The following is a 57,671-nucleotide window of genomic DNA, read 5'->3' on the forward strand; positions in this document are numbered from 1 at the left end:
CGATCCGCAGGGGCAGGACGGTAACGACGAGGGCGCCTGGGGCAAGGCCCGGGCCCAAACCGCGGGCGCGCTCATGAGCAGCCCCGCCTTCACCGCCCGATCCGACTGGACGATCCCCCAGGCCGCGCGGGAACTCCGCAGGCGCCACGTCAAGCAGCTGCCGGTGGTCGGTGACGACGGGCACCTCACTGGCATCATCAGCCGCAGCGACCTGCTCGACGCCTTCATCCGCTCCGACGTCGAGATCCGCGGCGAGGTGGAGCAGGACGTCCTGGGGGGCATCCTCGGCCTGGACGAGGATGCCGTCGCGGTCGAGGTCCGAGACGGGGTAATCACGCTGCGGGGTCAAGTCCCGGAACCGCGTCTTGTGCCGGTGGTCGTGGGCCTCTGCCAGGGCATCGACGGTGTCATTGCTGTGGAGGCCCATCTTGCCGCCGCCCGGGTGGGCTAGGTCGGGGCTACCCTGCGCGGCAACTGCCACCTAGGACGCTAGTTGGTCAGTTCGATGCTCAGATTCCGGTCGCCCTCACCGCGCTGCGATCTCTCGGGCCCGGGGCAGGGGGCAACTGGTATCCCGCTGCGCGTTCCGCGCGGCACGGACTCACCAGGCGCAAGATGGCCTCAGTCGTCGCTTCTGGCACCGCGATCGGGTGCGCTCATGTCGCCCGTCGCAGGGGTGCCGTCGGCGAGTCCGTAGCGCAGGTAGACGGTGCCCTTGGGGCTGGCTACCGGAGGGGCGAGGAGCGTGATGTTGGTGGGCACCGCGCCGTCGTCGAACACCTTCTTCCCGACGCCGAGCACGATCGGGTGCAGCCAGAGGTCGAGGCGGTCGAAGAGCTTCTCGCGCAGGAGGGTCTGTACGAGGTTCAGGCTCCCGACGACCTTCACGTGCTCGTGCCGGTCACGGATCTCGCGCACCGCGTCGGCGAGTTCCGGGCCGACCTGTGTGGACCCGGCCCACGAGAGGTCGGGCCTGCCGCGGGAGGCCACGTACTTCGGGACGCTGTTGAAGAGTGTGGCGATCTCGTTGTCCTCGCCGCCCTCCTGGTGAGGCCAGTAAGCGGCGAAGATGTCGTACGTCCGCCGGCCTAGCAGGAGGGCGTCCGTGCCTTCGTAAGCGGCACCGACCTGTGCCCCGGCGACTTCGTCCAGTAGGGGCGCCTGCCAGCCGCCGAACGAGAATCCCACCGGATCCTCGTCGGGGCCGCCGGGCGCCTGCCCGACGAGATCGAGGGTCGCAAACAGCTCGATGTGGATGAGGCCCATGGCTTACTCCCGATGAGTCGGTTGTCTCCCTCAAGAGATAGACCTGCGGATGCCCGCGTGCTCATCGCCGCGACGGAACCCGGTTTCACCCCGTCGGGCGCATTCACCGGGCTGGCCGCACCCCTGCGGGCCACCTACAGCGCTCACCCGGGCCAACTAGAACGCTCAGGGGCCATCTACAGCGCTCAATCGCAACAGGACGGCGACACGAGGCACGGGACCGGCAAGAGCTCGCTTGTTCGATTTCTGTTCGAGTAGTGTGGAGATCTAGCCAGGGCGGTTAGAGCGTATTTGGGGGCATATGACCGGAGGTCGTGATGGGCGGTGGTGTGCATCTTCATGTCGCCAGCGGCTACTCCGCCCGCTACGGCGCTTCCCACTCGCACGACCTGGTCGCCCGTGCCGCCGAGCGCGGTATCACCACGCTCGCGCTGACCGATCGCGATACCGTCACCGGCATCGTCCGCTTCGCGAAAGCCGCCACGGCGGCGGGCGTGCGGCCGGTCTTTGGCGTCGACGTCGCGGTCGCCCCGCACACCCCGGGCGACCCCGCCGCCCGGCCGCGGACGCCGGTGCGCGGCGGCGCGCATGTTGCCGAGGCGCCGCTGCGAATCACGCTCCTTGCCCAGGACCTGTCCGGATGGGGGCGGCTGTGCAGGATCGTGTCCGCCGCCCACGCGACCGCTGCTGGCGGCCCGCCGGTCGTTGCCTGGCCAGCACTCCAGCGGTACGCCGACCAGGGCCTGACGGTGCTGCTCGGGCCTGCATCGGAGCCGATCCGGGCCTTGTCGGCCGGGCGGCCGAACATTGCCGAGCAGCTCCTGGCGCCGTGGCGGGAGTTCGCCGGGCCGAACCTGCGCCTGGAGGACTCCACTGGGGGCTGGACGGCCTCGGACCTGGATCGTTGCGGCTTGCCGCCCACACGCTCGGCCTGGCCGACCGGCTCGCCATCCCGACCGTGCTGACGAACGCGGTGCGCTACGCCGACCCCGCCCAGCACCGGGTCGCGGATGTCCTGGACGCGGCCCGGATGCTGCGGCCGATCGACCGGCGGCGCCTGGACTGCGGGGAGCGCTGGCTTCGCGGCCCGGCCGAGATGGCGGCTGCGGCGGAGCGGATCTGTGAGGCGGCCGGTGCAGGCCTGGGCCGGGCGGCGGAGCTGCTGGCCGAAACTGTCCGCACCGCTGAGCAGTGTGTGATCGATCCGGTCGCCGACCTCGGACTGGGTACCCCGCACTTCCCCGAGCCGACCGTGGTCGGCGCTGAGCCCGGCGCGGGTGGGGCGATGCGGCTGCTGAAGCAGCGGTGCGAGGCCGGGATGGTCGCCCGCGGCCTGGACCGTGACCGCCGGGCGGTCGAGCAGCTCGACTACGAGCTCGACATCATCGGCCGGCTCGGTTTCGAGGCGTACTTCCTCGCTGTTGCTCAGGTGGTTGCCGACGTCCGTGACATGGGGATCCGGGTCGCCGCCCGCGGCTCGGGCGCCGGGTCCATGGTCAATCACTCTTTGTTCGTGGCTACAGCGAATCCGTTGGAGCACCGGTTGTTGTTCGAGCGGTTCCTGTCGGAGCGTCGGGTCTCGTTGCCGGACATCGACGTTGATGTGGAGTCCGCGCGTCGCTTGGAGGTGTACGACAGGATCTTCGAGCGGTTCGGCTCGGATCGGGTCGCGGTGACGGGGATGCCGGAGACCTGGCGGGCGCGTCACGCGCTGCGTGATACCGGTCTCGCCCTTGGTCTGCCGCCGCAGACGGTCGACCGGATTGCGAAGTCGTTCCCGCACATCCGGGCCTGTGACATCCGCGGAGCGCTCAGGGAACTGCCCGAGCTGCGGCAGCTCGCCACCGAGGCCGATTCGTACGGTCCGCTGTGGGAGCTCGCCGAGGGCCTCGACGCACTGCCGCGTGGCATCGCGATGCACCCGTGCGGCGTGATCCTGTCGAACGCGGCCTTGCTGGACCGGCTGCCGGTGCAGCCGACGCCGGGCGGGAAGTACCCGATGGTCCAGGCCGACAAGCACGATGTGGAGGACCTCGGCCTGCTCAAGCTCGACGTCCTCGGGGTGCGGATGCAGTCGGCGATGGCACACGCCGTCACCGAGATCCGCCGCACCACCGGCCGGCAGATCGATCTCGACAATCCCGACCAGGTCCCCCTCGACGACCAGTTCGCCTTCGCTCTGATCCAGGACTCCGACACCGTCGGGATGTTCCAGCTCGAATCGCCCGGTCAGCAGGACCTGGTCGGTCGGCTCCAGCCCCGCGACCCGCAGGACGTCATCGCCGACATCAGCCTGTTCCGGCCGGGCCCGGTGCAGGGCGGGATGCCCGCGCTCTACATCGCTGCCCGCCACGGTACCGCCCCCGTCTATCCGCACCCCGACCTCGAACCGGTCCTCCGGGACACGTACGGGGTGACGATCTGGCACGAACAGATCATCGACATCCTGGCCGTGATGACCGGTTGCGATCGCGCCCTGGCGGAGGTCGCCCGCCGCGCCCTCGCCGATGAGCAGCGCCTGCCGAAGCTGGAGACGTGGTTCCGGGAGAAGGCCGGCGCCCGCGGATACACCACCAAGGTCCTGGACGAGGTGTGGGAGATCGTCGCCTCGTTCGGCGCGTACGGGTTCTGCCGTGCGCACGCCGTCGCGTTCGCGGTCCCTGCCCTCCAGTCGGCATGGCTGAAGGCCCACCATCCGGCCGCACTGTATGCGGGGCTGCTGGAGCACGATCCCGGCATGTGGCCGCTGCGTGTGATCGTCGCCGATGCCCGCCGCCACAACGTGCCGGTGCTGCCCGTTGACGTAAACAAATCCGCGCCAGCGCACCAGGTCGAGAAGACCGACGCAGGCTTCGGCGTGCGGCTCTCCCTGCCCTCCGTGAAAGGCATCAGCGAGGACCAGGTCGCCCGGATCGCTGCCGGCCAGCCCTACAACTCCCTGCAGGACTTCTGGCAGCGGGCCCGCCCGGCGCTGCCGATCGCCGAACGTCTGATCGAGGTCGGCGCGCTCGACCAGCTCAAGGGCGCCCAGACGCGGCGCGACCTGCTGCTCCAGGCCACCGAGCTCCACCGCCACACCCGTACCCGGCCCGGCGCCGGACAGCTCCCGATCGACGACACCCTCATCACCGCCAGCCCGTCCGGGCTGAGGGAGATGACCAGCCGCGAGGCCCTCGACGCAGAACTCAGCGTGCTGAAGATCGACGTCTCCCAGCACCTCATGGAGCACCACCACCGACTCCTGCGGGAGATCGGCGCCACCGACGCCAAGCACCTCAAGACGATGCACCCCGGGCAGCAGGTCCTGGTGGCCGGTGTCCGCGCTTCCACCCAGACCCCGCCGATCCCGTCCGGCAAGCGCGTCATCTTCGTCACCCTCGAAGACGGCTTCGGACTGGTCGACATTGCATTCTTCGAGAACTCCCACGAGGCCTGCGCGCACACCATCTTCCACAACGGACTGCTGCTCGTCCGCGGCACCGTGGAGGCCCGGGGCCCTCGCCGGACCGTCGTCGGGCAGATGGTCTGGGACCTCGAAGCACTCGCCGCGGCCCGCCGCGACCACGGACCCCAGGCCGTACTCGACATCCTCGGCCGCCGCGAACCCGCACCCACCCCCGCCCAGCCAGCCAACCCACTGGCCCGGACGCTCACGAACGGGACCGCCGGCGCAAAGCTCCACCCGTACGCCGACCTCCAGCCCGCCGGCACCCGCTCCGCCGACCTCACCAGGCTCGGCCACACCAGCCCCGGTTCTCCAGGCTGAGTTATGTCTCACGAGACACGCCGCCCTGTACGCCCTGCATGAAGGCGGGCGTACGGGGTTCGGTATGCCGAGTGGGTCAGTTCTGGCAGCAGCCTCCGGTCGCGGTGTCCGCCTTGTCGACGGTCACGCTTTTCGGGTCTGGCGCTGATCCTGTGATGGTCCTGGATCCGGCGCGACAGCACCGGTGTACGTTGTCGCCGTGTCCCTTGAACCGCGCAGCCGTGAAGAGCTGGTCACCTTCCTCCGCGACCTGCACAAAGAGTTCCGCGCCCGCGGTCATGAGTGGGAGAACAACACCCTGGACGACTTCATTGAAGCGCTCGCCGCTTGGGTGCACGACTCCCCGGGTGCGTACCGTCACGCGGGAGAGCAGATCCCGCCCGACGGAGACTGGACCTTCATGGCCCGAGCCCTTCACGCAGCCACCATCTACGAGTAGAGCGGCGCGTTACGCTCACCCCAGTGCGTCACAAGATCAGCGACACACCCCGTTTTCCCAGCTTTCGGGGTCTGAGCGCCACGTAATTCCCCACACTGGTGGTAACACGTCCCCAGTCCTGCGGTGACCGTGGGCGGTCCCGCGATGGTCGTGCTCGGCCCCAAGCAAGCCCCAGAGAAACTGGTGGACATTGCCGAGATACTGCCACCATGGCCGTCACCCAGCAGCTCGCCCGCATTCCAGCGGAGTATCTCGCCGCCTGCCGCCAGTCAGCCACCGCGTCACCGGACGGTGATCCTCACTGGGATCCGCCAGCACCGGATGTGCTGGACCTGGACTGGGCGCCGGCCCTACTTGCGCGCCTTGGCGAGGTGACTGGGCTCGACGAGGTTCGCCTTGACGTTCTTCGCCAGGCCACCGACGGCGACACCACTCTCGACCTGCGCTTCCTCAATACGCATCCGCACGCCATCGGCCCCTTCGGGCCTGCCCCCACGGCTCTGTCCAGCACTCAAGTGGCGTGTGTCTCCGAACTGCTCAACCAGATCGACATGCACACCCTCCTGACCGCCCTGCCGACCGACGGCCCCGCAGCTGAATCCCTGATCGGCCACGGGGCCGACCGCATCATCGGCGGCCCGCGAGAGTACTTACTGAAGCACTTCAATGCCCTGCGCGACTTCTACCTCGACGCAGCAAAGCGCCACCTACTCGTCGTGCTCTGGTGGGATTGACCTTGGCCAATCCCAGGCGTCCCCACCACGGGGTGTTCACGAGTGCCTCTGGCCAAGGCATTCCAGAGAGGCGATGGAGATCGCTTCCCGTTTGGATGGAGATCGTTTCCCGGTGCTGTGGCGCTGCCGCTCGATATTGGGTTGGTGTTCGAGCGGCTGCGCACGGCAGAGTGGTGTGGTGACTGAGCTGTGGGCGCACGCCCTGACCTGGGCAGAAGTGGATCCGTTGCGGCATCCGTGCGAGCTGGATGAGGATGCGGCGAAGGAGTTGGCCGGTCTTGTCGCGCCGTTGCTGCCCGACGCCGATGCCGCGGAGGAGAAACGTCGGCGTTCGCTGGATCCCGTCACCGAGCTTCTGGTGGACGGGTACGGCCGGTGGGCCTGCGGGTGGAACTGGTCGGTGGGTGAGGGCGACACCGACGGAGGGGTCGTCGGAGCGTGGTGCTGCGCCGCCCATTCCGTGACGACGGCGGACGCAACCGCCCCGCTGGTCGTCGCGGCCCTGCTTGAATGGCGCGACTGGCTCGAGGATCTGGCGGAGCGCTTCTCCGCCCTGGCACCGCAGTCGAACTCGGCTGCATCCTCGATGGACCCCTGGCACTGGGAGCGGGCGTGCACGCGACTGGTCACTGTGGTGGCCGACCGCACTCAGGCCGAGAGCGGCTGGTACGGGCACTGCATTCAGGTCCTCGAATGGTTCCTCGCCTACAACGGCATTGACGAGGAGCGAGCCCGGGAGATCGTGGAGAGCGCGGTCGGTGGCCGGTTCGGCAGTTGGATCGCACCAGACGTCGCGGTGGTCGAGGCGGTGAGCTCGCGGTTCGCCCGGACCATGGGCGGAAACCGATGAGCTCCGGGCCCGACCACCAGAACGACGCCCTCGCCGACTGGCTGCGCATCCGTACCGAGATCTCCTGGCCGCGCTGGAGCGGCGAGCACCCCGTTGCCGAACCGCCGGCGCTTGACGGCTTCCGGGACTTCTTCACCGCGACACGCGGCGGCCGCGACGTAGAAGGGACCGCGCGGGTTCTGGCCGCCCTCGACCGGGCTCTCGCCGACGCGGAGCAGGGCGCTCAGCTGACGTTCTCCCTCATGGCGAACTGGCAGCGGGCCGTGCTGGGCCGCAGCTCCGTTGACTTCCGCACGATGCCGGCCTTCGCGAAAGGCGGACTCGAGCGCTACGGCCTCGCGCCTGACACACACGCGCTGTTCGAGCACTGCCTCGCCGAGAGCACCCGCCCGGACCTGCCTCTCCCTTCACGCGCCGCCCGGACCTACCTGGATGTCGTCTTCTTCCATCCGTTCGAGGATGGCAACGCCCGCGCAGCCATGCTGGCGCTGGCCTTTGTCTTGGCCCGCGAAGGCGTCTCCCTCGACCAGGTGCACCCGTTGCAGGCCACCCGCTGGGCCGACGACGCCGAAGGCGCGGCCGATCTGGCGGTGCTGCTCGGAATCCTGATCACTGCGGCGGAGCGCCGCTTGTCCAACGGGAGCCAGGCATGACCGGACGCGACGTCATACTCAACGAACTCGCCCAGGGGCTGCGCCCGATGTCACAGGGCATCGAGTGGTTTGACGGTCTCAGCCCGGAGGAGCAGTCCGAGACGCTGCGGTTCCTACGCCATCACTGTGTCCAAGCTCGCGCCGTCACCGAGGACGGACCGGAGAGCATCCGCCGTGCCGGACTGCGCCCGACGCATACGCCGGCGATGCTGATCACACGCGGCAGGATCGACCAGCAACTGGGGAAGATCGCCGGCCTCGCTCCTCTCGACGAACGCCGCAAGGCGTTCCGGTTGCTGATCGCGGTACTCGCGATTGCCGACGAACGGCGCCGCGAGCGCTTCTGCTTCGACGGATGCGGTCACTGGTGGCACAGGCTGTCCGCCGCTGATCCCACCTGATCAATCAGACTGAGACCTGCTCGCCCGGCCGCAGCAGCGGTATGCCGTCGACCAGGAGCAGCCGAGCAGATCCCCGGCGCGAAGCCGTTCCCACCCCATCCACGAGCACTCTCCGTCTTTGGGTTGGGCAGCATGTCGTTGGTGGCTGGTGTGATCTCGGGAGGCGACGCTGGGGCACCCGCCGACCCGCATGCTCTGGGAACTGCTGCGGCCAGTCCGGCTTCTGCGCGAAAGCGTGGAATCAACGGAGTTGGCGTATCCGCCGTCGGCCCACACCAGACTGATCGTGCGGAACCCCTTCGCGAGGCGGGCAAGGACGGTGCGGCCTCCGGCTCCCGGACCTGGCGGCGGAGCTCGTCGTGAATGCGGCGTCGCGTCGGCATCGGCCGACGCGGCGCCAGCGGCCGCCGCCACCGACGGCAACGAGCCCGACGGCCGAGCGACCACCCCGGGCCGTCCCGCCCCGATTGGCGCCCCAGCGCCTCGATGACCGGCCGGGCCGATGCCTGGTCCTGCCCCGGTACAGCAGTGAAGACAGAGGATGCTGATGTCTTGTCATGCGCGCTGCCGGGGATCAGACTGGGCCGACAGACCGTGATCGCTGCAATCGTTCTTGTCGGAGGGGACCGGGGGGGATCCCTCCCATCGACCGGAAAGCGAGAGCACATGCGTCGACGCACGATCCTGGCCGGGATGGCAGGCCTCGGGGTGGGGACGGTTCTCCAGCCGTCGGCCTACGCGGAACCGCAGTCGCGGCCCAACGGGCCGTGGATCCAGCCGGAACAAACAGTCCAGAAGGCCGCGTTGACGGCGAACTCCGAACTCGGCCCCAAACTCCAGAGCATCGCGGCCCGTTCGAAGGGCAGGATGGCCGTGGAGGTGGCCGGTCACTCGGCCGGCGGTTGGCCCATCCATCTCATACGGTTCGGCGAGCCCGCCGCCGGCAAGCTCCCCGTACTGATCCAGACCCAGATCCACGGCGGTGAACCTCTCGGCACCGAGGTCGCGCTGCATCTGATGCAGACGCTCGCCACCAGCTCGCATCCGACCGTCAAGGCGGTCCTCGACCGGCTCGCGGTCTGGTTCATCCCGCGGCTCAACATGGACGGTGCCGACTTCCGGGACGCCGACGGCTTCCTCGTACAGCGGCGGCAGAACACCCAGCGCTGGACACCGCAGGAATGGGGACTCGCGGCGGGCACACCGGCGCCGTGGTATCTGCCGCGTACGCTGCTGGAGCCCGGCCGGGTCTCCGGCTACGACATCAACCGCGACTTCCACCCGGATCTGACGTTCCGGCTGAAGCCTGGCGGCGAAGGCCTGTTGCCCGGACGCTCCGAGCTGCCGGGCTTCTTCGTAACGCCCGAGGCGCGCACCTCCGCAGCGGTCTTCCAGCGGATGCGGCCGAAGGTCTTCATCGACCACCACCACCGCGGCAGCAACACGCAGTCCGACACGGACAACCAGCTCACCACGCTCCAACTGGTCGGCATCGTCACCAAGGGCACTGCCGGATATCCGCTCGACCCGGCCGCCCGCGACCTGGGCTATCGGGTCAATGTGCTCGTCTGGGACACCCTGCGCGCCCTGGGCCAGTCGGGCTTCGGAGGCATCACCCGCTACCCCGACGTCGAACTGCCGGGCACCGCGCTCGGATCCTACGCACTCAACGGCGCCGGAATCATGCTCTACGAGACGCGCTCGGTGGCCCAGAAGTCCATGGGCATGCTGATCCGCCAGTCGCTCATCGGGATGGGCACCACGCTCGAGAGCCTCGCCACCGGTGACATCCAGAACGTCGACCCGGCCCGCTACTACGACATTCCGCCGGCCGGCCCGTCCATCGGCAATCCGCGCGACGACCTGTGAGGGAGGCACCCATGATCGGACGACGCACACTGCTCGGGGCCGCCGGCGCGCTGGCTGCCGGACTGGCCGGCGTCTCGACCGCCTCGGCGGACCCGGCGCATCTGCCGGGCGGGCCCTGCATCCAGCCGGACCAGAACGTCAGCCTGGCCAGCGTCGCGGGATACGACGACGTGGTCCGGCAGCTCGACCGTATCGCCCGGACCTCGCACGGACTCGTCAATGTCGGAACGGCCGGTCTGTCGGGCGAGGGACGCAAGCTGCTGTACGCCACCGTCGGCACTGGGCCGACCGTCTTCTGGCTGCAGGCCCGTATCCACGGCAACGAACTGCACAGCACCGAGGCCGTCCTCCAGATCCTCGGGCACCTGGCGAGCGGCGACCCGGCCGCCCGCCTCATCCGCGAGAAACTCACCGTCGTCGTCCTCCCCATGTACAACCCGGACGGCGCTGAGGCCAACATCCGCCAGAGCACCACCCCGACCCGTACCGACCTCAACCGTGACTGGGAGAACTTCGTCCAGCCGGAGTCGGTCGCCTACTGGAAGCTGTGGCGCCGGACCGCCCCGCAATTGAGCCTCGACCTGCACCACATGGGACAGGCCCCGGTGGTCGCGGGAACGAACGACCTCAACCAGTTCCAGATCGGAGCCCGTTCCATCGCCCCGTCCCGGATGACAGCCGAACAGTGGCTCACCAACCGGCAGATGGCCATGGCCAGCGTCGACGCGCTGGACCACTACGGCCTGGCCAATGTCGCCCACTACCCGCTCATCGACATCACCAACGCCGTCTTCAGCCGCATGCTCATGGGTGGCACGGCCCCCGCCGGCGAACAGCCGGTGCTGCACACGCCGACCAAGGGCGCGATCTTCTACGAGGTCCGCTCGGTCGGCCAGAAGAGCAACGGCCAGCTGGAACGGCTCTTCACCATCCCCACGATGGCGGTTCTCACGGCAGCCGCCGACGGCTCCCTCGGCTCGTACGACGTCTCAGGCTACGGAAGCCTTCCGTTCGCCGTGCAGGAGCAGTGCGGCGGCAGCTGACGACTGCCGGACGCGGGTGGGCCTCGCCCCACGGCGCGGGGCCCACCGCACTAGTGCCGCAGCAGCACGACTACGAGCGCGAACTCGCCCAGCTCGATGAACGCGGTCTCCGGCCGCTGCGAACCGCGACCACCGATGATCCCGTCGCCGGCCTGGGCACCAAGGATTTCCACGCATCACGAGTTGTCCGATCTTGATCCGCAGTGTCCTAAAGCTGAGTCGCTGCCTTGGCGATCTACGCTGTCACTGTTGCCCATTACGTTCAACGGCCCGGCGTCCTGGGGGAAGCCTCGAAGTGTTCCCAGGTCCCCAGATCGCTCCGGCCGCCTGCAGAGGGGACAGTGCGATGGATGCTGACATCCGGACCAGGGCCGCGCTCGAGGAACACTGGCGGGCGTCGGAAGGTGAGGATACCGAAGCCGAGCACGCCATCTACGCCGCGGACGCGATCCTCGACTACCCCCAGTCAGGTGAACGATTCCGGGGCCGCGCGACGATTGCGGCGCAACGTGGCGGACACCCTGCCAGCCGGCACTTCACCCTCCACCGGATCGTTGGCAGCGGGGATCTGTGGGTGAGCGAGTGCGTCATCACGTACGACGGGGTACCCACCCACTCAGTGAGCATCATGGAATTTGCCCACGGGCACGTGGTGCACGAGACGCAGTACTTCGCGGACGCCTTCGGTGCGCCTGAATGGCGGACAGCACTCGCGGAGCCGATGCCGGGCAGGTATATCGCCAAGGCTTGACCCAGGGCTAGCTTCGATCGTTCATGAGGCTGTGACAGCTTGCTGACGAGGGCTCTGGGCTATTGCGGATGGGTGTGTTCTGTCTGCGATCGGAGGGGACGGGTTCTTGGCGGTCGAAGAGCTGGATGACCCGGCCTGCGGCGCGGTTGTCGCCGAGCAGGATGGCGCCTGCCAGCCGATCCTCTGCGTGGGCAATCAGGGGCACGATGGCCGCTGTTGGTGACTCCTACGGCCAAGGTAGGACGGCTGCGTGCGCACCGCGCGGTTACATGAGCTGGGGACGTGGCCCCGTCCGGTCCGACCAGACGCGAGGGAGCAATGAGCGAAGCACACGAGAACCAGGAACGCGGCGCCTACGACGTGGTTGTGCTGGGCGCGGGCCCGGTCGGCACGAACGTCGCCGACCGCGCCCGCGCCGCCGGCCTCACCACGGCCGTCGTGGAACGTGAACTGGTCGGCGGCGAATGCGCCTACTGGGCCTGCGTCCCCAGCAAAGCGCTGCTGCGGCCGGTCATCGCCCTCGCCGATGCACACCGGGTGGACGGCGCTCGGCAGGCCGTCACCGATCGGCCCGACACCGGCCGGGTCTTCGCCCGCCGCAACCACTACGTCAATGACTGGGACGACACCGGGCAGGGCGAGTGGGTGAAGGCCATCGGCGCCGACCTGTACCGCGGCCACGGCCGCATCGACGGCCCCCGCCGGGTCACGAACGGCACAGGATCGCGGCGGCAGGGTGCGGGACCCGTTCGGCAACATTTGGTGGGTGATGAGCCGGGTCGAGCACATCGCACCGGACCTTGCCTGGCAGCGAATGTCCGAGCCGAAGTACGCCGAGGCGATGCGCACGGCCCAGGAGACCCTGGACGCCGCGCTCAGCGGTCGGGAGGCAGGGGTGGCCAGCACCCCGCAGCGCCCAACCCACTGAGATCAACTTCCGACCCTGACTGCAGGCGACGGGAGTTGAGGGCCGGCAGCAAATATTGCAACTACACGGGTAAGTGACACTCCACGGCAACACCGTTGCGTTTGACCTCTGAGCTGTACGTCAAGCCCTGCTGAACAGCGCAACGGGACCACCTGATAGATCAACGATCGGCGAAGAAAGTCGATCAAGGTCAGGGATCCCGTTGCAGGAGAAGTCTGTCATCACGTCCACGATCGAGACAGCCCGGGGTGTGTTCGCGCCGGGTCATCTGGGGGAGTTGACCCAGGTCGTGGACTTTGCGCTGGTGGACGCGGTGCTGGAGGAGACCGGCCGGCGCGAGAAGCGCCTGCGACTGCTGCCTTCGCGGGTGGTGGTGTACTTCGTGCTCGCTCTCGCACTGTTCGAGCACCGCTCGTACCGCACGGTGTGGTCCAAACTGACCGCCGCCCTGACCCCGCTGGCCCTGGTGCGTCCCGCGGTCTCCTCGCTGACGCGGGCCAGGCGCAGGGTGGGGGCCGCACCTCTGCGGCGCCTGTTCGAGACACTGGCCGGGCCCGTCGCCCGCCCCGGTCAGGACGGGTCCTTCTACCGGGGCCTGCGCACGGTGGCCGTCGACGGGACCCTGCTGCACACCCCCGACGACGAGACGCTCACCTGGCGCTACCCCAAACGGGCCGGGGAGGGTCTGGAGTTCGGCTATCCGCTCCTACGGCTGCTGACCCTGGTCGAGTGCGGCACCCGCGCGCTCATAGCCGCCGCCTTCGGACCGGAGTCCGATGGTGAACTCCCCTATGCCAAGCGGCTTCTGGCCGCCCTGGACAAGACGATGCTCCTGCTGGCCGACGCGGCCTTCGACGGCAACGAGTTCCTTGATGCCGTCCATCAGAGCGGGGCGCGGTTCCTGGTGCGCTCCGGGGCCCGCCGTGTCCCCACCCCCGCCGAGCACCTGGGCGACGGCTCCTACATCGCCCGCATCGGCTACGGCGTCCTGCGGGTACTGCTGCCGGTACGCGTGATCGAGGCAACCCTCACCGTCACCTTGACCGATGGCACCGTCCGCACCGAGCAGTGGCGGCTGATCACCAACCTGCTGGACCCCGTCCGCTATCCGGCCGCCGAGCTCGTTGATCTCTATCACCGCAGGTGGCAGGCGGAAACTACGTATTTTTCGATCAAGGCCACGATGCTCGACGGCCGCGTCCTGCGCTCCCGCAGCATCGATGGTCTCGACCAGGAGGTCTACGCCCTGCTCACCGCCTACCAGGCTCTGATCCGCGCCGGCGACGACGCCCTGACCGGTCGGCCGGAAGTACCCATGGAACGGATCAGTTTCACCGTCCTGCTGGCCGCCGCAACCGACACCGTCACCGCCGGCCATGGAATCTTCCCCAACACCCTCGTCGACCTGGTCGGCACGATCGGCCACGCGGCCCTGGACGCCCTCCTGCCCGCCCACCGACGGCAACGAGTGAAGGCCCGCACCCGCAAGAACCCCACCAGCAAGTACGGACCGAACGCCGGACAACACCCCACGACCAGCCAGAACTACACCGTCCGCACCACCGTCGCGTTCTTCGACCACGGCCTCAATAGCCGCTCACGGCGCTAACGCAACGGTGTTGCACTCCACGGCATCCCGTGATCAAAAACGGATGTTCCCGACTCTCTCCGGGGCCCTGCCCAGCCGGTAGCCGTCGTCGGCAGAGAACGCGGCGGCGACGGCGAAGCGATCCGCGCGGACGAGCGTCTGCCGCCACTCGACCGGGCGTCGGCTAGCGTCGTGACCGAGCCGGTCGATCGCGAACAACGCGGTGGACTCGGGGCAGTCGAGCAGGGTGCGCTCTCCGCGGCCAGGTACGACGGCCCGGATACGCTCCCAGCCGCCGCAGATACGGGTGCCGCAGTGGCGTTCGAGCTCGTCGTAGAGCGAGGTGCGGGTGAAGTCGACGTCCAGGAGGGGGCGGGCCACGTCCGCGGGGAGCCAAACACGATCGACGGCGAGCGGTTCCTCGTCGGCTAGACGCAGGCGTTCGAGGTAGACGAGTGGTGTCGATTCCTCAAGTCCCAGACGGGCGGCGATGACGCCGTCGGCGCGCTGGTCGAGCACACGTACGGCGCTGCGCTGGACGGCGCCGACCTCCTCGACAGAGCGGAAGAAGCTGTATGCTTCACCGACCTTCTGTTCCAGCGGGCGGCTGGCGGTGAACCGGGAGACCTTGCCGCGCTGGGCGGTGACGAGGCCCTCCGCACGAAGCTGCCGGAGGGCCTCGCGGACCGTGTGCCGGCTGACCCGGTACTCGGCGACGAGGTCGTGCTCGCCGGGGAAGACGTCGCGGAATTCGCCGTCTTCGAGACGGCGCAGCAGGTCGGCGCGCAGCTGTGCCCATAGCGGCTTGCCCGCGGACCGGGTGAGGGGGCGAGGGCCGGAGCGGGAGATCACCGGTGCCCTCCCGAGGGTCGGGGTCGGACGGATGGTGCTGACACAGGATGAATGTTCGTACATTCGTGGGAACGGTGCAAACCTGGGAGCTCCTGGGTTGAGAGAGCGCTGGCCTGGCCTGGGGGGGCGGCGACCCGACGTGACCGGCGCCCGGTGACCACAGGGCGGGCGCCGGACGCCGGAGGTCCCACGACGGGCTCGGACGTCAGCCGCTCAGGCGGCAGCCGATCCGCAGCGGCCGTCACCCGGGGCGGGGTGCACCGGCCAGCGGTCATGCAGGAACCTTTAGACGAAGACGTCGATGAGCATGAACACGGCCATCGCGAGCAGCAGGGTGGCGAAGGCCCGCTGCAGGGCGGCGCCGGAGAGCTTGGCTGCCAGCCGCTTGCCGTCCCAGGCGCCGAGGATGGCTGCGCCCACGAACGGGCCGAAGACTGCGAGGTCGAGGGACGTGCCTCCGGCCGCCAGGCGGGTGGCGAGGGACGCGACCGAGTTAATGAGGATGACCACGAGGCTGGTGCCGACGGCCCTTCGCATCGGCAGGCGGAGCACGGACATCAGGGCGGGTACGGCAAGGAAACCGCCGCCGACTCCCAGCAGCCCTGTCACCGCGCCGAGGCCGGCCCCGGCCGCGGCGGTGCGCAGGTGCCCGGCCCGGTCGGCGGGCCCTCCGGGGGCGTCGGCGGCGTCGCCACCACCTGCGTCTTCCGGTGCGGGGCCGCCCCCGCCGTTTGCGGCTGCGGTCGTCCCGTCGGCCGTTCGTAGTGCCGCCCGGGCGGCGGTCGCCTCCGCGCACCCGGGCCGTCCGGAGCGGGAAACGACAGCCCCCACGGCCGCCCCCGGTGCGGTGGCTTTCGGGGCAACCGCCGCGGCCGCGGCAACCCGACGGGTGCGGTGCCCCATACGGGTACCGCGCAGCATCGCCGCGGCGGCGAGAGCGGCCAGGGCGGCGAACGCGGCGGTCAGCACGGCCTGCGGAATGCGGTGCGTGAGCACGGACGCTCCGATGGCGGGTGCCACACCGGCCGCGGCGAACAGCGCGCCGGTGCGCCAGCATATGTTGCCGGTGCCGGAGTGGCGGGCAAGAGCGGTGACGGATGTGACGGTGACGACGACCAGACTGGTGGTCCCGGCGTCGGCGGGTGTGACGCCCAGGAGGTACACCAGGGCCGGTACCGCGAGCACCCCACCGCCACCGCCGAGCGCGCCAAGGGCCAGGCCGACCATGGCTCCGCAGAGCAGAGCGAGGATCAGGACACTCACGCCGGGAAGCCACCCGGGGCCGTGTCGGCGGGATGCGCAACCTCGCCGTGCCATGCGGAGAAGCCGCCGCGCAGGTCGGTGGTCTCGAAGCCGCGGGCGCGCAGCACGGACGCGGCCACCGATGAGCGGTTACCGCTCGCGCAGATCACGGTCAGCGGCTGATCCGTCGGCAGTTCGCTCAGGCGGGCGATCAGTTCGGGCAGCGGGATGAGGCGGGCGCCGGGGATGGTGCCGTTATCGCGTACCTCGCCCGGGCCGCGCACGTCCACCAGCTCGAAGCCGCCCGTGCCCTCGGCGAGTCGGCCGGCGAGGACGTCGGCCTCCACGCGCACGACGGCGGTCAGGTACTCAGTACCGACAGTCTCGACCGCGGTGGTCAGGGCGCCGAGGACGCGGTCGAAGCCGATGCGGGCGAGACGGTTGCGGGCCTCACGTGCAGTGGCGGGATCGCCGCACAGAATGATGCGGTCCCGGGCATCGAGCACCTCGCCGACGAGCTCGGCGAACCGACCGCCGATGGGGACGTTGACCGCTCCGGGCACGTGGGCGGAGGCGAACGACTCCGGGTCCCGCGTATCCAGAACTCTGGCACCGCCCGCCCGAGCCTTGATGAAGGCGTCCGGGGTCAGGGAGGGGACGGGGGCATCCTCATCCAGGGCTGGACGGGCTTGGCGGTTGCGCACGGATGTGAAGGCGAAGTAAGCGGGCGCGGTGGGCTGGTCTTGGGTCACGACAGAGACGAATTCGTCCTCGGTCATGTCGGCCAGGGCGTAGTTGCTGCGGCGCTGGTTGCCGATCGTGCAGCTCAGCTCGGTCGAGAGGTTCTTGCCGCAGGCCGAGCCGGATCCGTGCGCCGGGTAGACGCGTGTGTCGTCGGGGAGGGTGAGCAGGCACTCGCGGGTGGAGTGGTACAGGACGCGGGCCATCTCCTCGGCGGACCGGCCGCGGGCGCTGAGCAGGTCGGGACGGCCGACGTCGCCGATGAACAGCGTGTCGCCGGTGAGAACACCGTAGGGGACGGCGTCACCCGCGTGTTCGCGTACGACGACGCAGATCGACTCGAGGGTGTGGCCAGGTGTGTGCAGGATCTCCAGGTCGACGTCGCCGAGGCTGAGGTGCTCGCCGTCGTCCAGGGGGTCCGTGTCGAAGTCGAGCGTACCGGCGGAGCCGTAGGAGATCCGGGCACCGGTGCGCTCGGCCAGCTCCAGGTGACCGGAGAGGAAGTCCGCGTGGATGTGGGTCTCGATGACCCGCTCGATGGTCAGGCCGTGACGCCCGGCGGTGGCGATGTAGTCCTTGACGTCGCGCTGAGGGTCGATCACGACGGCCCGGCCGGTGGTGCGGTCGCCGACGAGGTACGAGGCGTGGGAGAGGCAGTCGAGATAGAACTGCACGAAGACCAGCGGTCCGGTGTGGTTTGTCATAACGGCCTCCTGAAGATGAGTGGTGGTTGCGTGCCGGCGAGTCAGGTCCGGGCGTGGGTGGGTGTCGGTGCGGCCGCGGGTCCAGGGTGCGACAGCAAGGCGGCCGGGCGCCTGATGGCGGCGGTCGCGGGGGGCCGGGCCGTTTACGGCTTTCGGGTGTCGGGTCAGGCGAGCCCGCGAAGCATGAGGTTCCAGTAGAGGAACGGCAGGCCGCGCCGCTTGAGGTACCACATGTCGGTGCGTTCGCGGATGGTGTCGATCACCGGGATCGACGGCGCGGGCTGCCCGCTGTAGTCGAACTCGGCGAGCAGCATCTTGTTGCGGGCCGTGGTCAGCGGGCACGAGGAGTAGCCGTTGTAGGAGGCCCTGGGTTCCCGGCCGTTCATCGTTGCGAGGAGGTTCTCGACGAGCACGGGCGCCTGCTTGCGCACGGCTGCGCCGGTCTTGGAGTTCGGGGACGATCCGGCGTCACCGAGCGCCCAGACATTGGGGTACCTGACGTGCCGCATCGTGTGCTTGTCGATCTCGACGTAGCCGGCCGGGTCGTCAGCGTCGGAGAGTGGGCTGTGCTTGATCCAGTCCGGGGCGCTCTGTGGTGGTACGAGGTGGGCCATGTCGTACGGCAGGGTCGTCCTGCCTCCGGTGCCCAGGTTGGTGACGACCACCTCGCGGGCCTCGGGGCGCACCTCGGTGACCTCGCTGCCGTAGTGGACCTTGATGCCGTACCGGCGGACCACGTCGTCGAGCACGCGCGCGAACTCCGGAACGCCGAAGATGGCGGCGCCAGGGATCACGAGGTGGATGTCGATCCTGCCGAGGACGCCCTGCTTGCGCCAGTAGTCGGCGGCGAGGTAGGCAATCTTCTGTGGGGCGCCGCCGCACTTGATGGCGCCCGTGGGCATGCTGAACACCGCACTGCCCGAGCGGGTCTCGCGGATGAAGCGCCAGGTCGCGGGGGCGGTGTGCGGCAGGTAGTTACTGGACAGGCCGTCCTTGCCAAGCCCGGCCTCCAGGCCCGGCACGCGGTCCCAGTCCAGCTGGATGCCGGGGCAGACCACGAGCTGGTCGTAGGAGACGGTGCTGCCGTCGTCCAGCGTCACCTCCTGGGCTTCGGGGTCGACGGCGACTGCGGCGTGGCGGATCCACCGCACGCCCTTCGGTATGACGGTCTCCTGGGGGCGGACGCTCTCTTTCAGCGGTGCTCGTCCGCCGCCGACCAGCGTCCACAATGGCTGGTAGTAGTGGTCAAGGCTCGGGTCGAGTACTGCGACGTCCTTTTCACTGGCACGGCAGAGCCGCGCCGCGACCGAAGTACCCGCGGTCCCGCCGCCGATGATCACGGTCCGGTGGTGCTGCTTGGTCACCAAGAGAACCCTCCCGTAGCCTAATGTACGTACATTCACGCTAGGTTGTACGGCTCCGACATGCAAGCCACCTGCGAAGACCCCATCGTGATTGTGCGTACATTTTGTTCCGTGTGCTGCGGCGAGCACCCGCCCCGTCTCTGGCCGCCCGCACCGCCGAGTGGGCCGCCGCAGGGCGGCGCCCCACGGAACCGTCGGCCGGTGCACAGCTGCCGCAAGGAGGGCGGCCTCGATCCGCTGCGGTCACACGCAGGGCGGCCGCGGCGCCCACGACGCCGCGCACCCGTTGGGAAGCTCGCTCACACAACCGAAAGCTCGGAGTACAGACCCCGCCCCTGGGCAGCCAGGGGCGGGGTTCACGGGTCGGAACGCTACGAGCTGCTGAGGGCGGCGAGGTGGCGCTCGGCGTCCAGGGCGGCGGAGCAGCCGGTGCCGGCGGCGGTGATGGCCTGGCGGTAGGTGTGGTCGACGACGTCGCCTGCGGCGAAGACGCCGGGGAGGTTGGTGCGGGTGGTGGGGGCGTCGACGGTGAGGTAGCCGTTGTCGTCGAGGTCGAGCTGGCCCTTGAAGAGTTCGGTGCGCGGGTCGTGGCCGATGGCGATGAACAGGCCGGTGACCGGGAGCTCGCGGGTGGCGCCGGTGATGGTGTCGCGCAGGATAAGGCCGGAGAGCTTGGGGTCGCCGTGGATGGCCTCGACGGTGCTGTTCCAGGCGAAGCTGATCTTCTCGTCGGCGAAGGCGCGCTGCTGCATGGCCTTGGAGGCGCGCAGGGCGTCGCGGCGGTGGACCAGGGTGACCGAGCGGGCGAACCGGGAGAGGAAGGTGGCCTCCTCCAGGGCAGTGTCGCCGCCGCCGACGACCGCGATGTCCTGCTCGCGGAAGAAGAAGCCGTCGCAGGTGGCGCACCAGGAGACGCCGCGGCCAGAGAGTTCGTCCTCGCGGGGCAGGCCGAGCTTGCGGTGCTGGGAGCCGGTGGCGACGATCACGGTGTGGGCGCGGTGCACGGTGCCGGCGGAGTCGGTGACGGTCTTGATGTCGCCGGTGAGGTCGACCGAGACGGTGTCGTCGGGGACGAACTCGGCGCCGAACCGCGCGGCCTGGGCGCGCATGTTGCCCATGAGGTCCGGACCCATGATGCCGTCGCGGAAACCGGGGAAGTTCTCGACCTCGGTGGTGTTCATCAGCGCGCCGCCGGCGGAGACCGCGCCCTCGAAGATCAGGGGTTTCAGAGAGGCACGGGCGCTGTAGAGAGCGGCCGTGCAGCCGGCTGGGCCGGAGCCGATGATGATCACATTGCGGACGTCGGTGTTACTCGGCGGAGTGGGCATCGGGGGTGGTTCCTTCTGTTGCTGTGGGCTCGGCTTCGGCTGTTGTCGAGGATCCGGAAGGTTCCGGATCGGAAGTTGGGCTGGTCGTCTCGCCCGGGACCGGGACCGGGACCGGGGTAGGGGTAGGGGTTGGGGTGGGAGTCGGAGTCGGAATCGGAGTCGGGATGCGGACGGGGGACGGAGTGGGAGTGGGAGTCGGGTTCGGCATCGGGGTCGAGGTTGGAGTGGGAGTCGGGTAGGGGAAATGGGCCGGAAGGAGGGCTGGTCGGGGGCGCGGCGGGCGCGCGAGCGGGGTGATGGCCGGGGTCGGACGGGGATGGAGCGGCGGGTCGGTGACGATGGGACCGGGGCCCGGGTGCGGCGTGGAGATGCGCGCCTGGTCTTCGACCACGCCCTGGTGGCGATAGGGCGTGAAGCCCGCTGCGGCGTAGGCGTCGTAGGAGCCGACTGCGAGGCGCGCGGTGGTGCCGGGACGGGCCTCTTCGAAGAGGTAGAAGCGGTCGTGCGTGCTGTCCGTCCAGCCGGCGAAGAGCACGACGTGCTGGTCCACGTCGTCGAGGATGTCGCCGGGCAGCAGTTCGTCGTGGGTGACGGGATACCCGTAGCCGGGCAGCGTCCAGGTGGTGGCGCCGTAGTTGTCGGCCGGGCCGGTGGGCAGGTGCCAGGCCAGGGAGACGAAGCCGGAGCAGTCCTGCCGGTAGGTTCCGGTGCTGTCGGTCCAGTAGTCGGTCTGGCTGTAGGGGACGCCCGCGTCCACCCTGTGGGGCTCGAAAAGTCATCGGCGCAGGTCAAGCGGCGTACCGGTACTCGTTGATGGCGCCGCCGAGGATGCGGGTGCGCAGGAGTCTGCGGCCGTCGAGGCCGTGGACGGTGGCTGGCTGCCCGGAGGCGTGAGGGGGCCGTTGATCTCGGGCCCGGTGAGGTCGATGCGTGTTGTAGTGCCGTTCGAAGTCGGCAAGGACTTGCCGGGCGTGGGCCTCATTCATGAGCAAGAGGTGGTCGAGCGCCTCGCGGCGGACGGTGCCGATCACCCGCTCGCAGTGCGCGTTCATCCGAGGCGCCCGTGGCGAGCTGAGCAGCACCTCCATGTCCTCGGCTTCGAAGACGGCGTCGAAGGACTGGTCGTACTTGGCGTCGCGGTCGCGCAGCACGAAGCGCAGGGACTCCATGCGCGTGTCGAGTTGGTCGGCGAGATTGCGGGCCTGCTGCGTCGCCCAGGCCCGCGTGGGGCGGGCGGTGACGCCGGTGATGTGCAGTTGGCGGGTGCCGTGTTCCAGGAACGCCATAGCGTACAGGCGCTTTCCGAGCATGGTGTCCATGTGGAAGAAGTCGGCCGCGATGATCCCTTGGGCTTGGGTGGTCAGGAACTCGCGCCAGCCGGGGCCGGACCGGCGTGGAGCCGGGTCGATGCCCGCGGCGTTCAGGATCCCCCAGACCGTGGACGATGCGATCGGATGGCCCAGCCGGGCCAGTTCGCCCTGGATCCTTCGGTGCCCCCACCGGGGATTCTCGCCGGCCAGGCGCAGCACCAGCTTCCTGAGCGCGGCCACAGTCGGGGGCCGGCCCTTGCGGCTGCGGCGGGCGGAGTAGTCCCACTTCTTGGCGATCAGCTTGCGGTGCCAGGCCAGCACGGTGCCGGGGGTGACGGGGAAGACGCCGGCCCAGCGGCGCCGCGGTATCAGCGAGGACAGCGCGGAGAACCAGAACCGGTCGGCCGACTCGTAGCGGACCGGGCCCTTGAGCTGACGGCGCAGGACAGTGTTCTCATGCCTCAGCACCAACAACTCGGCGTCCTTGGCGGTGTCCCGGCGCAGCAGGACAGCCGGTATGGACAGCATCGTGCGAGCAGCACGGTACAACAGCGACACGATCATCCGGACAGCGTCCCAGCCACCACCGACAACCATGGACACCGCTGCTCACCTGCAGCGATGACTTTACGAGCCCCACAGGGTGGGGTGGTGATCGACCTGCCGTGTTACCGGCCCCTCCGTTGCAGTCTCCACCAAACCGACATGACACTCCGTCAAAAACAAGAGTCCGGAATCGTCAACATATGAGAGTCCCATCTACGGAAGACCCACAGCTCAAACCCCCGACATTCCACTCCCAACACGATGACGATCCACCACTCCCAAACACCCGCAGATCATCAGTGGTGAAGTGGACGGTGTCGTCGCCGGGTTCGGCGCCGGCGACGATGATGCGCGGGCTGTTGCGGAGCGCGTCGGCGATGCGGGCGGCGTCATGGCCGGCGCCGAGCAGCGGGCTCTTGTTCGGTCGATGGCCGGGAATACGCCGGTCACCAAATAGTCGATGTTGGAAACCTTAGATTATATAAGATCTGGGGTACGATTTAGGGAGCATACGCCGGGAGCCCCCATGGCCGAGACCTACAGTCGTCCCCCAACAGCGCAACGAGCCGTCCTCAACGAGCTACGCCGATGGCTAGCCTCCGGGCGCCTTGTTCCTGGTGACCAGATCCGTCAGGAGTCCGTCGCGGCGGAACTCGGGACCAGTGTCATCCCTGTTCGCGAAGCGTTGAAGACGCTGCAGAGCGAGGGGCAGGTCGAGCACATCCCGCATAGGGGGTTCTTCGTCGCTCGGCTGGAGCGCGACGAGCTCATCGAGCTGTGCGACATCCGCTCGGCCCTCGAGGCTATGGCCGTCCGGCGAGGACTCCCACTGATCGAGGACCGGATAGTAGATGAAATGGCACAGCTGATCTCCGATATGGAGGAGAGCGACGCGCGGGGCGACGTCGCCGCGATGGTGGAGCAGGACCGGAGGTTCCACTTCCTGCTTTACGGCGCCTGCGGACTGTCCCTGCTCCTGCGCATCATCACTTCTACGTGGGACCAGTCGGACCCCTACCGCGCGATGTTCTTCAACGATGAGCACCAGCGGTCGGCCAACCACGCCGAGCATAAAGCGATCCTTGAAGCTGTCCGCCTGCGCGATGCTGAGGCCGTCATCCGCCTGCTCGACGAGCACCGCCTGAGCCCACTGCGCCACTTCGAGTCCACGTGACACGCACCGACGGACTCGACCCCGCCTCCGTACTGGCCAAGGTCATGGACGTTCTCCACTCGTTCGGGCCCGAGGACCGAACCCTGACCCTCGCAGCCCTCGGCCGTCGGACAGGACTGGCAAAAGGCACACTGCACCGGGTCGTGAACAGCCTCGTAGCGGCGCGGCTCCTCGATCGGACCGAAACGGGCTTCCGGCTCAGCAGTCACCTCTTCGAGCTCGGCATGCGCGCCTCGGTCGAACGAAGCCTGACCGATGTCGCGATGCCGTTCATGGAGGACCTGTACGAGCTCACCCACGAGACTGTGCACCTCGGGGCGCGCGAGGGCTTCGAGGTCGTCTACATTGCCAAGATCGGCGGTCACCAACAAGCGACGGCGCCGTCACGCGTGGGGGGACGGCTTCCTCTGCACTGCACGGCGATCGGTAAGTCCCTCTTGGCGCACGCTTCTGACGACGTCATCCAGGCCTACCTGGCCCAGCCGCTCAAGCGCTGCGCACCACGCACGGTCACCGCGCCCGGGCTGCTTCGCCGGCAGCTCGAAGGTATCCGGGAACACGGGTTCTCCTTCGAGTACGAGGAATCGGCGGTCGGCCTCGTGTGCGTCGCTGCCCCGGTGCTCGATACCGAGGGTGCGGCGACAGCCGCAGTCAGTGTCACCGGCCCCGTCACACGCTTCGATCCCGGCAGGCACGCCGACCGGGTACGCGCCGCCGCTGCCGGCGTCCAGGCCACACTCGCCCGTCGCGACGTCCAGCGCTGACAGTTCCGCTCACCGGAGCGCGATGCTGGCACCGTCAGCGTCCCGGCTCCCACAGTGGACGCCATGACACGAACCAAGGTGGCCATCATCGGCTCAGGCAACATCGGCACGGATCTCATGATCAAGATCCTCCGTCTCTCCGAGACGCTCGAAATGGGTGCCCTGGTCGGCATCGACCCCGCATCGGATGGCCTGGCCCGTGCAACGCGCCTCGGCGTCCCCGCGATCGCCGACGGCGTTGACGGACTCATCGCGAAAGACGACTTCGATGAGATCGCGATCGTCTTCGATGCGACGTCGGCGAAGGCTCACGAAGCGAACGCCGCGAAGCTCGAACCGTACGGCAAGCGCTTGGTGGATCTGACCCCCGCGGCCATCGGGCCGTACGTCGTTCCGGCCGTCAACCTCGCCGAACACCTCGAGGCCTCCAACGTCAACATGGTCACGTGCGGCGGTCAGGCCACGATCCCGATCGTCGCGGCGATCTCTCAGGTCACCTCTGTGCCGTATGCCGAGATCGTCGCCTCGATCGCCTCCCGTTCGGCTGGACCAGGCACACGCGCGAACATCGACGAGTTCACCGAGACCACGTCGGCGGCGATCGAAGCTGTCGGTGGAGCCGGCCGCGGCAAGGCGATCATCATCCTCAACCCGGCGGAGCCGCCGCTCATCATGCGCGACACCGTGCTCGCCCTGATCGGGAAGTGCGATCACGACGCGATCCGTGAATCGGTCGTCGCAATGGTCGAACAAGTCGCCGCGTACGTGCCGGGCTATCGGCTCAAGCAGAATGTGCAGTTCCGCGAGCTGGCTCCCGACGAGCCCGTGCACACCCTGCTGCCTGAGGGGTCCAGCCCCGTCACTCACCAAGTCACGGTATTCCTCGAAGTGGAGGGTGCCGCCCACTATCTGCCTGCCTATGCAGGGAACCTCGACATCATGACCTCCGCCGCGCTCCGCGTTGGGGAGTCCCTCGCCACCCGCATCAAGACCACGGAGGTCGCACGATGACCGAGATCTTTGTTCAGGACGTCACATTGCGTGATGGAATGCATGCAATCCGGCATCGTATCGAGCCCTCGGATGTGCGCTGTGTCGTGGCGGCGCTCGATGCAGCGGGCGTCGACGCCATCGAGGTCTCCCATGGGGACGGGCTCGCCGGAGGGTCGCTCAACTACGGCCCGGGCAGCCACACCGACTGGGCATGGCTTGAGGCAGCTGCCGAGACGGTACGCAACGCCCGCCTCACCACCCTGCTGCTGCCCGGCATTGGCACGATCCACGAGCTGAAGCGGGCATACGAGCTGGGGGTCCGATCAGTCCGGGTTGCGACCCATTGCACCGAAGCCGACGTGGCGGCGCAGCACATCGCCTACGCTCGCGAACTCGGGATGGACGTGTCGGGCTTCCTGATGATGAGTCATATGGCTCCGGCTAAGAAGCTTGCCGAGCAAGCCGTGCTCATGGAGTCGTACGGTGCCCACTGCGTCTATGTCACTGACTCTGGCGGCCACTTGACGATGAAGGGCGCCGTCGAGCGTGTACGCGCCTACCGCGCGGTGCTCGATCCCGCCACCGAGATCGGCATTCACGCGCACCAGAACCTTTCGCTGTCTGTAGCCAACAGCGTCGTCGCCGTCGAGGAGGGCGTGACCCGGGTCGATGCCTCGCTTGCCGGACTGGGCGCCGGTGCCGGTAACTGTCCGATCGAGCCGTTCATCGCTGTGGCCAACATCGAGGGGTGGACTCACCGCTGCGACCTGGCCCTGCTGGAGGACGCAGCGGACGATCTGGTGCGCCCTCTCATGGACCGGCCTGTCCAGGTCGACCGCGAGACACTGACACTCGGCTACGCGGGGGTCTACTCAAGCTTCCTGCGCCACGCCGAGCGCGCGGCATCGCAATACAAGGTCGATGCACGCGACATCCTCACGGAGGTGGGGCGGCGTCGGCTTGTCGGCGGGCAGGAGGACATGATCGTCGACATCTGCCTGGACATCGCCGGATGACATGGGGCGAGGGACTACGACCTCGCCGACGACGATCGAGTGATCGCCACCGTCGCACGAGCCCCAATTAGCCAATGCAACCGCGGCAGGGAGTCCGCGATCGCCGGACAACCGTCACTCGCCCGAGACGGCCCACGCCCTGCGGACAGAAGTCGGCGATAGGGCCTGTTTGGTCCCGAGGATGTTGAGTCCCCGATGGCCGTCTGTTGCCTGCAGATTTCATGCGTGCAGCCAGGCTCATGGGTCCGCGGGAACGCGTGCAGCTGCCGCGTGGGGTCCGACGGGGCTGGACGCGGTGGCCCGGCTGCGCTCGCCTATCGCGGCAGACGATGAGACCTCGGTCCGCTGCTCTCTGTGGCGGTGGCACCGTCCGAGTGCATCAGTGCATGCACCGCTGTACCGGCGCGAGCCGCGCCGCTCCGGCAGCGGGCAGGTCATGTCCCGCGGGGTGGTGTAGTCACGGCAGCTGTTTCGGTTCCGGTTGTGGGGTGATCTGCGGTTCGGGTTCGGTTGGCTTGGTGGTGAAGAGTTCGGCCATGGAGGCTTCGGAGAGGTAGCGGCGGTCGAAGACCTGCCACTCGTCGTGCAGTTCGGCCAGGACCGCGGCGGCGAGCCGGTCCAGGGCGGCGGGGTTGGGGAAGACCTGGACGACGTCGGCCCGCCGTTTGATCTCCCGGTTCAGCCGCTCCAGCGGGTTGGTCGACCAGATCTTCTTCCAGTGCGCCGGTGGGAAGTCGGCGAACGCGGTGATGTCTGTGGCCGCGTCCAGCAGCATCATCTTGACCTGCGGGAACTGCCGTCCGAGCATGTCGGCGACCACGTTGAGCTGGGTGCGCACCTGCTCGCCGGTGATCTGGGCGAAGATGGTGCGGATGGTGGCGGCGACCATCTCCCCGGAGCCCCTCTCGATCACCGAAAACACGTCCCGGACGAAGTGAACCCGGCACCTTTGCCAGGCCGCGCCGAGGAAAACGGTGCGGATCGCGGCCACCAGGCCGCTGTGGCTGTCGGAGATGACCAGCTGGACGTTCTCCAGGCCGCGGGCCCGCAGCGAGCGCAGGAATCTCGTCCAAAACGGCTTCGATTCACTGTCGCCGACCATCAGCCCGAGGATCTCGCGGTGCCCGGTGGCGGAGATCCCGGTGGCGATGACCACGGCCTGGGAGATGATCCGGTGATTCACCCTCGCCTTGCAGTAGGTGGCGTCCAGGAAGACGTAGGGGAAGACGGTGTGGTCCAGCGGCCGTTCCTTGAACGCGGTCAGTTCCTCGTCCAGTTCGCCGCAGATGCGGGAGACTTCGGACTTGGAGATCCCGCTGTCCGCACCGAGTGCTTTGACAAGGTCATCGACCGAGCGGGTCGAGACCCCGTGCACGTATGCCTCCATCACCACGGCGAACAGCGCCCGGTCGATCCGCCGCCGGCGTTCCAGCAGCGACGGGAAGAATGACCCGCTGCGCACCTTCGGGATCTTCAGGTCCAGGTCGCCGGCCTGCGTGGTCAGCAGCCTGTCCCGGTGTCCATTGCGCCAGGTCGTGCGCGTCTCGGAGTGCTCGCGCGGCGCGGCACCGATCACCTCGGTGGCCTCGGCCTCGATCAGCTCCTGCAGTATGCGCTCGCACACCACCCTGATTGCTTCAACTCCGTCGGCCCGACGTAGTGACTCAAGCAGCCGCATCAGCTCAGACTGGGACAAGGCCATCGCGTGCTCCTCCGGTTGAACTGCCCGTTCACCAAGGAGACTTGCGCGATGGCCTGCCCTTGCTCAGGGAGCATGCACCGCCAGCAGATGCACGCCCCGGGCAGAAACCCGTGCGTTCCGCGACCACGCCCGGCTACACCACTTCAAGGGACGCGATCAGCGGGCGGGGTTCTCTGTGGCTCGGAGCCGCGCGGGTCTGCCGTCACCGGTGACGTCCTCCTCGCCTTTCTGCGCGATGCCCCGCTGCTATCCGCCTGCTGTGTTCTTTCAGCCATTGCGTGAGGGTAGTCGGCCGGCCTCTCGAGGACCTCGATGGCACAGCGCGCCGCGGCGCACGGCCCTGCCCCACGTCGAATCCGGTGAGCTGTCGCCCTCCTCTTGCCCCATGCCGGGCTCGCCACCGCCCGGTCTGCCGCCCAGACTGCATTGATCTTCGCAGCTGGCGCACGCGCAACGAAAGCCGCGCTGAAAGGCGTCGACAACAGACCGCGCCGGCCGCAGATGCGCCCCCAGCGACTCCTCAAGTTCCCTTTGGGAACGGGTCACGGCGGGGTGAGCGATGGACAACTCGTCGGCGGGGCGAGCAAGCCGGCCCTCCTAGCCCAGATATATCGCTTTAGGCATACCGCTGGCGCGTATCAGCATTGGTGCAGCATGGCGCGCAGCCCTCACGATGGCTGAATCAATCACCCGCCGCGCGCCCACTGGAGAGCTCAATGGGAGGAACCGCCTACAACGAGTACCTCAAGACGGATGTGCTGCACGCGCTCCAAGTGCAGGTCACGGAGGACGAGGGGGAGCGGTCGTTCCTGGTTGTCTGCCAGGTTCAGGAGTTGTACTTCGCCCTGATCACGCACGACATCGACGCCGCCGCGGGACATCTGCGCGCGAACCGCGCCTTCGACGCGACAGCCGCACTGCGGCGGGCCGCGTCCCACTTCGCGGGGCTGAACGCGTCCTGGACGTCCTTGTCATGGATGTTGCCTGCCGACTTTCAGGCCATCAAGCAAGGCATGACAAGCGTCCACGGACGGTCCTCGTCGCTCCAGTCCTGGAAGTACCGCCAGTTGTTGTTCCGCCTCGGTCTCAAAGACGCCGACCTGGCGGAGGAAGTGCGGGGTATGCCGGAGCAGTACGCCGAGCTCCAGGAGGCGTACCAGGCGCCAAGTGTCTACGAGGATGCCCTCGCAATGGCCCGCCGCCGGGGACACGACCTTCCCGAGAAGAAGGCCGCACCGGATGGGAATGCCGAGGACGGGCTCGACCCTGCCGTGGTCACGTTCTGGACGACCATCTTTCTCTCAGGCAAGCCGGAACACGCTGACCTGTTCAACCTGGCGCATTCCTTTATCGCGGTCGCTGAAGGTCTGGCCGAGTACAGGAACCTGCACTACCTCACAACCTCGCGCACCCTCGGCGCGAGGCCTGCCTATTTCGGGACCAGCGGGACCGCTTGGCTCCTGCCGACCCTTCAACAGATGCCGTTTCCCGAACTTTGGGCGACCCGGACCGGAGAGGAGTGAATCATGACGACCCACGAAGCAGCTTCGACTGTCTTTGCCGTCTCCGGCAGCCTGCGAAGCGCCTCGCTCAACTCACGCTTGCTGGATGAGGTGCAGAAACTAGCGCCTGGCAACATCAAGTTCGACGTGTTCGACGGGCTCGCCAACCTTCCCCACTTCAACGAGGATCAGGAGTTCCCTGCGCCTCAGACAGTGCAGGATCTGCGTTCCCGCGTTCAGAACGCCGACGGAATACTGATCGCAACACCGGAGTACAGCGCCTCGATCCCCGGCGCCCTGAAGAATGCGATCGACTGGCTGTCTCGCGCCTATGACGGGGCACCCCTACCGCTCGCGGGCAAGCCCACGGCCATCATCGGCGCGTCGCAGGGACCCCTGGGGAGTGTCCGGGCCCAGCTGACGCTGCGGCAGATTCTCCATAAGGTCGACGCGGCGGTCGTCCGTCAGCCGGAGTTCCTCCTACCGACGGCCCACGTACAGCTTGAAAGCGGCCTGGCCGAGGATTCAGCCTCCGCACAGATTCTGCGGGCGATCCTGGCGGAACTTCAGGTCTTGATCAAGGCCTGAGTCCCCGTAAGCCACCTGAGTACAGGTCGTCACCGCAGCGCCGGCCGCCGCAGCCCGGGTCGGCATCGCAGGAAGTGATTCACCACCGGCCTCACCTAAAAACCCAAGCTTCATTTACCGCTGCCCGCGCCCGCATTTCCTCACCCACTCGGATCGCGTAGGCCAGGCACCAACGCAAAGGATTGAGGAGCCGACGATGTACCACCGTAAGCGAAGAGAGACCGGGATGAGGAAGAAGGTCGCCATCGCCGTCGCCGGATCGGCGATCGAGTGGTTTGACTTCTTCATCTATGCCACCGCCTCGGCCTTGGTCCTCAACAGGCTCTTCTTTCCGGACTTCAGCGACTCGGCGGGGACACTGTTGTCTCTCAGTACCTTCGCCGTCGGCTTCCTGGTCCGCCCGCTGGGCGCGGCCCTGTTCGGGCACTTCGGGGACCGCTATGGACGCAAGCCGGCGCTTGTCACGGCGATGACCCTGATGGGCGTGACAACCGTGGCGATTGGAGTCCTGCCAACCTACGCATCCGTCGGGGCGTTGGCGCCCGTGCTGCTGGTGCTCATGCGTCTGATTCAAGGACTCGCGCTCGGCGGGCAGTGGGGTGGTGCGGTCCTGATCGTGACCGAGTCCGCACCAGCGAACCGGCGCGGGTTCTATGGGAGTTTCGCGCAGATCGGTGTCCCGCTCGCCCTGATCGCGTCCACCGTTGTCTTCCTGATCCTGTCCGCCGCTACGTCCGAGCAGGCCTTCCTGTCCTGGGGCTGGCGTGTGCCATTTCTGCTGAGCCTGCTGCTCGTTGGCATCGGTATCTTCACCCAATCGCGACTCGAGGGTGTGGACTCAGAACAAGACGAGCGGCCCGAGCGAATGCCTCTGCTCGAATTGATGCGGGATCACTGGAAGGAGACGTTGCTGGCGGCCGGAGCAACGCTGCTCAACGCAGCTGCCTACTACCTGCTCGCGGTCTATGTACTCACCTACTTCGCCAATGATCTCGGCTTCCCGAAAAATAGGATCTTGACGGCCGTCATCATCTCCGCAGCCGTGTCGATTTTCACCATCCCTGCCGCGGCTCTACTGTCGGACCGCATAGGCCGGCGCAAGACGTATTTCATCGGTGGGATCGGGCTTGGGCTGTGGGTGTTCCCCATGTTCTGGTTGATCAACACTGGGCAATTCGTCCTTGCCGCGATCGCGCTGATCGTCGCTCAGATCTTCTTCAGCTTCACATACGGACCGGCCCCCGCCTTGTTCTCCGAGATGTTCGGGCAGAAGGTGCGCTACTCAGGCGTTTCTGTGGGCTACCAGATTGGCGCCGTCGGCGGTGGTGCCTTCGCCCCGTTGATCGCGACCAGCCTGTACGACACCTTCGGGTCCAGCAACGCTATCGCCCTCTACATGACCGGAATTGCTGCAATCTCCCTGGTCGCGGTGCGGCTAATTTCCCACCCGCACGTCGGGAAGACTGAATTCCGGGATTCCGGCGAAGAGACCAGCGTGGACGTCACTCTCGAAAACAGGTGAAGTCCAAGATCTACTGGGCTCTGTGAAACCGATTTCCGCGCCCTTGGATTAGCGCGTCGACTGCTCCGTTGCCGTCTGGGAACGCAGCTGCGACGCGCTCAATCCGTAGGTCTCTCGGATGAGCCTCGCGAAATGTGCCGAATCTTGGAAACCCCAGCGTGCGGCAATCTCAGAGATAGTCGAGTGTGCGGAGCCAGCGTCCTCCAGCTCACGGCGGACCGCTTCCAGCCTCACAGTCTGATGTATCCGACGACAGTGAATGGCTCGGCGGAAAATAGCCGATCCAGGGTCCGAGGAGAAACGTTGTGCTCGGCAGCGACGGTGGCATGCGTCAGGCCGGGATCCGAAAGCCGGTCCTGGATGAACGTCATCACACGCATCCGCGTCTGCTCCGCCGGATCGGTCCTCAGTGGAGGCGGTGAACGCGCTGGCGGACCGGAGATTCACGATGCCGGCCTGCCGCGAAGGTCGGACTCTCTAGCTGGCAGCGCCTGTCCGCGCGGCCGAGGCGCTGCACGCCCGTCGCCGCGAGCAACCCGTGATGAGGAAGCGCGTTTCAATCATCAAGGCGACGGCACCCTTTTTCTGCCGTTGGCTTGGCCTGGTGGCCGCCGCTGTGGCGGCCACCAGATCGAGTTGCCGACGTTCTTGTGCCCGGACAGCCCGGCAGCCCACGCCCGTGACCTAGCGTTATGCTGAACTAAAGCTGATATCGATCAGTGGCATATACGAAACGGTATGGATGGCGCCATGAAGACACCCGATCTCCTCGACGGACGTCTGAAGTTCCGGCACCTGCTCCTGGTGGATGCAATCATCCGCCGAGGCACCCTGGTCGCTGCCGCCGACGAACTCCACATCACCCAGCCCGCGGCGACCCGCACGCTCCGTGAGCTGGAAGAGCTGCTGGGAGTCCCGCTGTTCGACCGGCATCCAAGAGGCCTGTCACCGACGCCCTTCAGCGAGGCGTTCGCGGCGCACGCTCGCGCTGTCGTGTCTCAGGTCCGCCAAGCCGGAAAGCACATGGCCCAGCTTCGAAATGCCGAGCACGGGACCGTCGCGATCGGGATTCACCTCACAGGATCGAACGCCCTGGTCCCACGGGCAGTGGCCATGTTGAAGTCCAGGCACCCGTTGCTGACCGTCCAGCTGTACGAGGCGCTGCCGCTCCGCCTGCTATCAGAGCTGGAGTCCGGACGTCTCGACCTTGTCGTGGGCCGTCTGACCCAGCCGACCGACGAGCATTTCATCCGGCGCCGACTGCATGACGAGGGTGTATCGCTTGTGGTCCGCAAGGAGCATCCGCTCGCCGGGCGCGAGACAATCGACCCTGCAGAGCTCTCCGCCTATCCGTGGATCCTGCCCGATGCGGAGGCACGTCTGCGCGGCGAGCTCGAGCAGTTCTTCAGCACCCGCGGCATAGAGATGCCCGCCAACCGTGTCGAAACCACGTCGTACCTCGCAGTCAGGCACTTGGTCCTTACCACCGACTCCATCGCGGCGCTCTCGAACTCCATCCACGAAGGCCTTCCCGACGTCGTGCGCCTCGGCCCCTCGCTGGAGCTGGCCAGCCACAGCGTCGGCATCACACTGGCGGCTTCGCGCGGTCTCACCCCTGCTGCCAGCGCGATGGTCGCCATTTTGCACGAGCTCGCCGACGGGTAGCGATATCGCTTCTCTGGTATCTCATCGGGCGAAATATGCATTGGCGTGGTATGTCTGGAAGTGTGACGATAAGGGAACCGAGCGAGCGCCCGCGCTAGCGTGGGAGTCTCGGAAATGTGTCGATATATGGAGAGGCGTGAGGTGGTGTGAGCGCCGGGATCGAGGCAGTGAGTGCCTCCGAAGGCCCGGGGCGACCCGGTGACCTGGCCCTGGCTTCCGCGCTGCTCGAGTTGAAAGACCAGACCGACGCCGTCACCTACGCCGCCTACCTTCCGGTGCCAGGCCGCCCCGTCCTGGGGGCCGCACTGGCTGTGGATAGCCCGTGCGGCTTCACCATTCCCTCAGAGGGCGTTTAGCTATGAATTGTGGCTCTATGTTGCTCTTGCGGCCGACGACCTTCGGGCAGATTCACACCTTACGTGCGTCTTCGCGGCCTTCCGGCTGCCGACCTGTGCGCCCGCTTGATCCGCTTCTCGGTACTGGATTCCGTCTGGTTTAGCAATGGGCAGGAAGCTCCCAACCAGTGGGGAGGTTCCAGGCATTTCTGGCCGTGCAGGTTGGTGATGAATACGACAAAGCGTACCGAAGCGTCCATCACGAATCGCCATCAAACGCCCACTGAGAGGGCGTTTAGCTATGGATTGTGGCTCTATGTTGCTCTTGCGGCCGACGACCTTCGGGCAGATTCACACCTTACGTGCGTCTTCGCGGCCTTCCGGCTGCCGACCTGTGCGCCCGATTGATCCGCTTCTCGGTACTGGATTCCGTCTGGTTTAGCAATGGGCAGGAAGCTCCCAACCGGTGGGGAGGTTCCAGGCATTTCTGGCCGTGCAGGTTGGTGATGAATACGACAAAGCGTGCCGAAGCGTCCATCACGAATCGCCATCAAACGCCCACTCAGAGCTTGATATCGAAGACATGCGGCTGCCGACCGCCCGGGCCTATGAGACCGGCGAGCTTGTCGTGATCAATGCAGCCGAGCTCCGGACGCTGACCCGCCAGATCCCGAAGTACTTTCTGCACAACCCCTTTCCCATGGCGGTGGCCTCTGCCCCGCTCGTCGCGGGCGGGCGCATCTTGGGGTGCCTGAGCGTGCGGTGGTCGCGCACCCAGGCGCCGGACAGGCCCGTTGCCCCGGGCGACCTGCGGCACGTACGACGAGTGGCCCAGAACCTTGCAGACCGCCTGCTGCCCCTCGCCGAGGCAGGAATGTCGATGGAGGCCCCTTCCATTCCGACGTTCATTCGCCCCGCGCCGGTGGAAGGGCCCGAGCCGGGTTCCATCCCGGCCAGCAACCGTCTCCCCGGCGGCGTCAGCAGCACCACGTTCCTCTACCAACTCGGGCGCCTGTCCACGGAACTGGCCGCCGCTGTACAGGTCCGTGACGTTCTCACCGCAGCGCAGAGCCATGTGATGGCTCCCTTCGGGGCCACTGCGCTGATGCTGTGCCGTGTCCAGGAAGATCGCCTTCGAGTCGTAGGCTCCTCCGGGTTCTCCCGCGACGAGGTCGGACGCGTGGAAGGCACGCCCCTGTCGCGTTCCACCCCGGCGACCGATGCCGTCAACCGCGTCGAAGCACGGCTGTATAACCCGGACGACGCCTCCTCCCGCGGCGCACCCCGTGCCGCTGCTGACCCGGACGATCAACCGCGGGCCTGCATGCCCCTCATCGCCAACGGCCGGTCCATCGGTTGCTGCATCATGGAGTTCCCTGCACCGTGGCGCCGCTTCCCAGAGGATGAGGAAATCGCCTTGGCCGTCCTCATGTTGGGGCAGATCGGTCAAGCATTGGACCGCATCTACGCACACGAGGTCGAGCACGCCTTTGCCCGGACCATGCAGCAGAGCCTGCTCCCGCCCACCCTGCCCCACAGGCCGGAGACCGTGGTGACGTCCCGGTACCTCCCCGCCACCGAAGGAGCAGCGGTAGGAGGTGACTGGTACGACGTGATTCCGCTGCCCGACGGTGGAATCGGCCTCGCCATTGGAGACGTCGAGGGCCACAGCGTGCAGGCAGCCAGCCTGATGGGCCATCTGCGCAGCGCGGTCCTGGCCTACGCCACCGAAGGCCATGAGCCGAACACCATCCTTGAACGCATGGACGGGTTGCTGCGCGCTCTCGGTGCTTCCCGATACGCCACCTGCTGCTGCCTGTGGCTCCAGCCGGCCACAGGCGTCGCCAAGATTGCTACGGCCGGACATCCACTACCGCTCATCAGTCCCGCTCCGGGCAAGCTCATGACGCTCAACGTGCCGATCGGCCTTCCGCTGGGACTCGGAGACGGCCATCACTATGAGCAGCGGGAAGTTACTCTCCCTCCCGGCAGTGTCACGGCTCTGTTCACCGACGGCCTTCTGGATACACGGGCGCTTGGCCCCGACGCCGCGCTCACCCAGCTGACGGCCGCGCTGACCGACAGCGGTCGGGAGAACATGGACCCGCTCGCTGACCACCTGATCAGCGAGCGCCAGTCCCGAAAGACACTGGACGATGACCTGGCCCTCCTGCTGATGAGATATGACGGCATCCGGCCCGGAGAGCGGAGGGATGTCGCCCGGTTTGCCGTGCAGCGCTACAACCTTCAGGCAGTGTCTTCCGTGCGCCACTACTTGAAGGATCTGTTCAGGCGCTGGGGAACCGAACCGCTCCTGGACGACATGCAACTCGCGCTCTGCGAAGTGGTGACCAACGCCCTCATCCACGCACAGAGCGACGTCGACATCCGTCTACGGCGACAGGCGGACGGTGTCCGCGTGGAAGTACAGGACCGCAGTCCGCAGCCTCCGATTCCCACTGTGATTGTCACGGAAGAGGCCATGAATGCGGAAGCGGAGTCTGGGCGCGGCTTGCTCATCGTCGACGCGCTGGCCACGGCGTGGGGCAGTTCACCCGCCGGATGGGGAAAGACCACCTGGATTGAAATGACACTGCCTCAGCAGTCCAGCTCCGCCGCTTGATTGCTTCGCGTGTGCGTGTGGGAGCGCGGCCGGACGGCTCCCCACTCCGCGGCCCTGAGAAGCCGCCACTTCTGCGCGGTCTCGCTGTGGAGCAGTTCGTCGAAGCCGAGGAAGGTGAAGAACTCCAGGTGTACTGCCCTGGCAGGTTGGTTGGGGTCCGGCGATGACACATTCAGAATCTGCGGGATGACGCAGGCCTCCTGGTCGGAGGAGCTGTACGGGAACCCTCCGACCAGGAGGCCTTCGTCATCGGCGACGGCGAAACGATGGGCGCACCGTTTTACCGAGCATGGCCGAGGGGGCCGGGCGGGTCGCGTCGCAACTGCGCCCGGACCCTCGGCCACGGGTCCACAGACCTGCACGCGCCGCCCAGGATTCGACTCCTGTCCGGCGCTCTGTGCATGGGGCAGTCCTGCGCCCCCTGCCACCCCCACCCCACGGGTTGAGTGGCGACGACAGGAGGCGCAGGCTCACACCACAGCTGCGTACGACTCCCCGACTCCCTTCGCGGCGTGCATTTGTGTCTGAAGCAGCGCCCCGCTGCGTGCGGACTGCGCCGCGCCCGGCCGGGGCCGATACGACCCTGCTGACGGGGCAGGGTCTCATCGGACCCCCGTGTCCGTGGGCCGGCCCGTCGCGGGGACGGGCATCCTCGCTCCAAGACCGTTGGAGACCTCGTAGTGATCGGCCGGACGGTGCTAGACAGGTGCTGCCTACCGCGCGACACCAGCGCGTCAAGATCTAGAGCCACAAGGACCTCAGCGCAAGTACGGGCCGGACGCAGGAAAGAATCCGAAACCGCCCGTACTCGCGCTCTCTCCGCCGAGATTCTCATCGTGGAAAGCGGACTTGCCGCGCGCCTCCGCCGGTGAAGGCAAAGGTGGCTCTGGGTTGCTCATGCCGCCTGCGGCGAGGGTAGAGAGAGGAACTTCGCGGCATTGCCGCCGAGCAGCTGGGCCCGGTCGGGTGCGGAGAGGAAGTCCGCCTTGCGTACGACGTGACCGACGGGCCGCTCACCGAGCGGATAGGGGTAGTCGCTGCCGAGCATGACGTTGTCGACCCCGAGGACGTCGACCAGCAGACGCAACGACGGGGGGTTGAAGACCACGGTGTCGACGGAGAACCGGCCGATGTATTCCGAAGGCGGTTTCGCCGAGACTCCCACCACGTCCTGGCGCTCGTGCCAAGCGTTCTCGAGCCTTCCAAGCCAGAAGGCGAACGATCCGCCGCCATGCGCGAAGCAGATCTTCAGGCTGTCCGGCACCTTGTCGAACACGCCGCCCAGGATCACGGCGAGCAGTGACAGGTGGGTTTCGGCAGGCATTCCCGTCAGCCACTGCGACATCCATCGGTCCAGGCGGGGCGACGTGGGCATGTCCCACGGGTGGACGAAGACCGGGGCCCCTACCTCGGCGCAGTGCTGCAGGAACATGACGATGCCCTCGTCGTCCAGGTCGCGGTCGCCGACGTGGTTCCCGATCTCCACGCCAAGGTGACCGGCCCGCAGGCACCGGTCCAGCTCGGCGCAGGCCAGCTCCGGGTCCTGCAGGGGAACTTGGCAGAAGGGCAGCAGCCGCCCCTTGGCGGGTTCGCAGATGTCGAGTGCGAGATCGTTGAAGATCTTCGCGATCTCCAGACCCTTCGCAGGCGTTTGGTCGTACGAGAAGAACACCGGGGTGGGAGAGACGACCTGGGCGTCGATGGCGTCGTTGGCCATGTCGCTCAGTCGTACCTCATGGTCCCAGCAGTCGGAGAAGATGCGCCGGAACTCCCGTGAGCCGACCATAATGGTTGCCTCACGAACGCTGTCGATCCGCAGTCGGGGCGCATCGGTGCCTTCGCCCAACACTGGCCAGCCACGGGGTACGTAGTGGGTGTGGACGTCGATCACTGGGCTCATTGGGCGATCCTGCCGGGGTGCACTGTGCCGCACTTCGGGCATATGCGGAGGGCCTCGTCGTCGTAGAACTTTTCGAAGACCGGCGGCAGGTCGGCCACGATGTTCCGCACCTGGAGTTCGACCTCGTGTACCAGTGCGTCGCAGTTGAGGCAGTACCACTGGAACTTCTCCAGGGTGCCTTCGTTCCGGACGCGCTCGATCACGATCCCGACTGACCCGCTTTCGGGCCGCTGCGGCGAATGCGGCTGGTTCCCGGGCAGCAGCCACATCTCGCCTTCTCGGATGTGGATCGTCTTTGCGCCCTCGTCGGTCATCAGGTTGACGTACATGTCGCCCTTGACCTGGTAGAACCATTCCTCGTACGGGTCGACGTGGTAGTCGGTCCGCTCGTTGGGGCCGCCGACGACCTGCACGATGAAGTCGCCGGTACGCTCCCACATCTGCTTGTTGTTCACCGGGGGCTTGAGCAGGTGCTGGTGCTCCTCGACCCACTGGGTGAAGTTCAGCACGGGGTGGAATTCAGTCATGACGCTGTCGTCCTTTCCGGGGTGTTGACTGGCTCACGCGTCGGCGCGGTTCCTGGGCGCGAAAGCCACTGCTTGGATCTCGATGACCAGGTGAGGGTGCGGCAGTTGGTGCACGGCCACGGTCGTCCTGGTCGGTCCTGTTTCGTCGAAGTAGCGGCCGTAGACTTCGTTGTAGCCACCGAAGTCGTTCATGTTCACGAGGTAGCTCGTTACCTGGACCACGTCGGAGAGGGTGGCGCCAACCGAGGCGAGGATGTCCTTGATATTCTCGAGCACCTCGCGGGTCTGCGCCCGGATGTCGAGGGTGGTGGTTCCAAATGCGTCGACGTCCGCGCCAACGATGGTGTTGTCAGGCCGTCGGCTGCTCGTGCCCGACACGTAGACGAAGTCGCCTGCCACCTTGACGTGGGGGAACCGTCCGCGGGGTGTCGCCTTGCCCGCAACGACCTTGGCCTCACTCATCGTTGGCTCCTGCCAGCGAGTCCGACCCGGCCACGGTGAAGCGCACGCGGCCCAGTCCTGATACCGACGTGCTGACCGCCGTCCCCGCCCGGAGAGCGACGGCGGGCGTCGCGGCTCCCGCGAGAAGGACAGTGCCCGCGGACAGTGTGATCTGGTATCGCGCAGCCATGCGCACTGCGGCGGTCACCGCGCGCAGCGGGTCTCCGAGGATGGCGGCGGTTGAGCCGGCACCCACGATCCTGCCGTCCGTCTCGAAGAGGACTCCGCGGTTGTCGAGACCCTCGCCGATCGGGCGCCATGCTCCTATGACCGCCCCGGAAGCGCTGGTGTTGTCGGCCACCACATCGGCCAGGTCGAAGCGGAAGTCGCGGAACCGCGAGTCGATGATCTCCATTGCGGGGGCGACCGCGTCGACGATGTCAGTGGCCTGCCCGTTCCACTCCCCCGGCGCGAGGTCACGGGAGAGCCGGAACGCGAGCTCGGGTTCGGCGCGGGGATGAATGTAGTCGCCCAGGTTGATCTCGCCGCCGTCGGCAACCAGCATGCCGGAGGTGAGTCGGCCGATGATGACCTCAGACACGCCCATCTGTGCCGCCTTGGTGCGGCTGGTGAAGCCGAGCTTGATCCCCAGCGGGTGCTCGCATCTGGCGAGCCGTCGGCCGGCGACCGCCCGCTGGACGGCGTAGGCGGTGTCCAACGAGATCTTGTGGCTCTGTGAGAGCTGGGCACACGCCGTGCGCGTCATGGCGGCGGCATCGAGGCGACTCGCCAGGTCCTCGACGAGAGAGTCCGTGGCTACGTGGGTGCTCATACCGGTGTCGCCTCCTTCGATTCGGCAATGAAACTCGCTCGGACTTCGCCGATTCCTTCGAACCGCGCGAGGTAGCTTCCCGGCGCGGTGACGGGCACCATCGGTCCCCAGGCGCCGGCGAGGATCACCTCACCGGCTCGCAGCGGTCGACCGCGTCGAGCCACCTCGCGAGCCAGCCAGGAGACCGCGTTCACGGGGGACCCCAGGCATGCCGCTCCCGCGCCGGTCGACACCGGCTCGCCGTGGTGCTCGAGCGTCATGCCGAGGGTGGCGAGGTCAAGTTCGGACAGCCGCTTCGGGGAGGCGCCGAGGACAACGGCGCCGCTGGACGCGTTGTCCGCCACGGTGTCGCTGATCCGTATGTCCCAGTCGGCGATCCGTGAATCCACGATTTCGATGGCCGGCAGCACGAAATCAGTCGCGCGTACGACGTCCGCAACAGTGGCCTCAGCGGTGAGATCGGCGCCGAGTACGAAGGCGATCTCGGCCTCGACCCGTGGCTGGCTGAACCGGGACAGCGCTATGTCCGTCCGGTCCGCGAGAACCATGTCGTCCAGCAGCACCCCGAAGTCGGGTTGGTAGACCCCGAACTGACGCTGCACCGACTCCGACGTCAGCCCGATCTTGCGGCCGACCGCCCGGCTCCCGCGCTGGATCTTGTGCTCGATAATCCTGTTCTGCACCGCGTAGCCGGCGTCGATGTCGGACGCGCCGAGCAGGTCGCGTACGGGACCCGCAGGCACTCCCTCCCGCTCGGCGCGCAGCAGCCTTTCGGCAGCGGCGGATATGGCCCCGTCAGGTGGGACGCCCATGGGCTCGCTTCCTTTCCCTGTGGTTGTTCGTGCGCGGGCGGGAGTTCACAGCGACAGGCACACGTTGGTGGGTTCGCTGTAGAAGTGCAGCGAGTGCGCGCCGCCCTCGCGCCCGATCCCCGAGAGTCCGACGCCACCGAACGGCGCCCGCAGATCGCGCAGATACCAGGTGTTGACCCATGCCATGCCGGCCCGCATGGCGCCAGCCACCCGGTGTCCGCGTCCGAGGTCGGTGGTCCACACCGCCGCGGCGAGGCCGTAGTCGCTGTCGTTCGCCAGGCGAATCGCCTGGTCCTCGGTGTCGAACGGCACCAGCGCGGCGACCGGGCCGAAGATCTCCTCGCGCAGGATGCGGTGCGAGTTGTGCAGACCCGTCCATACCGCGGGCCTGACCCAGGAGCCGCCGTCAAGTTCGGCGCCCAGCTCGGGAATGCCGCCGCCGGCCAGCAGTTTCGCGCCTTCCTCCGCGGCGATGTCGTAGTAGGACAGCACCTTTTCTCGATGCTTCTGCGAGATCAGTGGACCTGTCGTGGTGGCCGGGTCGTCGGGCCTGCCGAAACGCAACGCGTCCGCGTGTGCGGCCAGGCCCGCGGCGACTTCGTCGAACACGCCGCGCTGGACGTATATCCGCTCCGTGCACAGGCAGATCTGGCCGGTGTTGGTGAACGTCGAGCGAGCCAGGCCTTCGATGGTGCGTTCGATGTCCGCGTCGTCGAAGACAACAGCGGCGTTCTTACCGCCCAGTTCGAACGATACCGGCAGGACACGGGGCGCGACCGTCCGCATGATCGCGGAACCTGTTGCCGACTCGCCGGTGAACGTGATGCCGTCGACGTCGGGGTGGGTCGTTATGTATTCGCCGGCCGAACCCTTGCCGAACCCGTGCACGACGTTGAACGCACCCGCAGGCGCCCCGGCCTCGGCGATGATCTCGGCCAGCAGAGTTGCGCTGGAGGGGGTCTCCTCCGATGGCTTGACCACCACGGCGTTACCTGAGGCGAGGGCGGGCGCGACCTTCCAGGTCAGCAGCAGCAGAGGAAGGTTCCAGGGAACGATCACCCCGACCACGCCAAGCGGCTTGCGTACCGCATAGTTCAGCGCTTGACCGTTAGCGCCATCGGTGAGGAAGGAATCGAGCCCTGCGCCTGCGATGATGTCGGCAGCCGCGCGGAAATTGGCCGCGGCGCGGGCGACGTCCAGCGTCCTTGCCAGTGGAACCGGCTTCCCCGTGTCGGCGACCTCGGCCGACAGCAGATCCTCGAATCGCTCGTCGATCCGGTCAGCGATGCGGCGCAGCAGGGCCACCCGTCGAGTCGCGGTGTAGCGGCCCCAGTCGCCGTCGAGGGCTCCGCGGGCGGCGCGCACTGCGCGATCCACGATTCCTCGGTCGGCTTCCGCGACCCTGGCCACGAGCGAGCCGTCAACCGGGCTGATCTTGTCGAACAGTTCGCCCCCGTCGACGAACTGCCCGCCCACGAAGTTCCGCAGCACCGCCACGTCCGTCATCTCTGCCATCCCTTGACCTGTGACCGTGTTGCCACGATCTGGTTTTGCCAGTTATGCGTCGAAACCATCGTGATCACCTCGCGCTATGCCTGCCAAATACCTATCTGCTGATTCGATATGCGTTCTCGATATATCGGACTCACTGCACGGAGAATGCCGGAGAATCGGTGACCTCCCGAGAGCCATCCCGGTTGCTCGACGGCCACGAGGTCCCAAAGCGTCGTGCCTACCGACGCCATTGCGGGTCACGGCCCTGGCGTCGGAGCAGCGCAGCTGCCGAACTCCACATGACCCAGCCGGTGGTGACACGAGCTGTGCGCGAGTTGGCGGAGATCCTCGATGTCGAGTTGTTCGAATGCTGCGGGCGGCGAGGACTGATCCCGACCATGTTCGGTGAGGGGTTCACGGAGCACGCACGCGCCATCCTGGCCCGGGCCCGACCGCCGGAACGGCACGTCACGGAGTTCGACGACGCCCTCAGGGTGCTCCGCTCTGATCACGGAGGACGACGCGCGGGTGTGCCGATGCCGCTGGAGCCCGTCGGGCACGGTGTTGGGCACACCCTCCGGCATCGCGGAACCCGGCCTCGGCCGCGGACGCAGTGATCCGCTCACTTCGTGCTGGTGCCCTCGGGCCTCGAGCCACGGGCCAGTTCAGCTCCGAGATCGTGATAGCGGGATTTGTGCCAGACCAACGGATCCAGGTCGTCACGCTCCGTCGCGCCGTGCTCGAGCGACTCGCCGACGAAGATTGTGTGGTCGCCGCCGTCGTAGGCGGCCCACTTCCGACACAGGAACCAGGCGAGCGCGCCGGCTATGGTCGGGCAGCCGTCCTTCCATTCCATCTTCACGTCCAGTGCGACACTCCATGGCTGTCGCGCGTAGAAGTCGGCGATGTCGCCCTGGTCCTTGCCCATGATGTTCAGCGCGAAGTACCCGTCGCCGCTGTGCAGCAGTTGATGCATGCGACCGGGCTTGTTGACGCTTACGGCACACAGGGGCGGGTCGAGCGACACCGACGCGAACGAACTGGCGGTCATCCCATGGACCCCATCGCCGTCGGCGATGGTCACCACTGAGACGCCACTGGGAAAGTGCCGCAACGCCTTGCGGAACAGGAGGGCGTCCGGATCACTGGGCGCATACGAACTGGACGGTGTTCCCACGGGATGTTCTCCTTCTGTCAGCCTCACTGACAACGGCGGCTCGCCGCCGCGTTTCGTACATCGTGATACCGAGAGACATGCCAGTCCAATGCAGATATGGGTTCCCGCAATACCCGAAGGGATATATCGCAGCGCGTCTCAATCCTGTGGCCCGAGGCCCTGACCTCCGGGTCCGGAGCCCCAGGGCCCGGGGTGCCACGGCCGTGGTCGCGCGGAGCGACGATCACCCCGCTTGGTACCGGACAGGACCCACGCAGCCGGCCGTGTTCATACCCGCATGCCGCTCGCCCTCACGGTGGACCACTGCGCCGCGTGGCTCGACCCCCATCATCAGGACCCGGACGAATTGCGCGCGCTGCTCACCCAGCCCGCCGACGGCCATCTGGACGCTCGACCGGTCTCCCCATCCGTCGACAACGTCTGCAACAACGGCCCTCAGCTCCGGGACGAGATCGCCGTGTAGGAGTGCGACTGTGGGGGACCAGTTCTCGGAGGCCTCAGCGGTGAGGATGTTGCAGGTGATCAACCAGGCGGCAGGGTCGTCTTCCTGTCCGGTCGCTCGCTGTTTGGGCCGGCGGTCCTTTTTTAGGCGCTGGTGCCGTCGGACGTGGTCAACGGTGGTCGCGTTGGCGAGGCAGGAGCTGGGAGCCTTGTTTCACCGCCGTACAGGGCAAGGCACTGGCCGTATTGGGTATGGAGTCTCGTGATCTGTTCACTGCTGCAGCGTTGGCCGGTGGCGGCTTCAAGGAGCTGGTCATACTGCGACAGGTCCAGCAGCCGGTCGCTGAGCGCAAAGGCAGAGCGGATGGGGCGGCGAACCCACCAGGAGCGGATCCACTCGACGGGGCGACGAATCAGGGTGTCGGAATAGCCGCTGACGTCGAGGGGGTTGGCCGCCGCTCGGACCGCGTCGGGGACGATGTCGAGGACCTGGTCGATGGCACCGTGCGGTGGGGCTCCGTTGGGCTCGGCACGCAGGGCTGTCAGGGCGTCGGCAAGCCGACGTCGGGCATCACGTGCGTCACGAAGGGTGGCGCAGCCCTCCAGAGCGTGTTGGAAGGATGCCAGGTCCCGTCGGAGTTTGCGGTGGGAGCGGCGCAGGTCGTCGATGGCGCTGGCGATATTGCCGTTGGTGCGCAGATGGTCGAGGAAGAGACTCAGAGCGGGCGGTAAGTAGAGCGGAAGGGGTCGCTCATTCTCATAGACCTCGCTGACCGCGCAGTGAAAGGCTTCGCCGACGGCGTTGTAGACGCGTTCCTGGACAGAGTTCCGAATGTGTTCAGTCAGCAGATGGTAGGTGGGAAGTCTTCGCAGAGACGGGATAAAGGGTAGCTGGAGGTGCGCGGCGGTTCGCCAGTAGACGAAGGTACGCAGGTGGGAGACCCCGCCGATCAGCCCGCCGCTGTGGAACCGGCCGATCTCGTCAAGCAGCTCGAACCCGAGGGTTCCAACTGGGTCAGTCCGCAGATCTCGCAAATCTTCCTCACGGTAGAAGCGCAATCCGCCGTGGATCGGGGAGCCTTCGAGTTCACCGCGGAGCGCTCCGAGGAGTTGTTGGCGCTCTTCCGGACCGTGATGCCGTTCATGGGCATCGTGGGCAAGGGTGGCTCTAATGCTCTCGCCCACAAAGTCGGGGGACGCCTGAAAAGCGAACTCTGGCGTCCGGTCCACGACGATATCGGCAAGGAACTGGGTCAATTCAGCCGATACCGGCATTGCAAGCGTCCGGGTATCGAGGGCAGTGAGGATTCCGCGCTCGAACAGGACCCGACGCAGGGTCAAGGAAGCCTCGTCCGCGGGCTTCCCGGAGTCGAGTACGTACACCCGGTCGTAGAGGAGAATCGCGTCGAGGAGCGTCGACAGGTGGATCAGGCGTTCCGCAGTGGTTGGCCCCCAAAAGATGTGGTGCCCCTCATCGACGAACATGCCCTCAGGCAGGACGTGTCCCCGATAGCCCGAAGGGACCCCCTCAAGCAGACGCGACGCCTCGCATACCATCGTCTGGTCGATCAGCACCGCGCTTCGCCCCGTGCCCGATATCCCCATTGCAGCCTCTCCTCGGTCTCCTGGTGACAGTACTGGCGGGAATGACCAACAGGCTTGAGAACGGCGCCCCCTCAGGCTGGTTGGCCGGATCAGGAGCGGTGTGCGTCGACGCATCCCAGGGGTTCGGATACGTCAGGCCGCTGAGAGGTTCGGTGGGTACAGCCTCATCACCTCACCCTTGCCCGTGCTGACCGAGGCACCGCTCCAGAACCTCGCCGGCTCCCCGCAGACCCGCCGAACGACAGCGAACCGCCTACTGCTGGATCTCACCCACCAGTTCGCAGTCGCCGAACTGCTCCAGTCCTGACAGACCGATCCGGGAGTTCGTCCTTCCGCGCGGCAATCGCACCCGTGAGGACAGTCCGAATCGACCGGCTCGGCCTACCGGTGTCACTCACGGCTACGACGATGCGACCAATGAGGTCGTCGAAGGCGTGACCCTGCTCTACGCCGGTGTCGTGCCGGGCACGGACGTCCCAATGTCAGGCCCTGCCGGTGGGGTATGGGTGTTCAGGACTCTGTGCGCGACCAAAGAGCCCTGGAAATGCGGACTTTGCTTGGCGGCTGGCCGCATTACTCCCGGTCTGCTGCTCATCCTCATGATGTCCGCGGCCGCGGGGGGGTGCCCCTATGGGTTTGGTCAAGGTGATGGGGCAGGTTGGGGTTCGTAGAAGGTGCCGTCGCGGAGCATCGCGAAGAGGACGTCCGCTCGTCGGCGGGCGAGGCAGAGGAGTGCTTGGGTGTGGTGTTTGCCCTGGCTGATCTTCTTGTCGTAGTAGGCCCTCGATCGTGGGTCGGCGAGGGCGGCGAACGCGGAGAGGAAGAAGGCTCGTTTGAGCTGCTTGTTTCCTCTTCGGGAAGGTTGTTCTCCGCGGATCGACGACCCCGAACTACGGGTTGTCGGGGCGAGGCCGGCGTAAGCGGCGAGGTGGGCGGCGGACGGGAACGAACTGCCGTCGCCGACGTCGATGAGGATCCTGGCTCCGGTCCTGACGCCGATCCCCGGCATGGACGTCAGGACTTTGGAAAGAGGGTGGGACTCCAGCAGTTCCTCGATCCGGGCGGCCAGGAGCTTTCGCTGGTCAAGCACTGCGGTCAGCGAGCCGGCGAGGCTCGGGACAATCAACGTGGCCGCGTCCGTGCCCGGGACGACGACGGTCTGTTCGTCCAGGGCGGCGAAGATCTCCTCGACCAGTCGCTCGGCCATTCTCGGGGCCTTCGGACGTATCAAGGTCACGAGCCGTCGTCTGCCGGCCTTGCGGATCTGGGCCGGGGATCCGAACCGTTCCAGCAGCATCAGGACGGCCGGGTGCTGGATCCGCGGACCGAGAACCCGCTCCAGATGCGGGTGGATCTGCGTCATCAGCCCCCGCAGACGGTTGGAGACTCTTGTTGCCTCGCCGGCCAGGTCGTCGTCGAAGCCCACGACCATTTCCAGCTCGGCGATGGTCTCGTCCTCGAGATCGACCGAGCGAAGTGTGTGAGGCATGACGCGGGCCGCGTCCGCGATGACGAACGCGTCGCGGGCGTCGGTCTTTGCCTCGCCCGGATAGAGGTCCGCGATCCGCCGCATCGTCAGGCCGGGCAGATAGGCGACCGGGCAGTCCATGTCCCGGGCCACCGCCAGCGGCAAAGCGCCGGTCGAGGCCGGCTGATCGACGACCACCAGCACGGTCCCGTGCTTGGCCTTCAGCTTGCCGAACACCTCGCGGAGCTTCGGCTCGCTGTTGGGCAGCCGCTTGTCGAAGGCTTTCTTCCCGGCCGGCGTGACGGCGGTGGCGTGGTGTTCGCCTTTGCCCACGTCCAGACCGAGGAAGGCACCGATGTCGCTGATGTCGATCACGCGCTTCCTCCGGTCGTCCTCACCCGGCCGTCCCACGGCACCGATCGCCACATCCACATTACGAAGAGCCTCCCGACCTGCGAAAAGGCCGGTGGTCATGCCCCTAATCAGCGGTCTGTCGATGCCTCCGGAGCCGGTGACACCACCCCCCAAGACATGCGATCGACAGGGGGAGAAAGTCATGCCAACTCCGGAGGCCGGGCGCCCCATTGCGGGGCCACCAAAACGGTAATGGGGGGGCGCCGTGTACCTCGACACGAAGCGGCGCAATACCGAGGATCCGCTCACCGGGGACCTGGGCGCGGCAATCTCGGCCTTCGCGGTCGTGGGCGCGCTCTTGGTGGCGATTGGGCTGGCGGCCGCGCCGCCGAGCTCAGCCGACCCGCCAGCCGCGCACTTGCTTGTGCGCACCGTGACGCGGGCCGAACGCCCGCGAGGTCTGGCGGCAACTACTCCCTCGCCCCGCGCACAGTACGGAACGTCTGTCAGTCGGCTGCAAATCTTCGTTAGTGCGTTGTGGCAAAGGGAGTCCCTGTTCGATGAGCAGGGGCTTCTTCGTGTGCGGGGCATGCTCGTGGAGCGGTAGGGGCAGGCGGCGGACGGCTTGTTGTTGATCGAGGAGGTTGCGATGCCGTCGGTGCTGGGGCTGATGGAACGGCGTGAGGCGCGGGCGAGGCAGGATCTGGAGTCCTGGACGGAGGTCCTGGAGCAGGCTCAGGTGGAGGTGGATGCCGCGCGGGAGCGGGTCGAGCGGGCCCGGGTGGGGCGTGAGGAGCTCGTGTCGGTGCTGGCCGAGGAGAGCACTGTGGATACGCCGGTGTCCGTGCCGTCCGGTGGTGGGGTGGCGACAGCTGCGGGGTCGAGCGGTTCCGGCGCGGGGCACGGCGAGCGGCCGCCGGCGTGGCGGTCGGGCATGGGCGAGGAGGTGCTCAGCGGTGTGTATCGGGAGGTGTTCGCCGCTGTCGTGGCCGCTCCGGGGCCGGTGAACGGGGTGGAGTTGACACGGGCGGTGGGCCGGGAGGCGGAGGTCAAAAACGAGGTGGAGAAGATCCGTCACCGTGCCTATGTGCTGGAGAAGCGGGGCTGGCTGGTGCGGGCGGACGACGGACGGTTCACGCCGGCGCCTGGGGCTGTCGCTCGGGCCGCTTGTCCGGCCAGCGTGGAGCGTCCCCGGCCAGGCGCCGGGACAGCCTGATCACGGCTGCCCACCACACCATCTGCTGGTGGTGGTCGGGGCGGCGTTCGTGGTCGCGGTTGAGGCGGCGTGAACGGGACAGCCAGCTCAGCGTGCGCTCGACCACCCACCGGCGGGCCAGTACGACAAATCCGCGTTGCCCGTCGGACCGGCGCACAACCTCGACCCGGACTCCGTGGCGGGAGAACGCCGCCGCCAGCGCCGGACCCTGATAGGCGCTGTCGACCCACACCAGTTTCAGCAGCCGGCCCGGCTCGTCCATGAACGCCTCCAGCAGCGCGGGGGCAGCCTTGGAGTCGTGGACGTCCGCTGTGGTCACGGTGACCTCCAGGAGCAGGCCCTCGGTGTCGGTCAGGACGTGGCGTTTGCGCCCGTCGCGTGATTTCCCGCCGTCGTACCCGCGACTGTCCTCACCCACGGTCTCGGAGGCATCGACCGACTGGCTGTCGATGATCCCCGCGCTGGGCTCGGCGTTGCGTCCTTTGCGTTCCCGCGCCGATCGGCGCAGGCGTTCGTACAGCTCACGCACGTAGTCGCAGGCACGCCAGCGGCGGAAGAAGTCGTAGACCGCCCGCCAGTACGGGAAGTCGACCGGCAGGGCCATCCACTTCACGCCGTTGTCGACGAGGTAGCGCACCGCGTCGAGCATCTCGCGGTGGCAGTACGCCTCCGGGCGCCCGCCCCGCTTGAGGAGCCAGGCCGGCACCGGCATCGCGGCGCGGACCTCGGCCCACTCCGCATCCGTCATGTCACTGGGATAGCAGCCTGCCCGCCGCCCTGGAGCGATCGAACCGAACCGGTGCACGTAGCAGTCACACCCAGGGGTGACCGTGGTGGACGCAGGCACCGAGTTACTGCTGAACTGACCGGGCAACGGGCTTCCTTGGTCGTGCTGGGTGTCGTAACCGCGTCACTACCAAGGGGCCCGTTCTTTCATGCCCGCAGCCGCACCCGAACCTCCGTCCGGATGACCACCCGCGCCGCACACCTCGAACAAGATCCGGTTTGCCACAACGCACTTAGACGCCCAACAAGGTGACAGCGCCGCCATGCCTCCCAAACTCATCAACATCACCCGACCGTGGTTTTGGGCGCCTCCCAAACCCATCGACAAGTGACGTCACTACTGCTCGATAAAGCCAGTCCTCGGCCTGGGCTGCGAGGAACTGCCTCCAGGTTGGTCCGGTACGACGTGGGGCGGGGTCGATGCCGGCCTGGTTGAGGATGTTCCACACGGTGGAGGCGGCCGTCTTGTGGCCGAGGCGGGTGAGTTCGCCGTGGATGCGCCGATGGCCCCATCCCGGGTTCTCGGCCGCCACGCGCAAGACCAGGGCTTTGACTGCGGGGCCCGTGGGCGGGCGTCCGGGGCGGCGACGCTGGCTGTAGTCCCACTTCTTCGCGACGAGTCTGCGGTGCCAGGCCGGCAGCGTGGCCGGGGTCATCGGGAAGACCTGGGCCCAGCGGCGGCGCGTTATCAGGTGTGAGAGCGCGGCGAACCACGGGCGGTCGGCTGGTTCGTAGCGTAGGCGTGGGACGTGTCGGCGCAGGCCCGCGTTCTCGTGGCGCAGCGCCAGCAACTCCGCGTCCTTCGTGACGTCACGCCGCAGCGGCAACGCGGGCAGCGACAGCAGGCGGCGGGTGACGGCGTACACCGTGGACAGGATCACGAAACATGATCCCAGACGCGGCAGAGCCGCTGCTCAGGCCCCTGTGCTCCCGGTTCTTTGCGGCGACGGGCTTCAAAGCGGGGCGACGATTCGTGTTTTTGAGCCCCACAGGCGAGGTTCTCGCGAACCTCGTCAGCAGCCTGCCGATCCGTCAAGTTGGCAGCCTTCTGCAGCACTGTGACCAGCGCCAGACGCCCCGGCGACCAGCCCGGCTTGCCCACCTGGCCAAACGCGTCAGCAAAGGCCGCGTCCGGGAACAGCTCCCCGAGCCGGTCACGAACCTGCACCGCCAGAGGCGCCTCCCGCCTGCCCCGATACATCGCCCGGATCGCCGCCGCGACCTGCGGATCCGGCTCAGGCCAGGACTGCGGCTGCATCGACACGACACACTCCGATCCCCCGAGGAACCACGACAAGATCAACGATCAGCATGATCCCATCCGCTGGAACCACCGCTCCCACAGCGATCAACTCCGCGTCACAGCAACCGAATTCGAATTAACCACCAAGATCGGGCAGGGATCTTGGTGGTTAATTCCAACTGTCATGCAGCAAGGGAGAGTTGGAGTCGGGCGAGGTGGCTGTGGTTGGCGCGGTCGAGGGGGTGGCCGTTCCACCAGGCGGCGATACGGATGAGGTTAAGGGCTGTGGCGCTGGTTGTGTGGTCGAGGTGGATCTTGGCCAGGCCGCGGTAGCGGGCGCGGCGTAGGCCGGTGGTGTGGGTGGCTTGGCGGATGGTGCCCTCGACGCCTGCGCGCAGGGCGTAGTTGCGGTTGAAGTCGTCGGTCTGTTGGTGGGCGCGGGCAGTTTGGATGGCCTCGGTGAGTTCGCGGGGTTGGAGGCTGAGCCGGCGGCGGTTGCTGCGGGCGCTGGTGCACTGGTCCTTGGAGGGGCAGGGGATGCAGTCCAGGGCGGCGAAGGATACGACGGTCTTGGCCACGCCTTCTTGGATGACATCGTTCCAGGTGGTGCTGGTCTTCCCGGCGGGGCAGATGGCCTGCTGGTTGTCCCAGTCGATGGTGAAGTCGGTAGCTGCGAAGCCTTGTTGGGCTTTGGCTTGGTGGGAGGTGTCGAGCAGGACCGGGGTGATCAAGGCGACGCCGTAGGCCTTGGCGGAGCCCACGATCAGTTCGGCACTGGGGTAGCCGGAGTCGAGGTAGTGCCGATTGGGCAGCAGCCGACGGCGCTCCAGGGCCTGGTGGATCGGTTCCAGGGCCTTGGTGTCCGGGAGGGTGGACGCGGTGGTGGCCACGTTCGTGATGATGTTCGGCCGGGCGGGACGGTCGCCGTCGGCCTGTGGGTGGCAGGTCTGCGACACGTGCAGCTTGAATCCGTTCCAGAACATGTCCCGCTTGGCGGACCAGCGGGCGTCGGTGTCATACGGGGAGGCCAGGCGTATCGGGCCGGGCGGCAGCCCGTCACCCCCGTCCTCGTCGCGCTCGCGGCGCCGGATCCGCAGCCTGCCGCCCCTACCCGGGGTGCGGGTGTAGTTCTGCACCAGCACGATCCGCAGGGTCTGCACCGCGGGCAGTTCGCGCAGCCATGCCGGGGATACCGGGGCGTAGAGGGCCTCCAGCAGGGTGTAGCCGTCCTTGGCGTAGTGCAGGGCGAGTTCGTCCTGCTTGGTCTTGGAGGAGGGCAGACGCCAGGTGTCGATCCGGTCCGCGTAGCGGCGGCTCCAGTCCTCCACGACCAGCGCCTGGTCAACCCAGTCGGGGCAAGCCGCAGCCAGGGCGTTCAGGGCCGCGCGCACGCTCTCGCCGACCAGCTCGAGCCGGTTCAGGTCCCGCACCGCGGCCACGATGTGCGTGGAGTCGGTGCGCTGGTTGCCGCCCGCCTCCACCAGTCCCAGCTCCAGCAGCCGCTCCAGCAGCAGGTCCAGCACCCGCTCCTCCAACCCGTGGGCGACGACACGGGAGCGGAACTCCGAGAGCACGCTGTGGTCGAAGCCCGGATCCTTCAGCGCCAGACCCAGCGCGTACTTCCAGGACAGGTTCTCCCGGACCTCGTCCGCGGCCTGCCGGTCGGTGAGGTTCGCGGCCTTCTGCAGCACCGTGACCAGCGCGAGCCGGCCCGGCGACCAGCCCGGCTTGCCCGCCCGCCCGAACCCGTCGGCGAAGGCAGCATCCGGGAACAGCTCGCCCAGCCGGTCACGGACCTGCACCGCCAGCGGGGCCTCCCGCCTGCCCGAGTACATCACCCGGACCGCCGCCGCGATCTGCGGATCCGGTTCAGGCCAAGGCTGGGGCTGCACCGACACGACACGCTCCGATCCGAGAAGACCCACGAGTGATCACCAGCGCTCATGATCCACCGTCTGCTCGTCGCGCTGCCACCCCTGGCGCACAGGCACGCCCACGACCGACTCCGCCAGCCATCTCGATCCCTGCCAACTCGACTTCAGTGCAGGGCAGTTGGAATTAACCACCAAGATCCCTGCCCCTGCCGAAAACCTCATCCACCGAGGTCAGGCTGCATGTTGGTATTCGTGGAGAGTGCCGCCGAGGCGGTCGCGTCGTCGTATGTCCAGGCGGGTTATCCCGTGCGGATCGGTGATCGGCGTGGGCAGCGGGTACAGCGGACGGGCGTTGGCGATGCCCTGATGGGGTCGGTGCCCGTTGTAGAAGTGTTCGAACTCGCGCAGGGCGTGGATCAGATGTCGCTGGTTCCAGATCAAGGTGCGGTCCAGCAGTTCGCGTCGGCAGGTCTGCACCCAGCGTTCCATGATCGAGTTCATTCGCGGCATCTGGACGCCACTGAGTACGACCTCTATCCCCGCATCCCGCAGGACCGTGTCGAACAGGTCGGAAAACTTTCCGTCCCGGTCCCGGATCAAGAACCGCGCCCGGCAGCCTGTGTCCTCCAAGTCCATGACCAGATTCTTCGCGGCCTGCACCACCCAAGCGCTGGACGGGTGCGCGGTCGCACCCAGGATGCGGATCCGGCGACTGCCGTGCTCGATCACCGCGAACACGAACAGCCGCGCCCCGGACAAGGAGACCGTCTCCAGAAAGTCGCAGGCCAGCAGGGCCTCGGCCTGGGAACACAGGAAGTCCGCCCAGGTACTCGAGCTCCGTTCGGGTGACGGGTCGATCCCGGCGTCCCTCAGGATCTCCCAGACGGTGGAGGCGGCCACTTTCACGCCGAGGACCATCAGTTCGCCGTGGATGCGGCGGTAGCCCCAGCTGGGGTTCTCCCGTGCCAGGCGCAGGACAAGAACGCGGATGGACTGCACGGTACGCGGCCGTCCCGGTCGTTTCGGGCGTGACGTGGCAGCGTGGCGGTGTGCGACCAGGTCGCGGTGCCAGCGCAGCACGGTGTCCGGCTGAACGAGCAGCCGTAGCCGGCGCAGTACGTCCAGCGGGAGCCGGTGCAGCAGCGCCGCCAGAAACGCCCGATCGCTCGGGCTGAACCGCACCTTCTCCTTACCGAGTTGACGCTCCAGCACCGACAGTTGGTGGCGCAGGGCGAGGATCTCGAGGTCCTTGTCCCTGTCGCCCATCGGCAGCAGGCGCAGCGTGGCGAACGTGTTCGTCACACCGAGGTAAGCCAGGCGCAGCAGCACGGTCGATCATGATGCCGCAGTGACCGCCGGCAGCGCGAGAGCCCTTGCTTGAGCGATCACTGTCGGCATCCGCGAAACCCGGCACACCCACCCCCACCAGGGCGGATGAGGTTATCGGCAAGGGCAGCGCCACCGCGCCAGTCCCCGACCCTGCTCCTGCTCCTGCTCCTGCTCCTGCAGACCTGCTACAAGATCGCCATGGGCATCACCATGGGGTACAGACGGCCCGATGTCGCATCAAACTTATGCCACACCGTAGTTGGCGGCCCACTCACGCTTCAGGTCGTCCTCGTTCGCGTGCCCGAACGTGTACGCCGGAGAGTCCACCCGCAGCACCCGGTCCACCCGGATCAGTACGGCCTCGTGGCACGGGTAGATGGGATCGCCGTGGGTGTTCAGCACCCACTGGCGGGACCAGTCGTACACCGGGTCGCCTTCCCCGCGGATCTCGGCTGTTCCCTTGAAGCGGTATCCCCGCCTGAGCAGGAAGTCGATCACGTTGACCTCAACCCGCGAATTGTGCCGCAGGTTCTCCACCGTATTGGGCGAGGCCATGTTCATGAATACCAGGTGATCGTCGTCGTAGACGCGCACGGACCCCTTCGGGGAGAGGTTCGGAGAGCCGTCCTCGCAGACCGTCGCAACGAACGCCAGCTTGGCGCTGGTGACGATCTGTCGCATGTCCTCAGTGATTATTCCCATCGCTCCTCAACCTTTCCTGCCGCGTCTGTGTGCCCCGCCTCCTGGGCCGTCACGGCGCAGTCTCTTTCGAGTGTGCGGTACAGCGGGCCGATGGCCTGGTCCGCGGAAGCCCTGGCTGCTCGCTCTGCACTGTTGCGCGGGCTTCCCGATCGCGTTGGGCGCCCGTTGTCCGCCGACACCCCGGTCAGTGATCGCATCCGCGCGGTTCCGGGGACCGTGTCCCGGAGCCCGGAACCCGACCGGCGGTCGGCGCCCCCCGTGGCGCCACCGTGAACCGGCCCGACCGCCTGATGCGCCCTCGCCTGGTGGGCACGGCTGCGCACGCGGCCGTGCCGTGTCCGGCGGGTGCTGTGAGTCGGTGTCAGGGCCGGGCGACGCCCCGTCGTGGATGTGCTCAGGTGAGCACGATCTTCTTGCCGCCGGCCTGCCCGGCGGACACCCGGGCGAAAGCGGCCGACCCCTCACTCAACGGGAGCGCTTCCACGTTCTGCTTCAGCTTCCCCTCCACGACCGCCTCCGCCAGATGGGTAAGCTGAGCGGCATCAGGCCGGACGTAGAGGTCCGTGCTGGTGATACCACGCTCTCCCGCTGGCGCGTCCGAGGTCAGCGACACCAGACGCCCACCGTCCCGCACCAGCGACAGCGCGGCCTGCGCGGTACCACCAGCAGCGATCAGCGCACCATCGAACCCACCACGAACCCGACCCGCCCAATCCGAGTCGTGGTAGTCGACAACCTCCAGCGCACCCAGACCACGCAGGCGCTCTGCGGCGGCAGCAGACGCGGTCGCGGTCACTTCGATGCCCTTGGCCGCGGCGAGCTGGATGGCCAGGGCTCCGGTGGCCCCGCCTCCGTTGGTGATCAGGAGCCGCTGTCCTCGGCTGAGGTCCAGCTTCTCCAGGGCCTGCAACGCGGTGAGCCCGTTGACCGGCAGTGCCGCCGCGTGCACGGCGTCCAGCCCGGGTGGGCAGGCTGCCGCGTGATCCGCGTTGATCAGAACGCGTTCCGCCCAGAAGCCGCTTCCCCCGGGCAGCGGGGCCTCGTGTGCGAGCACCCGGTCGCCTACGGCAAACCCGGCGACACCCGCGCCGACGGCCAGCACCTTGCCCGCGCCCTCCACACCCAGCGCCGCCGGGGGGCGCAGCCCCACGTCCCAGCCAGCGCCGTTTAGCAGTTGGTCCCACGGGCCGACCCCGGCCGCCTCAACCGCCACCAGGATCTGACCAGACCCGGGAGATGACGGTTCAGGCAACTCCAGCAGGGCGACTTCCTTCTCGGCCCCGGACACTCCGCACGCCTTCACAGTAGATCTTTGTCCTCTCACTCAGTCCGACCAGGAGGTACGGGCCGGAAACCCAAAGCAGGCAGCAGTGTCGACCTGGACACTCCGCACGCCTTCACAGTAGATCTTTGTTCTCTCACTCAGTCCGACCGACCGGTTCCACATCCCCAGGGCCTCGGACAGCAGCGTTGCCGCCGACGGCAGGTCGGCATCAGTCCGCGCCTCCTTCGCTCTCGCCACCACCTGCTTGAACCTGTTGAGGTCAAGGGCGTGCCACGGAGGCCGCGGCGCTCGACGAGCGGTACGCCGTGGACGTCGAGGCGCTGTCCGACCCGATCGGCGTCGACGAGATGGAGGCCCGCTTTGGCGCGGTCTGGATCTCGTCGACGCCTACCACCAGCAGTTCCTCGCCGAGTCGTTCGACGACCCCACGGTGCAGGTCGAGAACCCGATGCCGGGCGAGTGGGAGGTCCGCCGACGCCGTTGGGTCATCCGGGCCACCAACGATTGGGGCGCCGGCCGGCGACCCGCGACCGACATCGCGCGGGCCGTGATGACCGGCGGCGCCTGCCGCCGGTCTGGTTGTCCGGGGTGGGCCGACATCGAGGACCGAGGTGTCCGCGGCCTGCGGACTTCGGCCACAGTCGTTCCCGATGCCGGGGATGTTTAGACGAAGGTGAACAGCCGGTCGGCTTCGAAGCGCGAAATCGGGCTGTTGTACACCTTCGCGGGGTCGGGGTAGCCGAGGGTCAGCAGCACCGTCGTGGTGTGTCCGGTTTCGCGGATCTTGAATGCCTTGTCGACACTGGTCGGGTCGAATCCCTCGAGCGGCGTCGCTTCGACGCCGAGCTCAGCGGCCGCCATCATGGTCATGCCCAGCACCATGTAGGTCTGCTTTTCCATCCAGTGGTTCAGGTCCTTGTAGCTGTAGTTGCGCAGGTTGAGGAAGTCGCGGGTCATCGACTGCCACAGCGCGTTCTTCGCCGGATCGGGGAACCGACCGTCAGCGCTCTCCTTGTTGAATACGTCTTCGAGGTGGCTTTCGGGCACATCTGCCCGGGTGGTGAGGATGATGGTGTGCGACGCGTTCAGGATCTTCTCGCTGTTGTCTTGGAATCGTTCGCCCAGGTTGTCCGTGAGCTGCTTCTTGCCTTCGGCCGTAGCGAGGACGTAGAAGTGGTTGGGCTGGATGTTCACCGATGTCGGCGCGGAGCGCAGGAACCTCAACAGCTGCTGAAGGGTTTCTTCCGGGATGGTCTTACTGAGGTCGAAAGCCCTGGTGAGGTGCTTGTTCATGAGCTTGTCGAGATCCATGTCAACCTGCCTTCTTCTTGCAATCAGTAGATGAGGAGCGGTGGTTCGTAGGGTTTGGGTTAGTTCTTGCCGCGGGCAAGCAGTTCGCTAATACGCTCGAAGCTCATACCTGTCGTCGCCGAGGCGAGGTCGCCCGCGAGGAGCGCCTTCGTGGCCTGTTCGAGTGCCCCCATCGCGTTGGTGTAGAGCAACGGACCCAAGCTGATGCGCTTGACCCCGGCCTGCTGCAGTTCAGCGACGGTCAGCACCTTGTCCGACGGAGACACCAGGACGTTGACCGGTGTCGGGGCGACCGCGGTGACGATCGCGACGAGTGCGTCGAGGTCGGGTGGGAACGGCGCGTAGACCACATCCGCGCCGACCTCAGCGAAGGCCGTCAGACGCCGAATGGTGTCGTCAAGATCGGGCCGTCCCTGGATGAAGTTGTCGGTGCGGCCGGTAACGACGATGCGCCCCTTGGAAGCGTCGACGGCGCTACGTACGCGATTGACTGCTTCGTCGAAGTCGCGGATCGGTTGATCGGGATTGCCCGAGGTGTCCTCCACCCCGATACCGGCCAGGCCAGACTCCACGGCGGCCTCAACGGTCGCGGCGACGTCTTCAGGCATGTCGCCA

General features: G+C 67.3%; 52 protein-coding genes and 6 pseudogenes (2 of these 58 running past the window's edge). 28 read left to right on the forward strand and 30 right to left on the reverse strand.

From position 1 onward, the window contains the following. Positions 1-451, forward strand: partial view of a CBS domain-containing protein gene (locus OG972_RS44080; protein WP_266992152.1) — the 3' portion only. Its footprint begins 194 nt before the window's first position; the window shows 451 of its 645 coding nt (coding positions 195-645); its start codon lies beyond the left edge, outside the window; it ends in the stop codon at positions 449-451. A 170-nt stretch (positions 452-621) separates the two neighbouring features. Here the strand turns inward: OG972_RS44080 and OG972_RS44085 are convergent, their stop codons facing one another. Next, positions 622-1,266, reverse strand: coding sequence for a dihydrofolate reductase family protein (locus tag OG972_RS44085; RefSeq protein ID WP_266992154.1), 645 nt, complete (start codon positions 1,264-1,266; stop codon positions 622-624). A gap of 317 nt (positions 1,267-1,583) precedes the next feature. Here OG972_RS44085 and OG972_RS44090 point away from each other — a divergent pair. From OG972_RS44090 to OG972_RS44125, 8 genes and pseudogenes are all read left to right on the forward strand, one after another. Further along, positions 1,584-5,032: pseudogene (locus OG972_RS44090) on the forward strand (DNA polymerase III subunit alpha). Between the two features lie 199 nt (positions 5,033-5,231). Next, the gene (locus tag OG972_RS44095; RefSeq protein ID WP_266992156.1) at positions 5,232-5,471 is read left to right on the forward strand and encodes a hypothetical protein; all 240 of its coding nucleotides are present in this window, start codon (positions 5,232-5,234) and stop codon (positions 5,469-5,471) included. 209 nt (positions 5,472-5,680) lie between these two features. Further along, complete coding sequence (locus OG972_RS44100) at positions 5,681-6,205, forward strand: DUF1877 domain-containing protein (RefSeq protein WP_266992158.1); 525 nt, start codon at positions 5,681-5,683, stop codon at positions 6,203-6,205. A 178-nt stretch (positions 6,206-6,383) separates the two neighbouring features. Continuing rightward, positions 6,384-7,055: a hypothetical protein gene (locus OG972_RS44105; RefSeq protein WP_266992160.1), complete on the forward strand. Its 672-nt coding sequence runs from the start codon at positions 6,384-6,386 to the stop codon at positions 7,053-7,055. After that, complete coding sequence (locus OG972_RS44110; RefSeq protein WP_266992162.1) at positions 7,052-7,708, forward strand: Fic family protein; 657 nt, start codon at positions 7,052-7,054, stop codon at positions 7,706-7,708. Before OG972_RS44105 ends, OG972_RS44110 begins: the two co-directional genes overlap by 4 nt. Continuing rightward, on the forward strand, positions 7,705-8,109 hold the full coding sequence (locus OG972_RS44115) for a DUF5958 family protein (protein WP_266992164.1): 405 nt from the start codon (positions 7,705-7,707) through the stop codon (positions 8,107-8,109). The genes OG972_RS44110 and OG972_RS44115 overlap by 4 nt, the downstream gene beginning before the upstream one ends. A gap of 666 nt (positions 8,110-8,775) precedes the next feature. After that, a complete protein-coding gene (locus OG972_RS44120; RefSeq protein ID WP_266992166.1) occupies positions 8,776-9,978 on the forward strand; it encodes a M14 family zinc carboxypeptidase in 1,203 nt (400 codons plus the stop codon). 11 nt (positions 9,979-9,989) lie between these two features. Beyond that, positions 9,990-11,021: a M14 family zinc carboxypeptidase gene (locus OG972_RS44125; RefSeq protein WP_266992168.1), complete on the forward strand. Its 1,032-nt coding sequence runs from the start codon at positions 9,990-9,992 to the stop codon at positions 11,019-11,021. A 50-nt stretch (positions 11,022-11,071) separates the two neighbouring features. Here the strand turns inward: OG972_RS44125 and OG972_RS44130 are convergent, their stop codons facing one another. Further along, the gene (locus OG972_RS44130) at positions 11,072-11,194 is read right to left on the reverse strand and encodes a hypothetical protein (protein ID WP_266992170.1); all 123 of its coding nucleotides are present in this window, start codon (positions 11,192-11,194) and stop codon (positions 11,072-11,074) included. A 173-nt stretch (positions 11,195-11,367) separates the two neighbouring features. On the opposite strand from OG972_RS44130, the gene OG972_RS44135 reads away from it, so the two are divergent. The 4 genes and pseudogenes from OG972_RS44135 (at position 11,368) to OG972_RS44150 (ending at position 14,309) form a co-directional block, all read left to right on the forward strand. After that, positions 11,368-11,772, forward strand: coding sequence for a nuclear transport factor 2 family protein (locus OG972_RS44135; RefSeq protein WP_266992172.1), 405 nt, complete (start codon positions 11,368-11,370; stop codon positions 11,770-11,772). A gap of 318 nt (positions 11,773-12,090) precedes the next feature. Next, a pseudogene (locus OG972_RS44140) lies at positions 12,091-12,483 on the forward strand (FAD-dependent oxidoreductase); the annotation flags it as partial. Between the two features lie 7 nt (positions 12,484-12,490). After that, positions 12,491-12,700 (forward strand): annotated as a pseudogene (locus OG972_RS44145) (VOC family protein); the annotation flags it as partial. Positions 12,701-12,902: 202 nt separating this feature from the next. Beyond that, entirely contained in the window at positions 12,903-14,309 is a 1,407-nt protein-coding gene (locus OG972_RS44150) for an IS4 family transposase (protein WP_266992174.1), read from the forward strand. 33 nt (positions 14,310-14,342) lie between these two features. On the opposite strand, the gene OG972_RS44155 is transcribed toward OG972_RS44150, so the two are convergent. From OG972_RS44155 to OG972_RS44185, 7 genes are all read right to left on the reverse strand, one after another. Further along, a complete protein-coding gene (locus OG972_RS44155) occupies positions 14,343-15,140 on the reverse strand; it encodes a GntR family transcriptional regulator (protein ID WP_266992176.1) in 798 nt (265 codons plus the stop codon). Between the two features lie 285 nt (positions 15,141-15,425). Then, positions 15,426-16,403: a sulfite exporter TauE/SafE family protein gene (locus OG972_RS44160; protein WP_266992178.1), complete on the reverse strand. Its 978-nt coding sequence runs from the start codon at positions 16,401-16,403 to the stop codon at positions 15,426-15,428. Then, positions 16,400-17,827: a rhodanese-like domain-containing protein gene (locus OG972_RS44165; RefSeq protein ID WP_266992180.1), complete on the reverse strand. Its 1,428-nt coding sequence runs from the start codon at positions 17,825-17,827 to the stop codon at positions 16,400-16,402. Before OG972_RS44165 ends, OG972_RS44160 begins: the two co-directional genes overlap by 4 nt. Before the next feature lie 164 nt (positions 17,828-17,991). Continuing rightward, positions 17,992-19,194: an FAD/NAD(P)-binding oxidoreductase gene (locus OG972_RS44170; protein ID WP_266992182.1), complete on the reverse strand. Its 1,203-nt coding sequence runs from the start codon at positions 19,192-19,194 to the stop codon at positions 17,992-17,994. Between the two features lie 368 nt (positions 19,195-19,562). Continuing rightward, entirely contained in the window at positions 19,563-20,519 is a 957-nt protein-coding gene (trxB, locus tag OG972_RS44175) for a thioredoxin-disulfide reductase (protein ID WP_266992184.1), read from the reverse strand. Then, on the reverse strand, positions 20,500-21,276 hold the full coding sequence (locus OG972_RS44180; protein WP_266992186.1) for a hypothetical protein: 777 nt from the start codon (positions 21,274-21,276) through the stop codon (positions 20,500-20,502). Before OG972_RS44180 ends, trxB begins: the two co-directional genes overlap by 20 nt. A 31-nt stretch (positions 21,277-21,307) precedes the next feature. Beyond that, on the reverse strand, positions 21,308-22,393 hold the full coding sequence (locus OG972_RS44185) for an integrase core domain-containing protein (RefSeq protein WP_266992994.1): 1,086 nt from the start codon (positions 22,391-22,393) through the stop codon (positions 21,308-21,310). 289 nt (positions 22,394-22,682) lie between these two features. Between OG972_RS44185 and OG972_RS44190 the strand changes: the two genes are divergently transcribed. From OG972_RS44190 to dmpG, 5 genes are all read left to right on the forward strand, one after another. Further along, positions 22,683-22,832 carry a hypothetical protein gene (locus tag OG972_RS44190; protein ID WP_266992188.1) on the forward strand — a complete coding sequence of 50 codons (150 nt, stop codon included), beginning with the start codon at positions 22,683-22,685 and terminating at the stop codon, positions 22,830-22,832. 69 nt (positions 22,833-22,901) lie between these two features. Further along, on the forward strand, positions 22,902-23,549 hold the full coding sequence (locus tag OG972_RS44195; protein WP_266992189.1) for a GntR family transcriptional regulator: 648 nt from the start codon (positions 22,902-22,904) through the stop codon (positions 23,547-23,549). Continuing rightward, positions 23,546-24,313, forward strand: coding sequence for an IclR family transcriptional regulator (locus OG972_RS44200; protein WP_266992190.1), 768 nt, complete (start codon positions 23,546-23,548; stop codon positions 24,311-24,313). The genes OG972_RS44195 and OG972_RS44200 overlap by 4 nt, the downstream gene beginning before the upstream one ends. 63 nt (positions 24,314-24,376) lie before the next feature. After that, complete coding sequence (locus OG972_RS44205; RefSeq protein WP_266992996.1) at positions 24,377-25,324, forward strand: acetaldehyde dehydrogenase (acetylating); 948 nt, start codon at positions 24,377-24,379, stop codon at positions 25,322-25,324. Beyond that, positions 25,321-26,322, forward strand: coding sequence for a 4-hydroxy-2-oxovalerate aldolase (dmpG, locus tag OG972_RS44210; RefSeq protein WP_266992191.1), 1,002 nt, complete (start codon positions 25,321-25,323; stop codon positions 26,320-26,322). Before OG972_RS44205 ends, dmpG begins: the two co-directional genes overlap by 4 nt. 457 nt (positions 26,323-26,779) lie before the next feature. Here dmpG and OG972_RS44215 read toward each other — a convergent pair whose 3' ends face one another. Continuing rightward, positions 26,780-28,024: an IS256 family transposase gene (locus OG972_RS44215; RefSeq protein WP_266992192.1), complete on the reverse strand. Its 1,245-nt coding sequence runs from the start codon at positions 28,022-28,024 to the stop codon at positions 26,780-26,782. Positions 28,025-28,740: 716 nt separating this feature from the next. Between OG972_RS44215 and OG972_RS44220 the strand changes: the two genes are divergently transcribed. The 3 genes from OG972_RS44220 (at position 28,741) to OG972_RS44230 (ending at position 31,636) form a co-directional block, all read left to right on the forward strand. Then, positions 28,741-29,547 carry a tryptophan 2,3-dioxygenase family protein gene (locus tag OG972_RS44220; protein ID WP_266992193.1) on the forward strand — a complete coding sequence of 269 codons (807 nt, stop codon included), beginning with the start codon at positions 28,741-28,743 and terminating at the stop codon, positions 29,545-29,547. A gap of 3 nt (positions 29,548-29,550) precedes the next feature. Then, positions 29,551-30,114 carry an NADPH-dependent FMN reductase gene (locus tag OG972_RS44225; RefSeq protein ID WP_266992194.1) on the forward strand — a complete coding sequence of 188 codons (564 nt, stop codon included), beginning with the start codon at positions 29,551-29,553 and terminating at the stop codon, positions 30,112-30,114. 226 nt (positions 30,115-30,340) lie between these two features. Continuing rightward, a complete protein-coding gene (locus OG972_RS44230; RefSeq protein WP_266992195.1) occupies positions 30,341-31,636 on the forward strand; it encodes an MFS transporter in 1,296 nt (431 codons plus the stop codon). A gap of 48 nt (positions 31,637-31,684) precedes the next feature. Here the strand turns inward: OG972_RS44230 and OG972_RS49730 are convergent, their stop codons facing one another. Next, on the reverse strand, positions 31,685-32,083 hold the full coding sequence (locus OG972_RS49730) for a helix-turn-helix domain-containing protein (protein ID WP_353961662.1): 399 nt from the start codon (positions 32,081-32,083) through the stop codon (positions 31,685-31,687). Between the two features lie 303 nt (positions 32,084-32,386). Between OG972_RS49730 and OG972_RS44235 the strand changes: the two genes are divergently transcribed. Continuing rightward, a complete protein-coding gene (locus OG972_RS44235; RefSeq protein WP_266992196.1) occupies positions 32,387-33,301 on the forward strand; it encodes a LysR substrate-binding domain-containing protein in 915 nt (304 codons plus the stop codon). A gap of 801 nt (positions 33,302-34,102) precedes the next feature. Then, entirely contained in the window at positions 34,103-36,259 is a 2,157-nt protein-coding gene (locus OG972_RS44240) for a SpoIIE family protein phosphatase (protein ID WP_266992197.1), read from the forward strand. On the opposite strand, the gene OG972_RS44245 is transcribed toward OG972_RS44240, so the two are convergent. The 7 genes from OG972_RS44245 to OG972_RS44275 all read right to left on the reverse strand — a co-directional run bounded on the left by OG972_RS44245 (position 36,235) and on the right by OG972_RS44275 (position 42,277). Continuing rightward, on the reverse strand, positions 36,235-36,429 hold the full coding sequence (locus OG972_RS44245) for a hypothetical protein (RefSeq protein WP_266992198.1): 195 nt from the start codon (positions 36,427-36,429) through the stop codon (positions 36,235-36,237). The genes OG972_RS44240 and OG972_RS44245 overlap by 25 nt on opposite strands. 725 nt (positions 36,430-37,154) lie before the next feature. Beyond that, positions 37,155-38,159, reverse strand: coding sequence for an amidohydrolase family protein (locus OG972_RS44250; protein WP_266992199.1), 1,005 nt, complete (start codon positions 38,157-38,159; stop codon positions 37,155-37,157). Further along, on the reverse strand, positions 38,156-38,686 hold the full coding sequence (locus tag OG972_RS44255) for a 3-hydroxyanthranilate 3,4-dioxygenase (protein WP_266992200.1): 531 nt from the start codon (positions 38,684-38,686) through the stop codon (positions 38,156-38,158). Before OG972_RS44255 ends, OG972_RS44250 begins: the two co-directional genes overlap by 4 nt. A 33-nt stretch (positions 38,687-38,719) precedes the next feature. Beyond that, positions 38,720-39,148: a RidA family protein gene (locus tag OG972_RS44260; RefSeq protein WP_266992201.1), complete on the reverse strand. Its 429-nt coding sequence runs from the start codon at positions 39,146-39,148 to the stop codon at positions 38,720-38,722. Beyond that, on the reverse strand, positions 39,141-39,959 hold the full coding sequence (locus OG972_RS44265; RefSeq protein ID WP_266992202.1) for a 2-keto-4-pentenoate hydratase: 819 nt from the start codon (positions 39,957-39,959) through the stop codon (positions 39,141-39,143). The genes OG972_RS44260 and OG972_RS44265 overlap by 8 nt, the downstream gene beginning before the upstream one ends. After that, entirely contained in the window at positions 39,956-40,771 is an 816-nt protein-coding gene (locus OG972_RS44270) for a 2-keto-4-pentenoate hydratase (RefSeq protein ID WP_266992203.1), read from the reverse strand. Before OG972_RS44270 ends, OG972_RS44265 begins: the two co-directional genes overlap by 4 nt. 45 nt (positions 40,772-40,816) lie before the next feature. Next, a complete protein-coding gene (locus OG972_RS44275; protein WP_266992998.1) occupies positions 40,817-42,277 on the reverse strand; it encodes a 2-hydroxymuconic semialdehyde dehydrogenase in 1,461 nt (486 codons plus the stop codon). A 53-nt stretch (positions 42,278-42,330) separates the two neighbouring features. Between OG972_RS44275 and OG972_RS44280 the strand changes: the two genes are divergently transcribed. Then, positions 42,331-42,882: a LysR family transcriptional regulator gene (locus OG972_RS44280; RefSeq protein ID WP_266993000.1), complete on the forward strand. Its 552-nt coding sequence runs from the start codon at positions 42,331-42,333 to the stop codon at positions 42,880-42,882. Between the two features lie 5 nt (positions 42,883-42,887). On the opposite strand, the gene OG972_RS44285 is transcribed toward OG972_RS44280, so the two are convergent. After that, positions 42,888-43,442, reverse strand: coding sequence for a flavin reductase family protein (locus tag OG972_RS44285; protein ID WP_266992204.1), 555 nt, complete (start codon positions 43,440-43,442; stop codon positions 42,888-42,890). 247 nt (positions 43,443-43,689) lie between these two features. On the opposite strand from OG972_RS44285, the pseudogene OG972_RS44290 reads away from it, so the two are divergent. Then, positions 43,690-43,905 (forward strand): annotated as a pseudogene (locus tag OG972_RS44290) (SOS response-associated peptidase family protein); the annotation flags it as partial. A 122-nt stretch (positions 43,906-44,027) separates the two neighbouring features. Here OG972_RS44290 and OG972_RS44295 read toward each other — a convergent pair. Further along, complete coding sequence (locus tag OG972_RS44295) at positions 44,028-45,488, reverse strand: hypothetical protein (RefSeq protein WP_266992205.1); 1,461 nt, start codon at positions 45,486-45,488, stop codon at positions 44,028-44,030. Positions 45,489-45,666: 178 nt separating this feature from the next. Here OG972_RS44295 and OG972_RS44300 point away from each other — a divergent pair, with 178 nt between their 5' ends. Then, positions 45,667-45,795, forward strand: coding sequence for a hypothetical protein (locus OG972_RS44300; RefSeq protein WP_266992206.1), 129 nt, complete (start codon positions 45,667-45,669; stop codon positions 45,793-45,795). A 97-nt stretch (positions 45,796-45,892) separates the two neighbouring features. After that, positions 45,893-46,009 (forward strand): annotated as a pseudogene (locus OG972_RS44305) (methionine synthase); the annotation flags it as partial. A 119-nt stretch (positions 46,010-46,128) separates the two neighbouring features. Here the strand turns inward: OG972_RS44305 and OG972_RS44310 are convergent. Beyond that, positions 46,129-47,331, reverse strand: coding sequence for an IS110 family transposase (locus OG972_RS44310; RefSeq protein WP_266989955.1), 1,203 nt, complete (start codon positions 47,329-47,331; stop codon positions 46,129-46,131). 628 nt (positions 47,332-47,959) lie between these two features. Between OG972_RS44310 and OG972_RS44315 the strand changes: the two genes are divergently transcribed. Next, positions 47,960-48,526 carry a hypothetical protein gene (locus OG972_RS44315; RefSeq protein WP_266992207.1) on the forward strand — a complete coding sequence of 189 codons (567 nt, stop codon included), beginning with the start codon at positions 47,960-47,962 and terminating at the stop codon, positions 48,524-48,526. On the opposite strand, the gene OG972_RS44320 is transcribed toward OG972_RS44315, so the two are convergent. From OG972_RS44320 to OG972_RS44360, 9 genes and pseudogenes are all read right to left on the reverse strand, one after another. After that, complete coding sequence (locus tag OG972_RS44320; RefSeq protein WP_266992208.1) at positions 48,444-49,274, reverse strand: IS5 family transposase; 831 nt, start codon at positions 49,272-49,274, stop codon at positions 48,444-48,446. The two genes, OG972_RS44315 and OG972_RS44320, sit on opposite strands and share 83 nt — an antisense overlap. 271 nt (positions 49,275-49,545) lie before the next feature. After that, positions 49,546-50,193 carry a hypothetical protein gene (locus tag OG972_RS44325; RefSeq protein ID WP_323135985.1) on the reverse strand — a complete coding sequence of 216 codons (648 nt, stop codon included), beginning with the start codon at positions 50,191-50,193 and terminating at the stop codon, positions 49,546-49,548. Between the two features lie 122 nt (positions 50,194-50,315). Next, positions 50,316-50,513, reverse strand: a pseudogene (locus tag OG972_RS44330) (IS1182 family transposase); the annotation flags it as partial. A gap of 224 nt (positions 50,514-50,737) precedes the next feature. After that, entirely contained in the window at positions 50,738-52,453 is a 1,716-nt protein-coding gene (locus OG972_RS44335; protein ID WP_266992209.1) for an IS1182 family transposase, read from the reverse strand. A 207-nt stretch (positions 52,454-52,660) separates the two neighbouring features. Next, positions 52,661-53,758: a helix-turn-helix domain-containing protein gene (locus OG972_RS44340; RefSeq protein WP_266992210.1), complete on the reverse strand. Its 1,098-nt coding sequence runs from the start codon at positions 53,756-53,758 to the stop codon at positions 52,661-52,663. A 243-nt stretch (positions 53,759-54,001) separates the two neighbouring features. Then, positions 54,002-54,460: a pyridoxamine 5'-phosphate oxidase family protein gene (locus OG972_RS44345; RefSeq protein ID WP_266992211.1), complete on the reverse strand. Its 459-nt coding sequence runs from the start codon at positions 54,458-54,460 to the stop codon at positions 54,002-54,004. A 394-nt stretch (positions 54,461-54,854) separates the two neighbouring features. Further along, entirely contained in the window at positions 54,855-55,748 is an 894-nt protein-coding gene (locus tag OG972_RS44350; RefSeq protein WP_266992212.1) for an NADP-dependent oxidoreductase, read from the reverse strand. A gap of 660 nt (positions 55,749-56,408) precedes the next feature. Continuing rightward, positions 56,409-57,056 (reverse strand): nitroreductase family protein, encoded by a 648-nt coding sequence (locus OG972_RS44355; protein WP_266992213.1) that lies wholly within the window; start codon positions 57,054-57,056, stop codon positions 56,409-56,411. 59 nt (positions 57,057-57,115) lie between these two features. Continuing rightward, positions 57,116-57,671: the 3' portion of an isocitrate lyase/phosphoenolpyruvate mutase family protein gene (locus OG972_RS44360; RefSeq protein ID WP_266992214.1), read on the reverse strand. Its footprint extends 269 nt past the window's final position; only the last 556 of its 825 coding nucleotides appear in the window; its start codon lies beyond the right edge, outside the window; it ends in the stop codon at positions 57,116-57,118.

It is taken from the genome of Streptomyces sp. NBC_01669 (assembly GCF_026339735.1).
In the GTDB taxonomy this organism is placed as follows: Bacteria; Actinomycetota; Actinomycetes; order Streptomycetales; family Streptomycetaceae; genus Streptomyces; species Streptomyces yanii.

Bases quoted from the DNA above. Each gene is read 5' to 3' on its own strand.
- OG972_RS44295 (WP_266992205.1), bottom strand. From the start codon at position 45,488: ATGGGGATATCGGGCACGGGGCGAAGCGCGGTGCTGATCGACCAGACG.
- OG972_RS44085 (WP_266992154.1), bottom strand. From the start codon at position 1,266: ATGGGCCTCATCCACATCGAGCTGTTTGCGACCCTCGATCTCGTCGGG.
- OG972_RS44250 (WP_266992199.1), bottom strand. From the start codon at position 38,159: ATGAGCCCAGTGATCGACGTCCACACCCACTACGTACCCCGTGGCTGG.
- OG972_RS44345 (WP_266992211.1), bottom strand. From the start codon at position 54,460: ATGGGAATAATCACTGAGGACATGCGACAGATCGTCACCAGCGCCAAG.
- OG972_RS44205 (WP_266992996.1), top strand. From the start codon at position 24,377: ATGACACGAACCAAGGTGGCCATCATCGGCTCAGGCAACATCGGCACG.
- OG972_RS44225 (WP_266992194.1), top strand. From the start codon at position 29,551: ATGACGACCCACGAAGCAGCTTCGACTGTCTTTGCCGTCTCCGGCAGC.
- OG972_RS44260 (WP_266992201.1), bottom strand. From the start codon at position 39,148: ATGAGTGAGGCCAAGGTCGTTGCGGGCAAGGCGACACCCCGCGGACGG.
- OG972_RS44255 (WP_266992200.1), bottom strand. From the start codon at position 38,686: ATGACTGAATTCCACCCCGTGCTGAACTTCACCCAGTGGGTCGAGGAG.
- OG972_RS44135 (WP_266992172.1), top strand. From the start codon at position 11,368: ATGGATGCTGACATCCGGACCAGGGCCGCGCTCGAGGAACACTGGCGG.
- OG972_RS44195 (WP_266992189.1), top strand. From the start codon at position 22,902: ATGGCCGAGACCTACAGTCGTCCCCCAACAGCGCAACGAGCCGTCCTC.
- OG972_RS44275 (WP_266992998.1), bottom strand. From the start codon at position 42,277: ATGACGGACGTGGCGGTGCTGCGGAACTTCGTGGGCGGGCAGTTCGTC.
- OG972_RS44215 (WP_266992192.1), bottom strand. From the start codon at position 28,024: ATGGCCTTGTCCCAGTCTGAGCTGATGCGGCTGCTTGAGTCACTACGT.
- dmpG (WP_266992191.1), top strand. From the start codon at position 25,321: ATGACCGAGATCTTTGTTCAGGACGTCACATTGCGTGATGGAATGCAT.
- OG972_RS44280 (WP_266993000.1), top strand. From the start codon at position 42,331: ATGCGTCGAAACCATCGTGATCACCTCGCGCTATGCCTGCCAAATACC.
- OG972_RS44320 (WP_266992208.1), bottom strand. From the start codon at position 49,274: ATGACGGATGCGGAGTGGGCCGAGGTCCGCGCCGCGATGCCGGTGCCG.
- OG972_RS44355 (WP_266992213.1), bottom strand. From the start codon at position 57,056: ATGGATCTCGACAAGCTCATGAACAAGCACCTCACCAGGGCTTTCGAC.
- OG972_RS44230 (WP_266992195.1), top strand. From the start codon at position 30,341: ATGAGGAAGAAGGTCGCCATCGCCGTCGCCGGATCGGCGATCGAGTGG.
- OG972_RS44185 (WP_266992994.1), bottom strand. From the start codon at position 22,393: ATGATCGTGTCGCTGTTGTACCGTGCTGCTCGCACGATGCTGTCCATA.
- OG972_RS44235 (WP_266992196.1), top strand. From the start codon at position 32,387: ATGAAGACACCCGATCTCCTCGACGGACGTCTGAAGTTCCGGCACCTG.
- OG972_RS44220 (WP_266992193.1), top strand. From the start codon at position 28,741: ATGGGAGGAACCGCCTACAACGAGTACCTCAAGACGGATGTGCTGCAC.
- OG972_RS44315 (WP_266992207.1), top strand. From the start codon at position 47,960: ATGCCGTCGGTGCTGGGGCTGATGGAACGGCGTGAGGCGCGGGCGAGG.
- trxB (WP_266992184.1), bottom strand. From the start codon at position 20,519: ATGCCCACTCCGCCGAGTAACACCGACGTCCGCAATGTGATCATCATC.
- OG972_RS44125 (WP_266992168.1), top strand. From the start codon at position 9,990: ATGATCGGACGACGCACACTGCTCGGGGCCGCCGGCGCGCTGGCTGCC.
- OG972_RS44120 (WP_266992166.1), top strand. From the start codon at position 8,776: ATGCGTCGACGCACGATCCTGGCCGGGATGGCAGGCCTCGGGGTGGGG.
- OG972_RS44110 (WP_266992162.1), top strand. From the start codon at position 7,052: ATGAGCTCCGGGCCCGACCACCAGAACGACGCCCTCGCCGACTGGCTG.
- OG972_RS44115 (WP_266992164.1), top strand. From the start codon at position 7,705: ATGACCGGACGCGACGTCATACTCAACGAACTCGCCCAGGGGCTGCGC.
- OG972_RS44100 (WP_266992158.1), top strand. From the start codon at position 5,681: ATGGCCGTCACCCAGCAGCTCGCCCGCATTCCAGCGGAGTATCTCGCC.
- OG972_RS44270 (WP_266992203.1), bottom strand. From the start codon at position 40,771: ATGGGCGTCCCACCTGACGGGGCCATATCCGCCGCTGCCGAAAGGCTG.
- OG972_RS44265 (WP_266992202.1), bottom strand. From the start codon at position 39,959: ATGAGCACCCACGTAGCCACGGACTCTCTCGTCGAGGACCTGGCGAGT.
- OG972_RS44165 (WP_266992180.1), bottom strand. From the start codon at position 17,827: ATGACAAACCACACCGGACCGCTGGTCTTCGTGCAGTTCTATCTCGAC.